We start from the raw sequence: 57,671 nt of genomic DNA on the forward strand, positions 1-57,671 counted from the left end.
GTGTCACTTTCGCTTTGGCAGCAGTGTCTTGCCCGATTGCAGGATGAGTTACCTGCCACAGAATTTAGTATGTGGATACGCCCCCTACAGGCGGAACTGAGTGACAATACTCTGGCGCTTTACGCACCTAATCGTTTTGTACTGGACTGGGTCCGTGATAAGTACTTAAACAATATCAATGGCTTGCTGAATGATTTCTGTGGCACCGAAGTGCCTTTGCTGCGTTTTGAAGTGGGCAGCAAACCGGCGGTAAGAGCACACAGTCATCCAGTGACAGCCAGTGTTAGCGCGCCTGTTGCTCCGGTTACCCGCAGTGCCCCTGTGCGTCCGAGTTGGGACAGTTCGCCCGCGCAGCCTGAACTTTCTTACCGTTCGAATGTGAACCCTAAGCACACATTTGATAACTTCGTTGAAGGTAAATCTAACCAACTGGCGCGTGCTGCTGCACGTCAGGTTGCTGATAATCCGGGTGGTGCGTATAACCCCCTATTCCTTTATGGCGGAACAGGCTTGGGTAAAACCCACCTGTTACACGCAGTAGGGAATGGCATCATGGCGCGTAAAGCCAATGCCAAAGTGGTGTATATGCATTCGGAGCGTTTTGTACAGGATATGGTTAAAGCCTTGCAAAACAACGCAATAGAAGAATTTAAGCGCTATTATCGTTCGGTTGATGCATTATTAATCGATGATATTCAGTTCTTTGCCAATAAAGAGCGTTCTCAGGAAGAATTTTTCCACACCTTTAATGCCTTGCTGGAAGGCAATCAGCAGATCATTTTGACCTCAGATCGCTATCCAAAAGAGATCAACGGGGTAGAAGATCGTCTGAAATCGCGCTTTGGCTGGGGCCTGACGGTGGCAATTGAGCCGCCGGAACTGGAAACCCGTGTCGCGATACTGATGAAGAAAGCGGATGAAAATGATATTCGCTTGCCGGGTGAGGTTGCGTTCTTTATTGCCAAGCGTCTGCGTTCCAATGTTCGTGAACTGGAAGGGGCATTGAATCGGGTGATCGCCAATGCCAATTTTACGGGCCGGGCCATCACGATAGATTTTGTTCGTGAAGCTCTGCGTGACTTGCTGGCATTGCAGGAAAAGCTGGTTACTATCGATAATATTCAAAAGACAGTTGCTGAATATTATAAAATTAAGGTCGCTGACCTGCTCTCCAAACGGCGTTCCCGTTCGGTGGCCCGTCCACGCCAAATGGCGATGGCACTGGCGAAAGAGTTAACCAACCACAGCCTGCCTGAAATCGGCGATGCGTTTGGTGGCCGCGACCATACCACGGTGTTGCATGCTTGCCGCAAGATTGAGCAATTGCGTGAGGAAAGCCACGACATCAAAGAAGATTTCTCTAACTTAATCAGAACATTATCCTCCTAGCGCTATGAAATTTATCATTGAACGTGAGCATCTGCTAAAACCGCTGCAACAGGTCAGTAGCCCGCTGGGTGGACGTCCTACGTTGCCAATTTTGGGTAACTTGTTGTTGCAAGTCACTGAAGACTCTTTGCTGCTGACCGGCACCGATTTAGAAATGGAGATGGTCGCGCGCGTGGCGCTGTCTCAGCCCCATACTCAGGGTGCAACGACAGTGCCTGCACGGAAGTTTTTTGATATCTGGCGCGGGTTGCCGGAAGGGGCTGAAATTACCGTTGCATTAGATGGTGATCGCCTACTGGTGCGTTCTGGCCGTAGTCGTTTCTCGCTGTCTACTTTACCTGCGGCAGATTTCCCGAATCTGGATGACTGGCAGAGTGAAGTTGAATTCACTTTACCGCAAGCAACATTGAAACGTCTGATTGAGTCTACCCAGTTCTCAATGGCCCATCAGGATGTGCGCTATTACTTGAACGGCATGCTGTTTGAGACTGAAGGCGAAGAGCTGCGTACTGTCGCAACTGATGGTCACCGGTTGGCGGTTTGTTCAATGCCAGTGGGCCAGACGTTACCTTCACATTCGGTGATCGTGCCGCGTAAAGGTGTGATGGAGTTGGTGAGATTGCTGGATGGCGGAGATACACCGCTGAAGCTACAAATCGGCAGCAACAATATCCGCGCACATGTGGGTGACTTCATTTTCACCTCGAAGCTGGTTGATGGCCGCTTCCCGGATTACCGTCGTGTCTTGCCGAAAAATCCTGATAAAACGCTACAGGCAAGCTGTGATTTACTGAAACAGGCCTTTTCTCGCGCCGCCATTTTGTCTAACGAGAAGTTTCGTGGCGTGCGGCTGTATGTTAGCCAAAATCAGCTTAAAATCACCGCTAATAACCCTGAGCAGGAAGAAGCGGAAGAGATTCTTGATGTTAGCTACGATGGGGCGGAAATGGAGATCGGTTTCAACGTCAGCTATGTGCTTGATGTGCTGAATGCGCTCAAATGCGAAGATGTGAACCTATTACTGACCGACTCGGTATCGAGTGTGCAGATTGAAGATGGGGCGAGCCAGGCTGCAGCTTATGTTGTCATGCCAATGCGTCTGTGATCTATAGCGGGTTATTTTACTTGCCAGCTTGGGATTGAGCTGAAGTACGCTCCGGTGACAGTGCGCTGTCTGCGCCCAATCTGTCTGCGACAATTACGCCCGAGGTCAGGGATACAAGAATAAGAAGCAGTTTCATGGCGTTGACGCGTTTACTGATAAAAGATTTTCGCAACATTGAATCGGCAGACTTAGCGCTGGCGTCGGGTTTTAATTTTTTAGTCGGCCCCAACGGCAGTGGTAAAACCAGTGTGTTGGAGGCGATTTATACCCTTGGCCATGGTCGCGCTTTTCGAAGTTTACAGGCCGGTCGTGTGATTCGTCATGAATGTGCTGAGTTTGTTTTACATGGTCGGGTTGATGCCAATGAGCGCGAATCGTCCGTGGGATTGAGCAAAAGCCGGCAGGGTGATACCAAAGTGCGCATTGATGGCACTGATGGCCATAAAGTGGCTGAATTGGCACAAATGCTGCCGATGCAACTGATTACCCCTGAGGGTTTTACGTTATTGAATGGTGGGCCAAAGTTTCGGCGCGCTTTTTTGGACTGGGGTTGCTTTCATAATGAACCCGGTTTTTTTACGGCCTGGAGCAATCTTAAAAGATTACTTAAGCAGCGTAACGCCGCGCTGCGCCAGGTTAGTCGCTATGCGCAAATCCGGGCTTGGGATCAAGAAATTATCCCGCTGGCTGAACGTATTAGTGAGTGGCGGGCGGCATACAGTGATGCAATTGCGGCAGATATTTCAGCTACATGCGCCCTGTTCCTGCCAGAGTTCGCCCTGAGTTTCTCTTTCCAGCGCGGCTGGGATAAAGAGAGTGACTATGGTGAGTTGCTGGAACGCCAGTTTGAGCGTGACAGAGCGCTAACCTATACCGCCGTCGGGCCACATAAAGCGGATTTTCGCATTCGGGCCGATGGTACGCCGGTAGAAGATTTGCTATCGCGCGGTCAGCTGAAGTTGCTGATGTGCGCACTGCGGTTAGCGCAGGGTGAGTTTCTCACCCGACAGAGCGGGCGGCGTTGCCTGTATCTGCTTGACGATTTTGCTTCCGAATTAGACACCGGTCGTCGTCGATTATTAGCCGAGCGTTTAAAGGCGACTCAGGCACAGGTTTTTGTCAGCGCAGTGAGCGCTGAACAAGTGACTGACATGGTGGGCGAAAAGGGCAAGATGTTCCGTGTGGAACATGGCAAAATAGAGGTTCAACCACAGGATTAAAAATGAGCGAGAAACGTTGATGTCGAATACTTATGACTCCTCAAGTATCAAGGTATTAAAAGGGCTGGATGCGGTTCGTAAGCGTCCGGGCATGTATATCGGTGATACTGATGACGGTACCGGTCTGCACCACATGGTATTCGAGGTTGTGGATAACGCTATCGACGAAGCCCTCGCGGGTCACTGTAAAGAGATTGTGGTGACCATCCATTCGGATAACTCCGTTTCCGTACAGGATGATGGTCGTGGTATCCCAACCGGCATGCATGACGAGGAAGGGGTATCGGCGGCAGAGGTCATCATGACTGTGTTGCATGCTGGTGGTAAATTTGACGATAACTCGTACAAAGTTTCCGGCGGTCTGCATGGCGTAGGTGTGTCGGTTGTTAACGCCTTGTCTGAAAAACTGGAGCTGGTGATCCGCCGTGAAGGTAAAGTTCACGAGCAGACTTACAGAATGGGTGTGCCGCAGGCACCACTGAAAGTGGTGGGTGAAACCGATCAAACCGGGACAACCGTGCGCTTCTGGCCGAGTTTCCAGACCTTCACCAATAACACTGAATTCCAATATGAAATCCTAGCTAAACGTCTGCGTGAGCTGTCGTTCCTGAACTCTGGGGTTTCCATCAAACTAAGAGACAAACGTAACGATAAAGAAGACCACTTCCACTATGAAGGCGGTATTAAGGCGTTTGTTGAGTATTTGAACAAAAATAAAAACCCGATCCACCCGAAAGTGTTCTATTTCTCCACCGTGAAAGACGATATCGGCGTAGAAGTGGCCTTACAGTGGAACGACGGTTTCCAAGAAAACATTTACTGTTTCACCAACAACATTCCGCAGCGTGATGGGGGAACTCACTTAGTGGGCTTCCGTACGGCAATGACCCGTACTCTGAACAGCTACATGGATAAAGAAGGCTACAGTAAAAAAGCGAAAATCAGTGCAACCGGTGACGATGCCCGTGAAGGCCTGATTGCTGTGGTTTCCGTGAAAGTGCCAGACCCTAAATTCTCCTCACAGACCAAAGATAAATTGGTTTCTTCTGAGGTGAAAACGGCGGTTGAAACGCTGATGAACGAGAAGCTGGTTGAGTATCTGCTGGAAAACCCGACTGACGCCAAAATCGTCGTCGGTAAAATTATCGATGCAGCCCGTGCCCGTGAAGCGGCGCGTAAAGCTCGTGAAATGACCCGTCGTAAAGGGGCGTTGGATTTAGGTGGCTTGCCAGGTAAGTTAGCTGACTGCCAAGAACGTGACCCTGCATTGTCCGAGCTCTACTTAGTGGAAGGGGACTCTGCGGGCGGCTCTGCGAAGCAAGGCCGTAACCGTAAGAATCAGGCGATTTTGCCGCTGAAAGGTAAAATTCTGAACGTTGAGAAAGCGCGTTTTGACAAAATGCTTTCTTCACAAGAAGTTGCCACCCTGATTACTGCGTTGGGCTGCGGTATTGGTCGGGATGAATATAACCCGGACAAACTGCGCTATCACAGCATCATCATCATGACCGATGCCGACGTGGATGGTTCACACATCCGTACTTTGCTGCTGACGTTCTTCTATCGCCAAATGCCGGAAATTATTGAGCGCGGTCATGTCTATATCGCTCAACCGCCATTGTATAAAGTGAAGAAAGGCAAGCAAGAGCAATACATCAAAGATGATGATGCGATGGAACAGTATCAGATGACATTGGCATTGGATGGGGCAGCATTGCACATCAATGAACATGCGCCTGCATTGTCCGGTGAGCCATTAGAGCGACTGGTTGCTGAACATTACAGCGTACAGAAAACCATCGCGCGTATGGAACGCCGTTATCCGCGTGCTTTGCTGAATAACCTGATTTATCAGCCAACGCTGAAAGAAGAAGATTTAACCAATAAAGAGGTTGTGACGCAGTGGATTGATTCGCTGGTGTCCATGCTGAATGAAAAAGAACAGCACGGCAGCAGCTACAGTTCAGTGGTGCGCGAAAACCGTGAGCGTCAATTGTTCGAGCCAATATTACGTATTCGTACCCACGGGGTTGATACGGATTATGAGCTGGACTTTGATTTCATCCACGGTGGTGAGTATCGCAAAATCTGTCTGCTCGGCGACAAACTGCGAGACCTGATTGAAGAAGGTGCTTTTGTTGAGCGTGGTGACCGCCGTGTACCGGTTTCCAGCTTTGAAGGCGCGTTAGAGTGGTTGGTGAAAGAGTCTCGTCGTGGTCTGGCAATCCAACGCTATAAAGGGTTGGGCGAGATGAACCCGGAACAATTGTGGGAAACCACCATGGATCCAGAAGGCCGCCGTATGCTGCGTGTGATGGTTAAAGACGCTATTGCAGCAGACCAATTATTCACCACTCTGATGGGTGATGCGGTTGAACCTCGTCGTGCCTTTATCGAAGAGAATGCGCTGCGTGCAGCGAATATCGATATCTAATTGATCAGATTGATTATTGTCTGATAGAAAGCCCGGAGCAGGAAGCTGTCTCTGGGTTTTTTTTGCGTGGATAGGACGCAATTCGGAATTCCTTTCTCTGTGGTACTGATGCGGCGCACGGACTCATTAGAATCTGATCGCAATATCGCGTTAGCATCGGTTATGAGTTAAATATAAATGAGGGCCTTATGGCTATTGAACTGATCGCTATTGATATGGATGGCACGTTGCTTAATCCACAGCATGAAGTGACCCCACGGGTAAAACAGGCGATTGCCGCTGCTCGTGAGAAAGGTGTTTGTGTGGTACTGGCGACGGGACGCCCTTATATCGGGGTTCAACGTTATCTGCGTGAGCTGAATATGGAAGGTAGCGGTGATTATTGCATCAGCAATAACGGTGCTTTGGTACAAAAAGCAGCGACCGGTGAATGTATTTTGCAGGAAACGATCAGTTTTGAAGACTATCTCTATTTTGAGGCTTTATCACGTAAAATGGGGGTGAGTTTCCAAGCTTTTGATTTTGATACCTTATACACCGCAAACAAAGATATCAGTAAATATACTCTGCACGAAGTGATGTTGACCGGTATTCCATTGAAGTACCGCGCGGTAGAAGAGATGGACCCAACACTGCGCTTCCCAAAAGTGATGATGATTGATGAGCCTGAAAAACTGGATCATGCATTAGAGATGATGCCTGCCGAGGCTTTTGAGCGCTTCACCATCATGAAGAGTGCGCCTTTTTACCTAGAGATTTTGAGTAAGCGGGTTGATAAGGGAACGGGGGTAAAAATGCTGGCAGAGCATTTGGGCATCGCGCAAGAGAATGTCATGGCTCTAGGTGATCAGGGCAATGATATCGCCATGGTCAATTATGCTGGTGTGGGTGTGGCGATGGGAAATGCCATTCCTGAACTGAAAGAAATCGCGCAGTTTGTGACCGGAACCAACAGCGAAGATGGTGTGGCGATGGCTATTGAGAAGTTTGTCATTTAATTTTGTTGAGGCCGATAAATGCTGTTTATCGGCCTCAACAGTGAGGATATCAGCCTAAATCAGGTGGCGAGATTATTCTAAAATGCCTTTCACAATTTGCACATCTTGAATGCCCAAACCGGTTAAATCAGCCAAGGTAATCTGCTGATCGTTATTTCTAAAAGGCCCGTTTTGCGCTAAAGCCACCCCAATTTCAGTCAAGGAATAATGGGCTAACATTCCTCGCTGGAATGCTTGAGAAATTTCACCAAATTCAGTGCATTGCTCCCATGAGTCCACCAATATTTTATCGGCTTTTGCGACTAAATCAGGCGCTAACTCATGCTTGCCTGCGCCATCGGCTCCGACAGCGGTAATGTGAGTGCCGGGCTGAATATCCACGGCATGCAAAATGGCTTCCCGGCTTGGTGTGGTGGTGACGATCAATTGGCAGTGACGGGCTAACTCTGCGGCATTTTGTGTGGTATTAACGTCAAAACCTTCCGCTTGAGCATATTGCCGATATTCCTCTAATGCCGTTTCACTGCGCCCCCAGACCCATAGCTGGCGACATGAAATGACACTTTTCAGGTACATCAGATGCAGGCGTGCCTGCATACCTGTACCAACGATGCCGATAGCACGAATATTTCGTGGCGCACAAAGTTCGGCAGCAATACGCCCGGCGAGCGCGGTACGTAGCGCGGTTAGCCAGCCTTCATCCAATAGCAGGGCTTGTGGCTCGCCCGTTTGTGCAGAAAATGCCATCATCACTCCCTGATTACTGGCAAGACCCTGAGCGGGGTTATGATAAAAACCGCTTGAGACCTTTACCACAAACAGCTTGTCACCCTGTAAATAGCCACTTTTAATACAGCAATCACCATTGGCTTGCTCAAACAGTAAATGTTGTACTGGGGGCATTTGTACCTGCTTTTGGCTGAAAGCAATAAAACCGTCTTTGAGCAGCAAGGTGATGGCATCAGCGTCGAACTTGTCGAGAATTTGCTGTTTACTCAGGATAATCATTCGCTGACGGCCCCCAGATATTTTTCCAGTACGATATTTTTCCCGCATAGCACTACCGCGACTTTTTTACCTTGCCACTGTGGTGCCAGTTTTAGCGCGGCGGCTAAAGCGACACCTGCGGCCCCTTCGATCATCCAGCGGTCAGTGCGGGCAATTAAACGCATGGCTTCTTTAATTTCCTGCTCGCTCACCAGCACTTTTTGGTCAATTAGCTGTTGGCACAGCGCAAAGGTGATAGCACCCGGCTCGACCCCGCCCGCAGTGCCATCGGACAGTGTCTCTTGCTCGGCAACATCCTGAATTTGACCTCTTTCCAGGCAGGTATACATGCTGGTTGCATTGGCTGGCCAGCAACCTATCACCTGCGTTTTATCAGAGAGTTTCTTTAATACCGTCGCAATACCGGAAATTAGGCCACCGCCGCCCACCGCCACAAAAACGGCATCAAGATCAGGTTGTTGCTCAACCATCTCCATACCACAAGTGCCTTGTCCGGCAATGACCTGCTTATCGTTATAAGGGGAAATATAGACTTTATCTTGCTGTTGCGCGGCAGCACCCGCCGCCAGTTCTGCATTTAATGCATCTCCAGGAATCAGTTCAATATGACCCCCTAAGGCGCGGATAGCCTCTAACTTGATAGCTGCGGCTTGCTCGGGCGCATAAATTGTGGATTTCACTCCCGCCAGTTTCCCCGCCAGAGCCATCGCCTGACCATGATTACCGGTAGAAGCAGTGATTACTCCCTGTTGGCGCTGCTCGTCAGTAAGTAAACGCAGTTTGTTACTGGCCCCGCGAAATTTAAAAGAACCGGTGTGTTGCAGATGCTCACATTTGAGATAGATTTCACAACCACTGTGCAGAGTCAGCAGTGGGCTGTACTCCAGTGGTGTCACTCTCACTTGTGGGCGCAATACTTGGTGGGCCTCTTTGATGGCATCGAATAGCGTATTCATAGCGGTTCCTTTAAATTTTCAGTTGTTTTTGATGTTTTTCAACTGGTTGTAAACGGTAGCCCGGCCAATATTAAGGATTTTTGCGACATAGCCTGCGGCATTTTTGCCGTTAAATGCTCCCTGCTGATAAAGCGCCTCAATGAGCTTACGGCGGCTGACACTGTTTAACGTCGCCAGTGTCAGTTGCTGCTGTTGAAGCCAGTGATGAGTGTAAGTGTTGATCCGTTCCTGCCAATCATCTTGGAACAAGACATCAGGCTGGGGCTGTAATTGATGTCCCGATAGGAACATATCCAGCGCCGCTTTGGCACTTTCAAAGACGGTAATATCCAGATTAATACACAGCAGACCGACTGGTTGCCCTGTGTCGTCTCGCAGCACGGTGCTTATTGAGCGCAATTGCCGACCATCCCAGTTACGCTTTTGGTATGGGCCGATGACCTGCGAGTGTTGGTCAAATTGCAGATCACTGAGATTGGAGTCTTCCCCCAATTCCCTTTGTGAATAGTTATTAGCGACATAAACCAGTTTCTGGCTGGTTAAGTCGTGAATAGCAACTTCTGCATAGGGGGAGAACAGTGTGGCTATTGCATCGGCAATGGGCTGGCATCGGTTAAGCATTGAGGGGACTTTTTCTGGAATTTAAAATCCATATTAGACTTTTTTTTCTAAAATGCTATTGATAATTGCCAACTCGCTTTTACATTAATGGGAAGTGGGGGTGATATAATTTAGCGTAATGAATAATCGCTAACACAATCGTCTCCGGAGTCAGTATGGCCTTTCACGAACAACAACTCACCTTTGCTCCCAGGGGCCATCAACTGACCAATATCAATGTCTGGACACCGGATAGCCAGTGGCTGGCGTATGATGTGCGGCCTAACGGCAGTACGTTCAGTGGCTTAACCATTGAGCGAGTTAATTGCTCAACTCGTCATATTGAAGTTATTTATCGAGCCCAGCAGGGGGCGCATGTGGGTGTGGTGACGGTAAGTCCGGACGAGCCTGCACGTTATGTGTTTATCCACGGGCCAGAGCATCCGGATAGCCACTGGCATTATGATTTTCATCATCGCCGAGGGGTGATTGTGACAGAACCGGACAGGGAACTGGCGGTGACACTGGATGCCATGGATATTAGCGCACCTTATACAGCTGGCGCATTACGTGGTGGTAGCCATGTGCATGTTTTTAGCCCTGATGGCAGTCGCCTGAGTTTTACCTATAACGACCACGTATTGCACGAGTTAGATCCCGCGTTGGATTGCCGCAATGTGGGGGTGGCTCTACCGTTACATGGTGTCAACCCACCCAAACAACATCCGCGGGAATATGATGGTAGTCATTTCTGTGTGTTAGTCACTCGCACTACACCTACGCCACAGGCGGGCAGTGACCAGATAAACCGTGCTTATGAAGAGGGGTGGGTCGGTACGCAAGGTTATATGAAGGCCGATGGCCGCCGCCAGCGTTGGGCGCTGGCATTTATTGGCGATACGCTTTCGGCACAAGGTGAAAAAATTCCAGAAATCTATATTGCCGATTTACCTGAGCATGATAGGGATTATGCTAAAGCTGGGGCAGAGCCACTTGAGGGAACGAAAACCACGTTGCCAGCCCCACCTATGGGCGTCAGTCAGCGGCGAATAACGTTTACTGCCGAGCGGCGCTTCCCCGGTCTTGCCACCAGCCCTCGGCACTGGCTGCGCGCATCACCTGACGGCAGTGCCATTGCTTGTCTGATGAAGGATGATAGCGGCATAGTGCAGATGTGGTTGGTTTCACCAAATGGGGGGGAACCACGGCAGCTAACATTGACTGAGCAGGGGATTCAATCGGCTTTTAGTTGGCATCCACAAGGCCATTGTTTGGCATTTGTTAGTGATAACAGTGTGATGCTGTGTGATAGCACAACCGGCCAATTACAGCGGTTAACCGCGCGAAGTGCTGTGGCACCATTGGCGGATGCAGTGGTATTTTCACCGGATGGAACTCAAATTGCATTCATGCGGGAAATAGACGGATTCACTCAAATCTTTACCGTACATGTGCCTGAGTGAGCGGCTAGCGCTTTTACATTGGTAAGAGCGCTGCGAATATAACGGAGAAGGGTATGGGTTATTGTGGTGGAGCCGTTGCCGTCTGATTTTCAGTTTCAGACTGGCGGACACGTTCACGCGGTGAGTTGGCCATTTTATCCTCACTGTCAGAACGTAAATAATCATAGGGTAGTAGCAGGGTATCCATTACCGCAGAGAATGGTAGATCCACTGCCAGCAAGGGGCGCAATGCCCAGCCGGTATTGTCATCTTTGAGCATGGCCACATTGGCTTCTGTACCTGAGTAATAACCTTGACTGCTGCTCGTGTGCGTCATAATGCTGGAGCATCCGCTAGATAAAAGTAGCGAACAGCCGGTAACAAAAGGGATAACTGTATTTCTCATTATTTTATTCAGCTCTCATCATACCGGGCGATTATCAGGCTATAGGGTCAGTATTGATAAATAGGTTATATGAACTCATTTGCTATCAGTATCAGGTTTTGTCACGATTTTCATACCCTCTTACAGACAGTTCCTATGGTCAAAGATTCAATCTTCTGGCGTAACAGCTTTTAAGTGTAAGTTATGGCAACGCATTTATCGAATTATTATATTAATAAACATCTGATTAGGATTTTTTCCTTAAATTTTTTTTGATTTTGCTCTTGAAAAGAAAAAGGTAGGACCCATTTTATTATCAGGTCAGAAAGAATACGCCGACAGGGTATTCGGACCACAAGCCTGTCCTTGGTGGAAGGCTTAATAGAAAATATGATAACACCCTTGCTAATATATTTAGGAGGCAGTCTTTATGCGTAATTCCGAGCTTGCACCACTCTATCGTTCAGCTATCGGCTTTGACCGGTTATTTAATTTATTAGAATCCGGCCAGAACCAAAGCAATGGCGGTTATCCTCCTTATAACGTCGAATTGGTCGACGAAAACAACTACCGCATTGCTATCGCGGTGGCAGGCTTTGCAGAGCAGGAACTGGACGTGTCCACACAAGATAATATGTTGATTGTTCGTGGTGCTCACGCTGGTGAACCTGCACAGAAAACCTATTTATACCAAGGTATCGCTGAACGTAATTTCGAGCGGAAATTCCAGTTGGCAGAGCATATTAAAATCAAAGGTGCCAACTTAGTGAATGGGTTGCTGTATATCGATCTGGAGCGGTTAGTACCAGAAAGCTTAAAACCACGTCGTATTGAAATTAAGTAATTTGCTGAATAATGTGAGCTAGTCGCATTATTAATACGGAGTTTGGCCTGCCGTAATCGGGGGCTAACCGGTGACGAATTGAGAGTGAAAAATAATATAACGCCAGCATTTTGCGTTAGGGTTTTTTATATCGAAAATTCGTGACTGTTTATTATCTTATCTCGCTTCAAAGAAGGAGTTATATTTATGCGTAATTATGATTTGTCACCTTTGCTTCGTCAGTGGATTGGTTTTGATAAATTAGCCAGCTCAATGCAGGGCGGTCAGGATGCTCAGGGGTTCCCCCCATACAATATTGAGAAAACTGACGATAATCACTATCGCATCTCACTGGCATTAGCCGGTTTTAAACAGAGCGAACTGGATATTGAAGTTGAAGGCCCGCGTTTAACTGTTCGCGGTAAGCCAACACCAGCGGAAAAACAGGTTGAATACCTGCATCAAGGTCTGATTCGTAAAGAGTTTTCATTGACCTTCACTCTGGCTGAGCATCTGAATGTTGATAATGCTCAATTTGAGAATGGCCTGCTGCACATTGATTTGCTGCGCCAAGTGCCAGAAGCGTTGCAACCACAGCGCATTAGTATCGGCAGTGCTGCACCTCAAGAGCGCCCGGTATTAGATAATCCGGCGACAAGTGAACAGCAGTAATTATGATGACCGGCACCTCTCTCCGGGGTGCCGGTAAGATTTACCCTCTCCTTGTTGTGTCCTTTTAGCGTCATGCTTTTTATCTGTTAATTTTTTCACCGGAGAGATTCCCCGCTCTCCGGTGCATTTTGTGGTGCATCCCACATTCAACCGCCCCCCCTTCTGACAGAATCCTTACTAATTGTAAGAATTTAAGGCCATGTATGACATGAGCGATATTCCACATGGCCGACCCGTTTTTAAACTTAGGCAAGGAAGTGATTTATGAGTGCTATCGCCCTTACCGTCAGTATGTTGGCGCTGGTCGCCGTATTGGGGTTATGGATCGGTAATTGGAAAATCTATGGTGTGGGGTTAGGTATTGGCGGAGTGCTCTTTGGTGGCATTATTGTGGGCCATTTTGCACAAACATATCAGCTGGTACTCAATGGGGACATGCTGCATTTCATCCAAGAATTTGGTCTGATTCTGTTTGTTTACACTATCGGTATTCAGGTGGGACCGGGTTTCTTCTCTTCACTGCGGGTATCAGGGCTACGACTCAACTGTTTTGCCATTCTGATGGTGATTGTTGGTGGGTTAGTCACGGCAATTATCCATAAATTGTTCGCTGTGCCACTGCCTATTATTTTGGGCGTATTTTCCGGTGCAGTCACTAACACCCCAGCACTCGGGGCGGCACAGCAAATTCTCACTGATTTAGGTTCACCACCTCAATTGGTCAGCCAAATGGGGATGGGCTATGCCATGGCCTATCCATTTGGTATTTGTGGCATTTTGCTTGTGATGTGGCTGATCCGTTTATTCTTTAAAATCAACGTCGATCGTGAAGCGAAAGATTTTGATAGCAGCCACGGGCAAAACCGTGAATTGCTCCAGACCATGAACGTGGCGGTGCGTAACCCTAATTTGAATGGTTTATCCGTGCAGGATGTGCCGCTGCTCAACAGTGATGAAGTGGTCTGCTCTCGGTTAAAACGAGGAGATTTACTGATGGTGCCGTTGCCAGCCACCGTCATTGAGCTGGGGGACTATCTGCATTTAGTGGGGCAGCGTGATGCTTTGGAGAAAGTGCGGCTGGTGGTGGGGGAAGAGGTCGATGTCACATTGTCTACCGCCGGTACCACGCTGCAAACAGCCCGCGTGGTGGTCACCAACGAGGCGGTGTTGGGTAAAAAAATTCGTGACCTTAACTTGAAGCAAAAGTATGACGTGGTTATTACCCGTCTGAATCGTGCGGGCATTGAGCTGGTTGCCAGTAATAGCGCGAGTCTGCAATTCGGTGACATCCTTAATTTGGTTGGTCGCCCGGAAGCGATTGAGGCAGTCTCGGCTGTGGTTGGTAACGCACAACAGAAACTGCAACAAGTGCAAATGCTGCCGGTCTTTATCGGCGTTGGGTTGGGAGTGTTATTAGGATCTATTCCGCTCTTTATACCGGGGTTTCCGGCAGCATTGCGTTTAGGCTTGGCGGGTGGCCCGCTAGTTGTGGCATTAATTCTTGGACGTATTGGTAGCATTGGGAAGTTGTATTGGTTTATGCCACCGAGTGCCAACTTGGCGTTGCGGGAGCTGGGGATTGTGCTGTTCTTGTCCGTGGTTGGGTTGAAATCCGGCGGTGATTTTATCAATACGCTGGTAAATGGCGATGGACTGGCGTGGATTGGTTATGGCGCGATGATAACGGGGATACCATTACTGACGGTGGGTATTCTGGCGCGCATGCTGGTCAAGATGAACTATCTGACATTGTGCGGCATGCTCGCCGGGTCAATGACCGATCCTCCGGCGCTAGCATTTGCTAATGGCTTACACCCAACCAGCGGTGCGGCGGCGCTGTCTTATGCCACCGTTTATCCGTTGGCGATGTTCTTACGAATAATGTCGCCACAGATTTTGGCGGTACTGTTTTGGACTACGATGTAGCTAACTCATCCCCTGCGGGCTCAAGTCCGCAGGGGATGAGTTAATTGCTTTCGAGAAATCACTCCGCTCCCTGAAACGCCAGCTCAATTTCTTCCGCTAAAATGGCTACCCCTTTTTCGATCTGCTCAGGTTCCGGCACATAGTTCATTCGCATACACTGGTGGGTGTGCGGCCAGTCATATCCCAGTCCGGGAAAGAAGTAGTGGCCGGGCACCATCAACACGCCACGTTTTTTCAGGCGCTGATAGAGCAACTCGGTACTGATCGGCAAATCTTTAAACCATAACCACAGGAAGATAGCCCCCTCTGGTTTGTGGATAAGACAGCGCTCAGGTGGGAGATATCGACGCAAAATAGCGATGGTCTGCTGCACCCGATCAAAATAGAAGGGACGAATCACTTCGTTGGATAGACGTAATAAATCACCGCGTTCAATCATTTCCGCGGCGATAGCTGGCCCCATGCTGCCCGGTGATAAACTGATAATGCCATTCATGTTGGTGATAGCAGAAATCACTTTCTCATCAGCAATCACAATCCCACAACGCGATCCCGGTAGGCCAAGTTTTGACAAACTCATGCACAGGATAATGTTCGGGTTCCACAGCGGTGTTGCCTCAGTAAAAATAATGCCGGGGAAGGGGACACCATAGGCATTATCAATCAATAGCGGAATATCACGCTGTTGAGCAATAGCATCAAGGCGGATTAACTCTTCATCAGTAATAACATTACCGGTCGGGTTGGTCGGCCGCGAGACACAGATAAGCCCAATATCATCGGTAATATTGAGGTGCTCGAAATCAACGTGATACTTGAATTGGCCTTCTGGCAGTAACTCAATATTAGGTTTGGCAGAGACAAATAGGTCTTCATCCAGACCCGCGTCAGCGTAACCAAGATACTCAGGTGCGAGTGGGAATAATACTCGGCGACGGCTACCATCAGCGTAGCGGCCAGCGAATAAATTAAATAAGTAGAAAAATGCACTTTGGCTACCATTTGTCAGTGCAATATTCTGTGGCTCAATTTGCCAACCTAGCTCGTCACGTAGCATTTTTGCCAGCGCTTTTAGCAGCAAATCTTTGCCTTGTGGCCCATCATAATTGCACAACGCTTCGGTCAGTTGACCGCGCTCCAGCATCTCCTGACACAGTTGCTGGAAATAAGCATCCATCTCAGGGATATGTGCCGGATTACCCCCGCCAAGCATGATTGAACCGGGGGTTCTTAGGCCGTCGTTGAGGTCGTCCATCAGTCTGGTAATACCCGCATAGCGGGTAAATTTGTCGCCGAAAAGTGAGAACTTCATAAGATGAAAATTTATTGTTATCCGTAAGTGAACAAGTACCATACTCGCAGATAAAAGCGGGTGCAATGCGGAAAGATTTCTTCCTGCCGCGTGAAAATATCGGCATGAAGTGTTTTTGCGGAATAATACGCTAATTCACTCTTTTTTGTCGCCAACCCAAACGACCAGCACTTTATCGCCTTGGTGTTGGCGACTAAAGGCATAATAATCAGCCGTTTGCTGGGATTGCTGCACCCCAGCACCAATGGCGGGGTGACGGGCGCGGAATTGGCTGACTTTCTGCCAATGTGCCAATAGTGCACCTTTGGCGCCGGTCAGCTCATTCCAGTTCATATCAGAACGCGTGCCCTGCAATGGGTCAGACCCCGTTGGGCCAAATTCTCGCCCACTTTCATCACCATAGAAAATTTGCACTGCTCCCGGTGCCAGCAGTAGCAGATCACCCGCCCGTTGCTGTTTCACCAAAGACTGTTGTGCATCGTCTTTAAAAAATAGCCGAGTATCATGAGATGAAATGTAACTCAATACATTGAAACCTTGCAGCTTATCCGCCATTTGTTGATAAGTACCATCAATGGATGAGAAGCACGTTAGTGCCTGTTTGGCTTGATCCTGAAAATCAAAGTTAATCATGGCATCGAAGCCATTTTGGTAGTAATCGCTCTTCATTACCCCATGACCCCAGGCTTCTCCTGTCATCCAGAACGGCAAGTCATCCAGCGCTTGATCAGGATGAGCCGCTTTCCAGGCTGCCAGTGCTGCGGTAGTTTGCTGCTTAAGCTGTTGCCAGGCGGGTTTCTCAACATGTTTGGCGGTATCAACCCGAAAACCGTCGATACCATAATCACGAACCCATTGGCTCAACCATTGTGTGAGGTAATCTCGCGGTGTGGCCCCGGGGATTTCCCGTGCTGCGGTATCCGGTTTGTGGCGGTAAAATACGGGCAGACCACTGGGTTGGGTCGATTCTGTTTTGATGTCCGGCAGGAAAGCTAACGACATGGTTAAATCGTCATAGCCGGGGGAGTCATAATCACCAATATCGGTGCGGATCCACTTCTTGCCCCACCAATTATCCCACGCGGTTTTATCACTAAAATTGATGTAATCATTAAAACTATGCCAAGTTTGTCCTTTACCGGGAGTCCAGTCTGTCCAGTTTTTACCCAAGGTTTTTTCTAACTGATCGTTTTGCAGATAAAGGGCACCAAACTGATAACTTTGCATATCGGCCAAGGTGGCGTATCCGACGTGATTCATTACCACATCAAAGAGAATGCGAATGCCGCGTTTGTGGGCTTGTTCAACCAGATTGTGCAGCTCTTTCTCGGTGCCCATATTGGCATCCAGACGTGTCCAATCCAGCCCATAATAGCCATGGTAGGCATAATGTGGGAAGTCGCCTTTGGTGCCTCCCCCAACCCAGCCGTGGATTTGCTCCAGTGGTGAGCTTATCCATAATGCATTGACGCCAAGTTGTTGCAGATAATCAAGTTTTTCCGTTAATCCAGCCAGATCCCCACCATGAAAAGTCCCGATTTCCTGCATACCATCGCCATGGCGACCATAGCTGTGGTCATTAGCTGGATTGCCATTTTTGAATCGATCCGTCAGCGCAAAATAGACGGTGGCATTCTGCCAACTGAATGGTGCGGCTTGCTGAGTTTGCGCTGATTCCAGCAGCAGTAAACCGCCACTCTCCGGGCTGGGTTGCAGTGTGATTTTTCCAAGAGAAACTTTCGCGATTTGACCGGAGTAGAACTCCCGTACCATTTCACCTTCAGCAAAAGTTTTGCTCACATTAAGGGTTACGGGTTTACCATCCCAGCGCTGACAGCTGTGTGCCACGACACTGATAGCTTCGACTACTGGCTCTTTGATATTTAAGGTGAGTGTTGGGGTGCCGCTGCGCGTATCAATGCGCACCTGATACTGACCATCGCGGAACAGTCGCCACTGAATATCGGTCTGATTCTGGCAAGGTTGCAGTGAAAACGTCTGATTCAGTTTTACAGGACCAGTGGGTTGCCAACACTGCTTATTTTGATAAAACTTGAGCGAATATTCACCTTTGGTTAGCGCACTGCTGCTGACAAAAACCCCGCTATCTTGCTCAGTAAATGCCGGGAAATGCTGTAGTGACCAGTTAGCCATCACTGCTGGTGATATAAGGAGGAGCATAGAGAGGCTGAGATGATGCTTCATGACACATCTTCCTTGGGTCTGAAAAGAGATAAAATTTTATAAAGAGCAGTGTGCCGGTTGGTGAATAAATAGCCTCATCCTTGCGCCGTTTTTACAGGGAGGAGGAGGATGGAGGAGGGAGATTTGGCCTGCAAGCAGGCCATTAGAATTATTTATTCTGTTTAGGATTTCTTTAACTTACTGCTTTTTTAACACTTGCGGGTTTACACAGTTTTCTGTGACGGTGCCGGTTAGTGCGGCAATCAAGTTATCCACGGCGCAGGCGGCCATGTTGTAGCGGGTCTCTGTAGTTGCAGATCCAATATGTGGCACGGCAACCACATTCCGCAATTTGAGTAGGGGTGAATCCACTGGCAGTGGTTCTTGCTCAAAGACATCCAGCCCGGCGGCATGAATTGTGCCATCTTGCAGGGCAGCTATCAGCGCCTGTTCATCAACCACCGGCCCACGGCCAGCATTGATCAAAATGGCGCTGGGCTTCATTTTGGCTAACTGCTCACGGCTAATCATATGATAAGTCTGCTCGGTCATCGGCAGTGTAATACAGAGAAAATCAACCTCAGCCAGTAAGGTGTCCAGTGAACAACGCCGAGCACCAAAGCGCTTTTCCGCTTCTTCATGTGGGCGACGGCTGGTGTACAGCACAGGCATATTAAAACCAAAGTGTGCGCGTTGAGCCAGCGCCATACCAATCCGGCCCATGCCGAGGATACCGATGGTTTTGTGGTGCACATCCACGCCATACCAATCCTCACCAACACTGTCTTGCCACTCGCCGGCTTTCACGCGTTCAGCCAGCTCCACGACACGGCGAGCACTCGCGAGCACCAATGCCATCATGGTGTCAGCCACCGTTTCCGTTAGTACCGTTGGTGTGTGCATCAATGCAACACCACGCTGATTTAGGGCGTCCACATCAAAATTATCATAGCCAACAGAAATGGTGGAGGCGGCACGTAAGTGCGGCGCTAATTGCAAAAAAGCATGATCAATCTTGCCACCGGAACCAATAAGCCCCTCCGCTTTTTGCAGGGCTGATAAGAGTGCGGGCTGATTCTCCGGCGATAAGCCATCAAAACTGTTTACTGTGAAATGTTGCTCTAAACGCTGGTGTAGATCGGCGGGAATACTTTTGTACAGAACAATGGAAGGCTTCATCACAAGTGCAACTCCATGACGGGGTGGGATTAAAGCCAGCATAACAGTGATCACCACGGTGGGATCAAGCGCTAATCACCCTCATAATGTTACAGCGAATGAAAAAACCAACCCGCTTTGGCCGGTTGGTTATATCGTTTTATTGAGCTTCGTTACTGATGGTGTTTTTAACTGAAAGGGTATGTGAGCGGATAGACGCGCAGCGGATCGCCGTCACAATTGCCAGTGCTGGGGCAATGGCATACAGGGCAAAAAGCCAGTGAGCTGTATTTTCTGCACCTGCGACACCTCTGGGGGCATTTAACCCGGAGAGGTTAGCCACCATCCCGGCGATGGCCGCGCCCACCGCGGTGGCAAACATCTGTACCGTGGTAATTGACGCCCCAGCGATATCTTTATCTTCTTCAGCAGCCACTTGCAGAATGCGGGTCAACAGATGTGGCCAGCCAAAACCAATACCGAACCCAACCAACGTCAGTGAGATAGCAATCGGCCCCATATGTTGCCAGCCACCCAGCGAACTCGCCGGCATCAGGATAGACAGTGCTACTATCCCTATCAGAACAATAATGGGGCCGCTGATAATCGCCCAACGAACACCTGCTTTTTTCCAACCCGCGCTGGTAACCTCAGAAATAGTCCAGCCCGCGGCCATTGTGGCCGCAATATAACCGGAAATAAGGGGTGACTGACCGTGCAGCGTTTGGAGGAAATAAGGAACGAAAATCTCGCAGGTAATGCCGATAGCCAGTAGAGAAACCGTGATATAAAGTGCTGCCAACGGGGAGTTAAGGCGCAATGCTCCCTTGGGCAGCAAACGTGAAGTTGCCCGGGATTCGATGCGCAGTAATAGGATTAGCAGCAAGGTGGCTAATACAATCCCGGCTAAATTCGTCAGACCACTGCTGGCAATGCTGCTAGCGGAAATGGTCAGCACGATCGCCGTTAATAGCACTAATTGGGTGATGGGTAACGCTGAGGTGGCTGCCGTATTGGATTTACCCGCGGGCAGGATGCGCCAAGTAAAAACGGCATAAATTAGCGTCACTGGTAGTAAAGTCCAGAAAGCAAAGCGCCAAGCGTCCATCTCTGCAAATATACCGCCAATCGCCGGACCAATAAGGGTCGCAACTCCCCACATCCCCGAAATCAGTGCCATTGCTCTTGGCCATAATGACTGCACAAATACCAGATTAATCATGGCGTAAGAGAGAGCAAACAGGAACCCCCCTCCTAAACCTTGTACCGTTCTGCCAACTAACATAAAAGGCATATTGGGAGCCATAGCACACAGAGCACTGCCCAGCATAAAGGTCAGCGAGGCAAACAAATATGCGCTACGTGCACCGTAACCGCTGAGTAACCGAGCAGAAAGCGCGGAGCCAAGAATAGAGGCGGTGACAAATAGGGTAGTATTCCAGGCGTAGAGGTTAAGGCCATTAATCTCCAGCACCACGGAAGGCAAAATAGTCGTCGCGATGTAGATATTGATGGCATGTAAAACAACACCACCCGACAGAGCTATAGCAAAAGCCGCATTTTTACCGGAGAACAAATCACTCCATCGGCTTGCATCATTCATTATCACGTTTCCATCCTGCCAGAGATCTGGTTATTGAGTTGAGATTGTTGTTGCGGTAAAGTTAAACAAGTAAATTCTTGGAATAAGTTAGGTCAGTTACTAACAATAAGTCAAGCATATGCTTGTTAAATGTTATGCTGGCAATAAATCATTAAAAATAAAAAACGCACTAACGATACTGGGGAAGATATGAATATCGATAGTTCGACTCGCCAGCCGCAGTCTGTCGCCGAACGTTTGCTGTTGTTGCTAAAGACTCGCGGCCCTTTGCAAGCGACGGATGCGGGCAAAATTCTGGGAACGACGGGAGAAGCGGCCCGACAGCAATTCGTCAAATTAGCAAAAGAAGGGCTGGTTGTTGCTGTTGCGCAGGCGAAAGGTGTTGGGCGACCTATCCAACTTTGGCAGTTGACTGATGCTGCGAACACTCGGTTTCCTGATACTCACGGCGAGTTAACAGTGCAATTATTGCGAATGGTGCGTACAAAATTAGGCGAACAAGCGCTTAATTTACTGATTGAGACTCGTGAGGATGAAACCCGTGAGCAGTATTGTTTGGCAATGGAAGGGGCCAAGAGTATTGATGAACGGGTGCAAAGGCTGGTGGCTATTCGAACGCGGGAAGGGTATATGGCAGAGAGCCAAACTCAGCCCGATGGGTCGATTTTGCTGATTGAAAATCATTGCCCTATTTGTGCGGCTGCCGCCACATGTCAGGGTTTCTGCCGAGCTGAATTGGATGTCTTTCGCCAAGCATTACAGGCACCCGTTGAGCGAACTGAACATATTCTTTCCGGCTCTCGCCGCTGCGTGTATTTAGTGTCTGTGGAATAAATAAAGCCATGTCTCGATATTCATTTCGACACATGGCGGAATAGTGGGTCTAGAGCTCATCTTTTTTATGTGAAAAACCCAGTTTGAGTTTTACTTTGGCTGACGGCTGAGTGATGACCTCGGAATACAGTTTTGTTTTGCCTTTTGCTTTCATATGTTGCGCGAAAGCCATAAAAGCCGCGGTGCTGGCTCCTCTTATTGTTCCTTCATTCTCTGGGTTAAGTACATAATTGGGGTGGCTAACTGATGCTGAAATTTCAACCGAACCTGATCCGTACCGGTTATCCTCAATATCCTCGCTGTCGGCCACAAGCAAGCTAATAATCTGGTTGTTATGTCGCACAATAACCCAGTGATTGGGTTCAAGAGGAAGGCATGCAATATCAGTTCGCATAATATCGATCAGTTCTAATCCTACTATGAGGGTTTCATCCCTAGGAGTCAGACATTGTGATGCGATACTGCATCCCGCTTGAAAGGTATTCTCTCGCTGTTCATTTCTCTCTCTGCGATACGTTTTATAAATATCACTCCATTCGCTTAGTACGGTGCGTAACTCATTAAGAGTATCCGACGTAATCGTGCTGATATCATCAATAATTTCTATCTCGAATCCAGTATCGGATGTTGTCCACTCACCATTATGTAATACGCGGGGATACGTTTCTTGATAAACAAAATTAGCTAATAATAATTCATAGGAACCCAAGGGTAATAATTGTGCTTCTGTTGCTGAAACGGTTGGGTGGGAATGACGGTTCTGTAACTGATAATTAGCTAAATTCATCTGTGTGCGATTAAATGCTTGGGTCAGTGGCCGAATAATATGGGCAGTATCTTCCTGAGTAATATTATGTGATTGGATGTTGATAATAAGCCTCTGGACGACATCAGAATGCCGCTCTATGGCGGTGACGGCTATTTGGCGATCATTGCTATTCAACGGGGGAAGCTCAATATTACCGGTATCGAGGATGCCAGTGACTACGTGGCGAAAATAATCTGTTGTCCAGGCACTTAGCTGTGAACCGAATAACAGCACAAAATCGGCCATCACCTCGGAAACCCAACGTCCACAATATGCTGTTGATGAGGGCGTTTGGCGCGGATAACGGGCGGAGAGGATATTTAGGACGGAGGTTTTACAAGCTTTTGCTGCTGCCGGTAAGGTAAGTGATTGATTATAGAGATGTGTATTAAGATGCGTTAATACCAGCATCGATGAGCGCGGATCATCTACAGCAGTGCTGGCGTCATGTTCAATGGTGGGTGGTGGGGCAGTCGCTGCTATGACTAGCGTTTTTCCTGCGCCATCAGGGTGAGAAAATTCGTTTATTCCAACGAGTTTATCAAGCTGATTACAGCGCCCCTGAACCACATAATTATAAATTGCCAGCCAGGGCAAACCGATGCAACCCCCTATTCCCAACGCACCTCTTTTATCGCGATGAGCATGTTTATTAATAGCTATTATCGTTTTATTGAGTATCAAGGGAGGGATATTTTCTGGAGGCAGACCTTGGTCATTATCAGAAACTCCATTTGTAATATATAAATTCACTGAGTTTTTAGGAGAATATTGGGTGCTGATCCAAAAAGGAATATTGAGAGGTTCAGTATCGTTAGCTTCAAGATATTGAAATTGTAAATTTTTATTATTAAATTTAAAAAGAAAAGATAAATGCTCAGTGTTGCTATTTAATCTCATATTGATCGGGTTATGATCTCCTGTGGTATAAAAAAAGAGATTTCTGCCGATGACGATAATTTGTGGGTAATCAATGGTTCCTACGATGAAGTTACTTTTATCATTAATATTAAAATTCATTAGAACGAGTTTGTTTATATCGTCTAATTCTGATGTATATTTACTGAACGTATTATCAATCTCTAGCTTTTGATTATTAACAATAACGCAATTTGAACCACAAAATCCCGGTGTTTCCAAAACTTTAATTTCACTGATTTGCTCTGACATACTAATTTCATCAAGTAAAGCCAAGTTAACGGACTCGGTTAAATTGTAATGATTGTTTTTTAAGTTATCATTTTTATAGACTGTGACTTGTATGCCTTTAGGGATTTTTATTGAAGAAATGGGGAGAGTAAAATATTTATACTCTGGGTCATAGAGATCGATTGCTTTAGGTGCTGTTAAGCAAATAGATTGGCCTTGAAAGTTATCTTCAGTATAAAAGCAAGCAGGTAGAGACCCACGTGACATGTATTCATTAGCTTGGGAACTTATTGAATATATGATGATATACAGTAAAAGTAATTTATTCATATCGACATTCTTCCATGATTTAGATTTTCGATAAAAATTAGAACCAATCTTTGTTATTTAAAGCTCATCATGTTCAAAACCCAGTTTTGTTTTTACTCTGGCAGAGGGAGGGGAGAGAACATCAGAGTGTATAAATTTTATTCCCTTATTTTTAAGGTAACTGGCTAGCCCATGAACTGCCGCAGTACCCGCTCCCCTAATACTGCCTTCAGCCTCGGCATCTATAATAAATTTTGGCTTGGTGAGAAAGTTTGCCAAATAATAGTGCCCTTCTTGCTCCTCATCATTAATCGTGTATTTTCTTGCCTCCAACATATGAATAATACCGCCATTGATTTTAACGATAACAAACAAATATCCCGGCGTACTATTTTCGAGATGTGTCTTCAATGAATCACTAGTAATGCGTGCTGAATAAATGATTCTGTCACTTGCGGTAACCGGAACTCTGATTTTTTTCTGGTTTTTATCGTCCTCAACCAGCATCGTGCCATAGATGAGAGAATAATATTTTTCAAACCACTCATTGATAACGGCAAGGGATTCTGAGCGAAGTTCTCTCTCACTCTGTTGATTTTCCCCTGAGATAATGTCTACCTGAAATGTTAATGAGTCAGATATTTCCCATGCACCATTTCTGCGGATACGTACCGGTTCGGTACTGGCTGTATAGGAATCAAGAGACAAAATATAGTGCCCTAAAGGTAAGTTTTGTGCAGCCGAAGGTGCAGTATTTTCACCATGGGTATGTAAGTAGTATTGGGCGAGTGCACTTTCAGCATACTGGAATGCATTGGTGATCTGCTGGGTGGCCTCTGTTCGGCCCAGTTCTCGCACGCCTCTTCTAATGCCTTGGAGCAAGCGTTGCTCTGTGCCAATATCTACAACGGCATAGCCTGTACTGTCTGAATCAATGGCGTTATCCAAAACTCGGCGTAAGTGTTCAATGGACCAATCACGCAAACTGTTCCCAAACAATAAAGTAAAATCAGCCAGTAAACGTGACAGCCAAGAGCCACAAGCGGGGCCTTCTATCTGACGAGGGAAGCGGCTGCTAACAAGATTCTCCAATGGAACATTACACGCGTTGGCCACCGCCGGTAGCGTTAGGCTTTGTTGATGTAATGACGGTAAATCTACGTGCGTTAATGCTAGTGTTTCTGCCTGTTCCTCTGATTTTTTCGTGGTGGCTTGGATAGGTTTTAAGACGGTAGCAGTGCCAGCGATCAGCTGCATTTTTGCTTTATCATTACCGCTGAAAAAAGATTTAATGCTGCTCCAGGCTGACTCCACCTGATTACAGCGCCCATGCACCACGACATTATAAAGCGCCAAGGGTCCGGACAGTAGACAACCTATGGCCCCGGCTGCACCGCGTTTGATTCTGGGGTGATCTCGCATTACGGTCATCAAATGATGGTTCATCATTAAGGGACCACTGAGAATATTATTATAAATAACTAGATCAGGAAATATCGTGGGATGTCGAGTTTGCTTTGTGTGGAAAATAAGCGTCGGTGAGAGTATGCCTCTTTGATGTTGACTATTTTCCATATAGTTTATTTTTAAACTAGAATTTGACACCTCAAATATGAATGAAATAAAGGTGGTATCAGGATGGAGGTCGTGAATTATTGGTTGATTTTTCACCTCGGAATTAAGAATATGTATCTGATTATCATCAACAGTAATATCAACATGATTAACCAAATTTAAATTAAAGGTGGAGTTACTGTCTATCTCAAAACTGAATAATGCAACCTTTTTGGAATGCTCAACATCAAGTGTTGAAGAATGAAAAATATCACCTAAAGGGATAACCATTTTACTCAATATAACACATTCTTTAACACAGTTAAGAGGATCATTATTTTCGGCAATAATATCCATCTTTTCCTGATAAATACGGTCTGTCTGATAAGCACAAAATTCTTCATCTAAAAAATCATGATAATGATGAGAGCAATGAGACTCACTGTCTATTGGTGGAACAATGTAATCAAAGGCCATCTCTGTTGTGGAAAATGCGACGGAAGGTAGCAATAGAGATAAAGTATAAAGTAACGAAGTAAATTTATGATACATGATAACCTCGTATTAAATTAGAGACTATTTATGGGTGGTTTAAAATAAGAAATTTAACCCTACTATAGAGAATAGAGGCGAAATAAATTCTTCAATTATCTCTTTATTTGTTTTTTATTCTTTTCTATGTTTGAAGTGATATATTTTATTAATGAAGGAATATGAAATGTTTAATCTAGGGTGTTTGATCTGTGGAGAATTAAACAGAACGCTGCCACTGCATTGTTAAAATCGTATTTTTAGTTTCTGCATTATAGGCTCTCTCGACGACGACAAATCCTTGCTTGCGATAAAAGTGGTAGGCTCGGCGGTTTTTTTGATACACCTCCAGTGTCAGCGCGTTATAGTGTTGCTGGATATGGTTCATCAACTTCTTACCAATGCCTTTCCCGTGGAAAGACTGCTCAACAAATAGCGCCCCCACCAATTGCTCTTCGAGAATACTGATAAATCCAACAAGCTTATTATTATCAGCGGTCGCTTCCCTATGTTCCCCCGGTTGCCAATACACCCAAGTACGCGCAGCGGGAAGATAAGTATGTCGGACTAACGGGGCGCTTTCATGCCAATATTGTTCGGCAATAAAAGGGTGAGCGGCGATAGTGCTGGTCAACCATAATTGCATCAGAGGATCGAGATCCTCTGGTTGATAAGTTCTAATCATTTCGCCGCATTATCCGGATGACAGAAACAGCTTGCCAGATGATCGTTCACCAGACCGCTAGCTTGCATAAATGCATAGCAGATAGTTGATCCAATAAACTTAAATCCACGCTTTTTCAGTGCCTTAGACATAGCATCAGAAATAGGTGTTGTGGCTGGGCATTCCGCCAGACACCACCAATGATTAATTTTTGGCTCACCCTCAACGAAACTCCAGATAAAGCGTGAAAAATCTTCTCCATTGGCTTCCATGGCTAGATAGGCTTGGGCGTTGGTAATAATGGCTTGGATTTTACCCCGATGCCGAATAATACCGCTGTCTAGCATCAATGTTTCTATCTCCTGTGGCCCCATTTTTGCCACCTGCACCGGATCAAAATGGTGAAAGCATTGGCGGTAACGCTCGCGTTTTTTCAGCACGGTTATCCATGAAAGTCCTGCTTGTTGCCCTTCCAGACACAACATTTCAAATAGCGCTTGGCTATCCGTGCGTGGGATCCCCCATTCCGTGTCGTGATAAGCGATATAGAGCGGGTCTGTCGTGACCCAGCCGCAGCGTTGTAAATCCATATTCATAACTCCAGTAGGGGACCTATCATGGGATGATCGCTGTTCGTCGGATGATTAGCAACCAACAAACCCACACTTTGGTAGTGACGCTATAGAGGAGATTTATTAGTTGGAAACTAATGAATGGTCTGTTTTATCGACAAATTCACCCTGATTCTTGCATCTTGCCGGATTCTGGCTGTATATCTTACGGTCAACGGGTATACTGACCCATTCCATTTTAATCCACTTGTATCGCGTGCGAATCCAACATGCAAAAGTTTGATACCAAGACCTTTCAGGGCCTGATCCTGACGTTACAGGACTATTGGGCGCGCCAAGGCTGCACCATTGTTCAACCACTGGACATGGAAGTCGGCGCGGGTACTTCCCACCCAATGACCTGCCTGCGCGCACTTGGCCCAGAGCCAATTGCTGCCGCTTATGTACAACCTTCACGTCGTCCGACTGATGGTCGCTATGGCGAGAACCCTAACCGCCTGCAACATTATTATCAGTTTCAGGTGATCATTAAACCTTCACCAGACAACATTCAGGAACTGTATTTAGGTTCCTTGAAAGAGCTGGGTCTGGACCCGACAATTCACGACATTCGCTTTGTCGAAGATAACTGGGAAAACCCAACATTGGGTGCCTGGGGTCTGGGTTGGGAAGTGTGGCTCAATGGTATGGAAGTGACTCAGTTCACTTACTTCCAGCAAGTGGGCGGTTTGGAATGTAAACCGGTCACCGGCGAGATCACCTATGGTCTGGAGCGTTTGGCAATGTACATTCAGGGCGTAGACAGCGTTTATGACCTGATCTGGTGCGACGGCCCACTGGGTAAAACCACCTACGGCGATATTTATCATCAGAATGAAGTGGAGCAATCCACCTATAACTTCGAATATGCCGATGTGGACTTCCTGTTCTCCTGCTTTGAGCAGTATGAGAAAGAAGCTCAGTCACTGTTGGCACTGGAAGTCCCGCTGCCGTTGCCAGCTTATGAACGCATTCTGAAAGCGGGCCATACGTTTAACCTGCTAGACGCACGTAAAGCCATCTCGGTGACCGAGCGTCAGCGCTATATTCTGCGCATTCGTACGCTGACCAAAGCTGTCGCCGAGGCTTATTACGCCTCCCGCGAGGCGTTGGGCTTCCCTATGTGCAAAAAGAATCAGAACTAAGAGGCTGTCATGACTCAACAGACTTTCCTGGTGGAAATCGGCACGGAAGAGTTGCCGCCGAAGGCTCTTCGTTCTCTGGCCGAATCTTTTGCTACCAACTTCACCACTGAATTGGACAATGCCAATCTGCCTCATGGTGAGGTGGTTTGGTATGCCTCACCACGTCGTTTGGCGTTAAAAGTGGTTAATTTAAGTGCGGCTCAGGCCGATCGTGAAGTTGAAAAACGTGGCCCTGCCATCGCACAAGCTTTTGATGCTGAAGGCAAACCAAGTAAAGCAGCTGAAGGTTGGGCGCGGGGCTGTGGTATTACGGTGGATCAGGCCGAGCGTTTGGTTACCGATAAAGGCGAATGGCTGCTGTATCGCGCTCATGTAAAAGGGCAATCCGCGCAGTTGTTGCTGGCGGGGATGGTCAATACGGCACTGAGCAAACTGCCTATTCCCAAATTGATGCGTTGGGGTGATAAAGAAACCCAGTTCGTCCGTCCGGTCCATACCGTAACTATGCTGCTCGGCAGCGAATTGATCCCCGGCACCGTGTTGGGTATCGATTCAGACCGTATTATTCGCGGTCACCGTTTTATGGGCGAAGCCGAATTCACCATTGATAATGCTGATCAATATCCGCAAGTGTTAATGGAGCGCGGCAAAGTCATCGCTGACTATGAATTACGTAAAACTATCATTAAACGTGATGCAGAGCTGGCGGCGCAAAAAATTGGCGGTGTTGCTGATCTGAGTGATAGCTTGCTGGAAGAAGTCGCGTCACTGGTTGAGTGGCCGGTGGTGTTGACGGCTAAGTTTGAAGAGAAATTCCTGGCTGTTCCTGCGGAAGCGCTGGTGTACACCATGAAGGGTGACCAGAAGTATTTCCCAGTGTATGACAAGGCCGGTAACTTGCTGCCAAACTTCATTTTTGTCACCAATATCGAATCTAAAGATCCGCAGCAAATTATCTCTGGTAACGAGAAAGTTGTGCGCCCACGTCTGGCGGATGCTGAGTTCTTCTTTAACACTGACCGTAAAAAACGTCTGGAAGACAATTTACCGCGCTTGGAAACCGTGCTGTTCCAACAGCAACTGGGGACTTTGCGTGATAAAACCGATCGTATTCAAGCGCTGGCCGGTTGGGTTGCTGCACAAATTGGTGCAGATGTTAACCATGCTACCCGTGCCGGTTTGCTGTCCAAGTGCGACCTGATGACCAATATGGTGTTTGAATTCACTGACACCCAAGGTGTCATGGGGATGCATTACGCCCGTCATGATGGTGAAGCTGAAGATGTCGCGGTTGCGCTGAATGAGCAATATCAACCGCGGTTTGCTGGTGATGACTTGCCGTCTAACCCAGTGGCTTGTGCATTGGCGATTGCCGACAAAATGGACACGCTGGCCGGTATTTTCGGCATAGGTCAACATCCGAAAGGCGATAAAGACCCATTTGCGCTGCGTCGTGCGGCATTGGGTGTGCTGCGTATTATCGTCGAGAAGAACTTGCCGCTGGATCTGCAAACCTTGACCGAAGAAGCTGTGCGTTTGTATGGCGCCAAGCTGACCAATGCCAAGGCAGTCGATGAAGTGGTTGAGTTTATGCTGGGCCGCTTCCGCGCTTGGTATCAGGAAGCCGGTTACAGTGTCGACACCATCCAAGCTGTTCTGGCTCGCCGTCCAACCAGACCGGCTGATTTTGATGCCCGGGTGAAAGCGGTAACGTATTTCCGCACGCTGGATGCTGCTGCGGCATTGGCTGCGGCGAATAAGCGTGTGTCGAATATCTTGGCGAAATCTACGGATACCTTAAAAGACCGTGTAAATGCCGCGGTACTGAAAGAACCTGCCGAATTGCAGTTTGCTACTCACCTGATTGTGCTACGTGACCAACTGGCACCGTTGTTTGCTGACGGTCGCTACCAGGAAGCATTGGTTGAGTTAGCGGCGCTGCGTGAAAACGTCGATGCTTTCTTCGATAACGTGATGGTGATGGTCGAAGACGATGCGGTGCGGGTTAATCGCCTGACCTTATTGAGTAAGTTACGCGAGCTGTTCTTGCAGGTTGCTGATATTTCGCTGTTGCAGTAATCCTGTACTCGGCTAATCACAGGGGAGCGTATATCGCTCCCCTTAGCTATTCTTATCTGTGGGTGTGAGCGATAAGAGTAGGATTTTGTGAAAATAAGTACTTATTACAGGAGTAGTTTCACATGACTTTTGCATTGAATACGACCCGATATTCACGTTGGTTTGCGCCATTGCTGGCATTCCTGGTGGTGTTCCAATTGACCGCCTGCGGCGATAAAGAACCAGAGCAACGTAAAGCTTTTATTGATTATCTGCAAAACACCGTCATGCGCAGCGGGATGAAGCTGCCGACGTTGAGTGAAGATCAAAAGCAGAAATTCGGCCCTTATGTCAGTGATTACGCGATTTTGGTGACTTTTTCACAGCAACTCGGTAAATCCGTGGATGCCAGCCTGACGCCTGCTATCGCGCAAATCAATGAGATTCGTGTAGCACAAGACTACCTGAATAAGCGTGACGTGTTGCAGCAATCAGCGGGTGCTCTGAACCTGTTAGTGCAACAGATTCGTACCGCTAAAACACAAGCCGATAACGCAGTGGCGGCGTTGAAGCAGCCAGATGATTTGAAAGTGGTGTTTAATAAAGTGTTTGAAAACGTAGTGACTCAGCCGACCAATGTGTTGATTCCAGCTGTTCCGGTCGTTTCCTCCTTTGTGCAAGATTTGGCACAGGTTGGTGATTTCCTGCAACAGCAGGGCAACCAAGTCACGTTTAATAATGGCGGCGTTCAATTCCAAACCGCACAGCAGGCTGCACAGTACAACGCAATGATGGCTAACTTGGTGGCCAAGTATCCAGCAATGATGGCAGCACAGAAAAGTGTCTTGAATATTATTCAGTAATGTTTTGAGTTTTGATAATGGGGGGCCTCTTGGCCCCTTTTGTCATTCTGCACTGAGGTTCCAATTCAACTTTAAAACCAAAAAGTCTGACGTTCATTTACCACTGTTGTTTTATTACACATTTCCTAAATGGTTTGCCCCACCATCAACATTAGATGGACTAATGTCTCATCTCTCCGCTGTGCGCAAAAATAACTTGTGATTAACATCACATTTTAAAAACAAAGTCTCCACTTAAAAATGTGATTTTAATCACGTTAAATGAGGTTTTTAGCTTAAAAATTATCCTCTGTGGCTTTCTTACACTTCAATATTGTGATCTTGATCACCAAATCCACCCCGATACTGGTATGTATAGTGTGATATTCATCACATAATTGGCGTGAGCTACGCGTGGCTAAAGGAGCATGCTAAAGTTTGTTTTGCATACAGTGTGTTTGTATCCGATAACACCGGCGGGTTTTGCAGAACTGCCTCAACAAAACAATTATATCGCGCTCTTATTGCTAGCGCGTACCAATAGGGGTGTTTTATGTTTTCACCAGACGCAAAGGTCAGAATTCAAAATTTTGGCCGATTCCTCAGTAACATGGTTATGCCCAATATCGGCGCGTTTATCGCCTGGGGTATTATTACCGCACTGTTTATACCAACGGGTTGGCTGCCAAATGAAACGCTAGCCAAACTGGTTGGCCCGATGATCACTTACCTGCTTCCACTACTGATCGGTTTTACCGGTGGTCGTTTAGTCGGTGGCGATCGTGGTGGTGTGGTGGGTGCTATCACCACCATGGGGGTTATCGTTGGTGCGGATATGCCAATGTTCCTCGGTGCGATGATTGCAGGCCCATTAGGTGGCTGGGCAATCAAGCGCTTTGACCGTTGGGTTGACGGTAAAATCAAAAGCGGCTTTGAGATGCTGGTTAACAACTTCTCAGCCGGCATTATCGGTATGCTGTTGGCGATTTTGGCCTTTATGGCGATTGGCCCATTGGTAGAAGTGCTGTCTAAAGTGTTGGCCGCAGGCGTGCATGTCATGGTGCGGAATAACCTGCTGCCATTGACGTCTATCTTTGTTGAACCGGCTAAAATCCTGTTCCTGAATAACGCCATTAACCACGGTATCTTCTCACCTCTGGGCATCCAGCAGGCGACAGAAACCGGTAAGTCTATCTTCTTCCTGATCGAAGCTAACCCAGGCCCAGGTTTGGGTGTGTTGATGGCTTATATGTTCTTCGGTAAAGGTAACGCCAAGCAGTCTGCTGGCGGCGCGGCGATCATCCACTTCTTCGGTGGTATCCACGAAATCTATTTCCCATACGTTCTGATGAACCCACGCTTATTGCTGGCGGTCATTCTGGGCGGTATGACTGGCGTGTTTACTCTGACTCTGCTGAACGGCGGTCTGGTATCTCCAGCTTCTCCTGGTTCTATCCTGGCAGTATTGGCGATGACACCTAAAGGTGCCTATTTCGCTAACATTGCTGCTGTAGCCGCAGCGTTTGCCGTGTCTTTCGTGGTGTCAGCTATCTTGCTGAAAACCTCTAAAGTCAAAGACGAAGATGAAGATAGCCTGGAAGACGCAACTCGTCGTATGCAGGATATGAAAGCGCAATCTAAAGGCGCACAAGCAGCCAATGCAGCCGCTGCTGCAGGCGACTTGAGTACTGTGCGTAAAATCATCGTTGCTTGTGATGCGGGTATGGGATCTAGTGCCATGGGTGCCGGTGTGTTGCGCAAAAAAGTGCAAGATGCAGGCCTGAAGTATATCTCTGTCACTAACTGTGCTATCAACAACTTGCCGGAAGATGTGGACTTGGTTATCACGCACCGTGATTTGACTGAGCGAGCGATGCGCCATGCACCGCAGGCACAGCATATCTCATTGACTAACTTCCTCGACAGTCAGCTGTATAGCAACCTGACGGCACGTCTGGTTGAAGCCAGTGACGCTGCGACGAAGGCTCAGAAAGTCATTGAAACGCTGGATGATAGCTTTGAACCCTCAGAAGCTAATCTGTTCCGACTGGGCGCAGAGAATGTCTTCCTCAATCAGCATGCGACGGAGAAAGAGCAGGCGATTCGCTTTGCTGGCGAGCAGTTGGTGAAAGGGGGCTATGTTGAGCCAGAATACGTTGAAGCGATGTTGGAACGTGAAAAACTGACCTCCACTTATCTGGGCGAATCTATTGCCGTACCACACGGTACGATTGAAGCGAAAGATCGCGTGCTGAAAACCGGTGTTGTGTTCTGTCAATACCCTGACGGCGTGCGCTTTGGCGAAGAAGAAGACGAAGTGGCGCGTTTGGTTATTGGTATTGCAGCTCGTAATAATGAACACATTCAAGTTATTACCAGCCTGACAAATGCGCTGGATGATGATTCTGTTATTGAGCGCCTCAGTAAAACAACCAGCGTACAAGAAGTTCTGGATTTGCTGGGCGGTAAAAAGTAAGCAAGCCATAACTGAATAGCGATAGCGGTTATCCGGTGGTGCCGGGTAACCATCGCAATCTGAATAGGGTCGTTGGGAGTAAACGGCCCTTTTACAGCAAAAGGTAACGAATATGAAAGCATTGCATTTTGGCGCAGGTAATATTGGCCGGGGATTCATTGGTAAACTTCTTGCTGATGCCGGTGCGCAACTGACTTTCGCAGATGTTAACCAACCCCTGTTGGATGAGCTGAACAAACGTAAGAGTTATCCGGTCAATATTGTTGGCGAGCAAGCGCGTGTTGAAGAAGTCAAAAATGTCAGCGCGGTGAATAGTGGTAGCCCAGAAGTGGTGAAGCTGATAGCGCAAGCCGATATCGTCACTACCGCCGTTGGCCCACAAATTCTGGCCCGTATCGCAGGCACAGTGGCGCAAGGTCTGATTGCCCGTCACCAACAAGGCAACACCCACCCATTGAACGTGATTGCTTGCGAGAATATGGTGCGTGGCACTAGCCAACTAAAACAGCATGTTTTTGCCGCCTTGCCAGAAAGTGAGCATGAGTGGGTTGAGCAACATGTTGGTTTTGTTGATTCTGCGGTAGACCGCATTGTGCCGCCATCGGAGGCGGGCAGTACAGATATTCTGGCTGTGACGGTAGAAACATTCAGTGAGTGGATAGTCGATGGTACCCAGTTTAAAGGGCAGCCACCGAAAATTGCTGGCATGGAGCTCACAGATAATCTGATGGCTTTTGTTGAGCGAAAACTGTTCACGCTGAACACTGGCCATGCCATTACCGCTTATCTGGGCCAGCTTGCCGGTCACCAAACCATTCGTGATGCTATTCTGGATCCGGCGATACGTCAGACGGTGAAAGGCGCGATGGAAGAAAGTGGTGCGGTGCTGATTAAACGCTATGCTTTTGAACCACAAAAACATGCCGCTTATATCAATAAAATCCTCTCCCGCTTTGAAAACCCTTACTTGCATGACGATGTTGAGCGCGTGGGCCGTCAGCCGCTGCGTAAGCTGAGTGCGGGTGACCGTTTGATCAAACCGCTGCTGGGGACATTGGAATATCAGTTACCGCACGATAATTTGGTCACAGGTATTGCTGCGGCAATGAGTTATCGTAGTGAGCAAGACCCACAAGCACAGGAACTGGTTGAATTATTGGCGAAATTAGGGCCGAAAGCTGCGTTAGCGCAAATTTCAGGCCTGCCTGCTGATAGTGAGGTTGTCGAACAGGCGGTGAGTGTGTATAACGCCATGCAGGACAAGCTGACGCACTGATTCCGTTAAGAACCAAACCGGCGCGTTAGGTGATAAATACCGTGTCTTATTGCGCGGTATTTATCCTTTCGTAGCCACACATCCAGTGACAAGCGATGATTGAAAAAACACAGGCATTTGAGAATCGAGTACTTGAGCATCTGAACGCGGGGAAAACCGTTCGGAGCTTCTTAATGGCAGCTGTCGAATTATTGGCAGAGGCGCTCAATATTCTCGTGGTGCAGGTTTTTCGTAAAGATGACTATGCGGTCAAATATGCCGTAGAGCCATTGCTGGTTGGGGATGGTCCACTCGGCGAGCTATCCGTCAGATTGAAGTTGGTGTATGCCTTGGGTGTCATCACCCGACATGAATATGAAGATGCCGAGTTACTCATGGCGCTGCGTGAAGAACTCAACCATGATGGCACCGAGTATCGCTTTACGGATGACGAAATTCTCGGGCCATTTGGTGAATTACATTGTGTGGTGGAACTGCCACCGGTGCCGACGTTCTTGCGCCCTGACGAAGCCGATGCTTCGCTGATTGCAATGCAACGCCAGCGTTATCAGCAAATGGTGCGTTCAACCATGGTGCTTTCGATTACTGAGTTGCTCTCCCGCATCAGCCAAAAACAAGTTTCAAAACTTTCACCACTCGGTCACGCCTGATTTAAGCCAGTAAGACACTCAGCCATTCATCGACTAGCAGCCATAGTGCGGTGACGGCCATTAAACCGCCCATCACACCATTGAATAACCGCAATTTCCAATTGATGCGCAGTGCATGACGTAATTGATCGCCCATCACGGCCCAAACGGCCACACAAGGCAGATTCAATAAAGCAAAGCCAGTCATAATCAGTAAGGTATGGCTCAATGTCGCCCCTTCGCGTGGTGTAAATAAGATGGCGACATTCATTGCCATCAACCAGGCCTTAGGATTAACCGCTTGGAATAAAGCCCCTTGAATAAACCCCATAGGCCGCTCGCTATCTCGCGCATTGGGTGTACCGGAATGATAAATTTTCCACGATAGCCACAATAAATAACCGCCCCCTAACGTCACTAAAGGCAGACGAATAACACCCACCCAGCTGAGAATTAGCGCCAATAGTGTCGTGGTCAATGCGCATTGTAAGGCGCAGCCAAACGTAATTCCCAGCATCATTGGCAAGGTTCGGCGCAAACCAAAATTGACGCCAGAGGCGGCCAACAGCAGGTTATTCGGGCCGGGCGTGATCGACATAACGGTAACGTAACTGATAAAAGCACTGTCCAGCATGAGAATTTTCCTGAGTCTATTGTTGTATGTCTTGCCAAGAGATTCAGCATAAACAGCAATCCGTTATGGCGTCAGAAGCAGAAGTTATCTATTGTTATGGGTACAGTTTGCATAACCCAAAACTGTACCCATTGATCCTGCGGAGAACTGTCACCATGTCCCTGGTTATGAATGAAATTCGCTACTTGCAAGTGGCCGACAATTTAGCGCAAGCCATTAAAAACGGCAGTCTGCTGGCGGGGAGTCGGCTGCCATCGGTTCGGGGTTATGCGCAAAGTCATCAGGTGAGTATCAATACTGTGGTGGCGGCTTATCGGACATTGGAAGATCGCGGCTTAATTGAAGCCCGACCGCAGTCCGGTTTTTATGTTTGTAGCCCATCAACCGCCGTGGTGCCAACCGCCACCGTGGGTAAGCCGGTAGATGAAGTGCTAGACTTGATCGATACGGTGTTTGCTGCACAACAAAATCCGCGCTTTACCAACATCTCGCTCGCCTGCCCACAGACCGGAGATTTTTATCCTAGTGCCAAGCTGGGGCGCATTATGGCGTCGCTATTACGCCGTGAACCACAGTTAATTAGCCAATATTCTCTGCCCCCCGGTAGCCAACGACTACGGCAGCAAATTGCCCGTCGAGCCATGACATTGGGGATGCTGGCCAGCCCGGCTGATATCACTATTACCCATGGTTGTATGGAAGCGCTGCAATTGGCTCTGCGGGTGACGACCAAGCCGGGAGATTGTGTTGGGCTGGAGTCACCGACGTATTTTTATCTGATGCCATTGCTGGCCAGTCTGGGGTTAAAGGCTGTGGAAATCCCCACTGACCCGCAGCAAGGTTTATCACTGGATGTACTGGAGTTACTGCTTGAGGAAAAGCGGCTCAATGCCTTAATTGCCATGCCAACAGTGCAGAACCCATTGGGTTACACGATGCCACTGGCGGCGAAAAAACGGCTGGCACAGTTGATGAACGATCATCAGGTGCCACTGATTGAAGATGGTTTATATGCCGAAATTCAATTTGGCTCGACACTATCCCCAGCGGTTAAATCTTTTGATCGGGATGGCTGGGTGCTGTTTTGCTCCAGCTTCACCAAAACGCTGGCACCCGATTTTCGTATTGGCTGGATTGACGGCGGGCGCTTCGCTGAAGCTTTGCATAAGCTAAAAGCGGTATCTTCAATGGCGGAACCGATGCTGCTCTCAGAAACATTGGCACTATTTTTGGAGTCTGGCGGCTATGACCATCATCTGCGCAGTTTGCGTCGGCGTTATGCACAGCAAGTTCAGCTTGCCCAGCAAGTCATTACTCGCAGTTTCCCACGTGGGACCAAAGTGACGCAGCCTGCCGGTGGATTCGTTTTCTGGGTAGAGCTACCTGACAGTGTCGATACTGTCGCGTTGTTCCATCAATTATTGCAAGAGCAGATTTGCTTAACGCCCGGTACGCTTTATTCGCCCAGTGGTCGTTATCGCAATGCTTTCCGCCTGTCATGCTGTTATCCGTTCAACAGCCACTATACCGGGGCATTGGAGAGGTTGGGGGCGGTTGCCTGTGAAATGAGTGGGGAACCCGCTGGAATGCAGTGGCGGCCGCGACAGGAGGCTACTGCCGAAAAGCATGCATCCTGATACACTATCCATCTTGATGCACAATCAGTGCTATTCTATCTCCAACTTTAGCGAAATATCGTGCCCATTAGCGGCATGTACGGGCCAATACTATGAAAGAACATGCAGAAATCAAACGTCTAAGCGATATGCTGGATGCGTTGAACCACAAAGATCCGGTTGTTATCCAGCAGGGAAATGTGGATTTAATCGCGCAGCATATGAAAGAAAAAGAGAAACTGGCGGCTGAAATTCAGCGTTTGAAAGAAGTGCGAGTCAAAAACCTCAGTGCTGAAGCCCAAAAACTGGCTCAGCTGCCCTTCAGCCGCCCAATTACCAAGAAAGAGCAGGCCGATATGGGCTCTTTGAAGAAAGCGGTACGCGGCATTGTGGTGGTACATCCAATGACCGCATTAGGTCGTGAAATGGGCCTGAAAGAAGTGACCGGTTACGCCAAAAAAGCCTTCTGATAACAGCCTTTGATCAATCCGGGTACGTGGCATAGTCACCGCCCGGCTTGTTTTTGTCGGTTCATCATTCCAAGAGTGCTGACGATGTTTAACCATTAATCACGTCTTGCTATCTTGCTATTTCCCAGTAAACGCCGATTAAAATCCTCAATTTTTCCTTCCGCAATTCGCGTCAGCATGGTTTTACTCCAACTGGCAGATAACCCTGAGACGGCCAATAAGCGGCGATACTGTTCTTCATCGAATGGCATATGCCAGGCAATAGCGATGGCTTCAGATACCGAAATCTCACTGGTGCGCGCTAACAGTGTCAATGGATGGCTTTCGCTGACCTTACCGGGTGAAATCACGCGATACAGCCAGCCACAATAGCCAGTTTGTTGCATCAACACCGACATCTCTTCAATGGCAAAATGGAAGTTGAGTTTGTAGCACGGAGAGCGTGGTTGGGTGACCTGAATAATGGCGTCACCCCAGCGATAGATATCCCCCATATACACATTTTTCTCAGTCATACCGAGGGTCGATATATTTTCACCATAGGCCGGTGCAGAGAAAATATCGGCTTGTTCAGGAAATTGCTGCACCCAGTGCTGGTAATGTTCACGAGGATAATGGCATAGCGCGCGATCTGGGCCGCCGTGGAAGCGGGTTTCTGCTTGTTCATCCCCCTCCAATCCCAGTGACGTGAGCATGACACTCCCCTGCACCTGACGTTTGCCAATCGCACTTGGGGAACTGCCGCGGTAAGGTTCGATTTTACCGATATAAACCTGTGGGTACTTCATCTGCTCTCCTTGTCTGTATCTGGAAGGGAGAGCCAGAATACCCTGCCTGATGGCAGGGTTCCAAGGTTTAGCCAGAAATCAGAAGGTTTCCCAGTTATCCTGCTGGTTGCTGCTGCGAATCTCTGGGGTTGGGCGGGGTGGTGTTGCGTCTTTTGGCATCAATGGTGCTGCGCTATGATTTTGAGGTATTTCTGTTTCCGATTCGGATAGCCGGAACACCGCGACCGCTTGTGCCAATAAAATAGCCTGTTCTGCCAGTGAATCAGCGGCGGCGGCAGACTCTTCCACTAAGGCGGCATTCTGTTGTGTGGTGCTGTCCATTTCAGAAATGGCCTGGCTCACTTGCGTGATGCCGCGGCTTTGCTCATCAGAGGCTGAAGCAATTTCTGCCATGATATCACGCACATGGGTGACAGAGCGGACGATATCCTCCATGGTTTGACCCGCATTTTGTACCAATGATGTGCCTGCGTTCACCTGAGATACCGATTCACCAATCAGCCCTTCAATTTCTTTTGCCGCCTGCGCACTGCGTTGTGCCAAATTACGCACTTCACTTGCGACCACGGCAAATCCACGCCCTTGCTCACCCGCGCGAGCGGCTTCAACGGCAGCATTCAGTGCCAAAATATTCGTCTGGAAAGCAATGCTATTAATCACGGAAGTAATTTCGGAAATACGTTTGGAACTGCCAGAAATATCATTCATGGTGCGCACGACATCGTTAACTAGCTTGCCGCCTTGTTGTGCGGTTTGTGATGCTTCGGTCGCCAGTTGATTCGCGTGATGGGCATTATCAGCATTCTGTTTCACCGTGGCATTTAATTGCTCCATGCTGGCAGCCGTTTCTTCTACGGCAGCGGCTTGTTCTTCAGTGCGGGATGATAAATCAGTATTGCCGGCCGCAATCTCGCCAGAGGCATGCGAGACCTGACTGACACCAATACGGATATCATCAATCATGGCGCGCAGATTTTCATTCATCCGTGCAACGGCATTCATCAATAAGCCCAATTCATCCGTACGGTTTGATGTGGTTGCAGCAGTTAAATCACCCGTAGCGATACGTTCAGCCATCGCCAGTGTGGTACGAAGTGGCACAGTAATTTGGCGAGTCATGCGCCATGAAATCAGTAGACCAAACAGCAGAGCCGCAATCGCCGCGATGGTTAACTGCAATTGTGCGTTATTGATTTCGTCATGAGTGCCTTGCAGTTCTTGGGTAAACAGATGGGTGGCGAGCTTATTCAACTCATTGGCATTGTCTTCCATCACTTTACCGACTTCCAGCTCTTGCTGATAAGCCGGTAAATAGGCCAGCACGTTGTCTTTGTAGGCGCTGAGGCTCGAGATAACAGGGGCTAATAATTTTTGCTGTTCAGCGGATAACACGGGCATAAAAGCATTGGCTGCACTGTTGGCAATATTGATGGAGGTAATCAACGAGGATTCGGCATCTTGATTGCGGTCTAGCAGTAAGCCGCGTGCGTTATAGCGCACGGTCATGAGTTTCTGATTCATCTCAGCTAGCAGAATCTGGGTATTGGTGTCCGCCCCTTCATTGAGCAAACTTTGCTGTAACTCATTGATATTATTCTGAGTTTCAGAAATATTCCAACTTTTACGCACATCATCTTTATGGGCGACGGCATTCACAAAGTTGCTCTGTTGTTGCAGATATTCGTCAACGACATCGGCAATGCCGCTGATGATTTTACGGTTCTCTTCCGACCAGCTAAGAGCTTCACTTTGGGTCAGAAGGTTTTTTATGTTATTGATGTGCTGTGAGTTTTCTTTGATGTATTTCAGATCGTAAGTTCGCTCATAGAGCGCACGATTATATTTTGCCTGATTGGCTTCATCGTTGATTTTGTAACTGAGATCGACTTTATACGCATGTTCTTCAATGACGGAGAAATGATAAGCGGTGGTCCCAGCGATGATCCCAACCAACAACAACATCAGAAAAAAGCTTAATCCCAGCTTCTTGCCGACTTTCACGTTTTCAAAGTTACCAAAAACTTTGCTAAATGCTGCCATGTTCTTCTCCGTTATGCGGTGTTCTTGCTGCAAATCAATCAGCGTAGGTGAGTTTTGGGGGATCTAATTATTAGAGGAATGAGGGGGCTGGTTGAACGTGGGGCAGCCTTGGCAAGAGTGCTTTTCCCAAACGTTTTAAAACTGCATTCATAGAGTTACACCATAAATACCAGCAACCTTCTTGTACAATCTATCGGCAGGAATTGGCTAAACTTTAGCAATAAAAAATGCCGGCAAGATAACCTTGCCGGCATGATATTTCACTCTAACGATGGGTCTCAGCCAAATTTAGCTGCCCATATTGAGTCTTATTTAGCTTGAGCGAAACGTGCTGCTGCTTCGTCCCAGTTAACCACGTTCCAGAATGCTTTGATGTAGTCTGGACGGCGGTTTTGGAATTTCAGATAGTAAGCGTGCTCCCACACATCCAGGCCAACAATCGGGAAGCCTGATGCGCCAGAAACCGCTTCACCCATCAGCGGGCTGTCTTGGTTAGCAGTAGAAACAACCGCCAGTTTGCCGTCGTCTTTTAATACCAGCCAAGCCCAACCTGAGCCAAAACGAGTTGCTGCAGCTTGCTCAAATTTTTCTTTGAAGCTGTCTACGCTGCCGAAATCGCGCTCAATAGCGGCTTTCAGATCACCCGTCAGCGTCGTACCCAGTTTCAGACCCTTCCAGAACAGGCTGTGGTTAGCGTGGCCACCGGCGTTATTACGCATGAAAGTACGTTTTTCAGCAGGGACTTTGTCCAGATCCTTGATCAGATCTTCAACACTCAGTTTTGCCAGCTCAGGGAAGCTCTCCAACACCGTGTTTGCGTTGTTAACATAGGTCTGGTGGTGTTTGGTGTGATGGATTTCCATCGTCTGCTTATCGAAGTGGGGTTCCAGGGCGTCATAAGCATAAGGCAGGGATGGCAGTGAGTAACTCATAATCATCGTCTCCGTAGGTGTAGGGCGGTGCAAAAAAAGTAAGCACCGCGTAAGCATTCGGATCATTATAGTTAATTAAATGATATTGAAAATGATTATCAATGCCGTACATTCTGTATGGTCTTTCTATTCACTGATGCGCTGTGGATGGGTATATACCGTCGCTCTGCCGGGTTTGCTGAAGCCGACTAAGGTTAAATTACAGCGGTTTGCCACTTCAACGGCTAAGGTTGTTGCAGCAGAAACAGCAAATAAAATTTCAGCCCCACACATGGCGGTTTTTTGCACCATCTCATAGCTGGCACGGCTGGAGACCAGCACCGCACCATGTTGCCAAGGCTGTTTCGCACGAATTCCCAGTAGTTTATCCAAAGCGACATGGCGACCAACATCTTCGCAGCCCCCCAGTAATTCCCCTTGAGGCGTAATCCAGGCTGCAGCATGGGTACAGCCGGTCAATTGGCCTACAGTTTGTACCTGCTTAAGTTGTGATAGTGCGCTATCTAGTTGATTTAGATTAAACGTTTGAGTGAAAGGCAGTGGCTCGATAGGCCGGAAAATGTCATCCAATTGTTCAATACCGCAGACACCACATCCTGTACGGCCGGCCATGGCGCGGCGACGCTCTTTCAGACCAGCAAAACGGCGGCTGGATAACTCAATGTTAACTTCTATACCGTTGCAGCTAGGGGTGACATCAATAGCATAAATTTCTTGTGGTGCGGTGATAATGCCCTCTGATAGCGAAAATCCCAGAGCAAAAGCCTCTAAATCCTTGGGGGTGGCCATCATCACCACATGAGAAATACCGTTGTACACCAGCGCTACTGGTACTTCTTCCGCTAGCCAATCCTGTTGTGGTTCCGCCATATGATGGCGCTGTAGCACGTTAAGTTGCTTGGCACCGCAAATTTCGGTGGAGAAGTCAATTTCTGAAGGTTTGATCTGGCTCACTATGCGGTCCTGAAAGTTATAACCCATAATCACAATGTGGTAACATTCACATCAAGAATAGTGTGGCTATATTCTGTTATTAAAAATGTATCCCACACGGAAAAGCTGGATATCGCGTCAGCGATTTTAGCGCCTCCCATTTCGTTGAGGGAAGCGTGGACTGAATTTTAAATTCATACCCAAAATAATTCGAGTTGCAGGAAGGTGGCAAGCGAATAAGTCCCGATGAGCTGACTTAAGTCAGTGATTCGGGTGAGAGAGCAGCCAACACACATGTCGCTCGAAATATGAAGGGTAAACACTGTAACAATCGTGAGATGAAGGAGAGACCCATGCAGGTCAGCAGAAGGCAGTTCTTTAAGATCTGCGCTGGCGGTATGGCGGGAACCACGGTCGCGGCACTCGGCTTTACGCCGTCAGTGGCGCTAGCGGAAACGCGCAATTATAAATTGCTGCGCGCCCGTGAAACGCGGAATACCTGCACATATTGTTCTGTCGGTTGCGGGCTTTTGATGTATAGCCTCGGCGACGGCGCAAAAAACGCCAAAGAGAGTATTTTCCACATTGAAGGGGACCCGGATCATCCGGTAAACCGTGGGGCACTTTGTCCAAAAGGTGCTGGTCTGGTGGACTTTATCCACAGCGAAGGCCGCCTGAAATACCCAGAGTACCGGGCTCCGGGTTCTGATAAATGGCAGAGAATCACTTGGGACGATGCTTTTACGCGCATTGCCAAGCTGATGAAAGAAGACCGGGACGCTAATTTCATTAAGACCAACGATGCCGGTGTCACCGTCAACCGTTGGCTGAGTACCGGTATGCTGTGTGCGTCGGCATCCAGCAATGAAACGGGCTATTTGACCCAAAAATTTAGTCGCGCTCTCGGCATGCTTGCCGTAGACAACCAAGCACGTGTCTGACACGGACCAACGGTAGCAAGTCTTGCTCCAACATTTGGTCGCGGTGCGATGACCAACCACTGGGTTGATATCAAGAACGCGAATTTAATTATCGTCATGGGCGGTAATGCGGCAGAAGCGCATCCGGTGGGATTCCGCTGGGCGATGGAAGCCAAGATCCATAACAATGCCAAGCTGATCGTGATAGATCCGCGCTTTACCCGTACTGCATCGGTGGCTGATTTCTACACGCCAATTCGTTCCGGTACTGATATAGCGTTCCTGTCCGGCGTATTGTTGTACCTGATCACCAACAACAAAATTAACCGCGAATACGTCGAAGCCTATACCAACGCCAGCTTGCTGGTGCGGGAAGATTTTACCTTCGAAGAGGGTTTGTTCAGTGGTTATGACGCCGAAAACCGCAAATACGACAAAACCACCTGGAATTACCAGTTGGACGAAAACGGCTTTGCGAAACGCGACGTCACGCTGCAAGACCCACGCTGTGTGTGGAATCTGCTGAAAGAACATATCAGCCGCTACACACCGGATGTGGTGTCCAATATTTGTGGTACGCCGAAAGAAGATTTCCTGACGGTGTGTGAATATATTGCGGAAACCAGTGCTGCGGATAAAACGGCATCATTCCTGTACGCCTTGGGCTGGACGCAACACTCCGTGGGTGCGCAGAACATCCGTACTATGGCGATGATTCAGTTGCTGCTAGGCAATATGGGTATGGCGGGCGGCGGTGTGAATGCTTTACGTGGTCACTCCAATATTCAGGGGCTGACTGACCTCGGCTTGCTGTCGCAAAGCCTGCCGGGTTATATGAACCTGCCGTCAGAAAAACAGCCAGATATTGATACTTACCTCAAGGCCAATACACCGAAAACCTTGTTGCCGGGCCAAGTTAACTACTGGAGCAATTATCCGAAATTCTTCGTCAGTATGATGAAGAGCTTCTATGGCGATAAAGCTCAGAAGGAAAACGGCTGGGGCTACGACTGGTTGCCGAAGTGGGATAAAGGCTACGATGTCTTGCAGTATTTCGAAATGATGTCGCAGGGTAAAGTGAATGGCTATCTGTGCCAAGGCTTTAACCCGGTAGCGTCATTCCCGAACAAAAATAAAGTGGTCGCGGCACTGTCGAAACTGAAGTTCTTGGTCACGATTGACCCGCTCAATACTGAAACAGCGAACTTCTGGCAAAACCACGGTGAATTTAACGATGTCGATCCATCAAAAATTCAGACCGAAGTGTTCCGCTTACCATCAAGCTGCTTTGCTGAGGAAAACGGCTCCATCGTCAACTCGGGCCGCTGGTTGCAATGGCACTGGAAAGGCGCGGATGCCCCAGGAGAAGCACTGAACGACGGTGAAATTCTGGCGGGTATCTTCATGCGTATGCGTGAAATGTATCGCCGGGAAGGCGGTGCAGTGCCAGAACAAGTGCTTAATATGACTTGGGATTACCTGACTCCCGAAAATCCTGCGCCAGAAGAAGTGGCTATGGAGAGCAACGGTAAAGCGCTGGCCGATATCACTGATGCCGATGGCAAGATACTGGTCAAAAAAGGCGAGCAGCTCAGTACCTTTGCTCACTTGCGTGATGATGGTACCACCGCCAGTGGTTGCTGGATATTTGCCGGTAGCTGGACGCCAGCAGGTAACCAGATGGCACGGCGTGATAACGCAGATCCATCAGGGCTTGGCAATACGCTGGGTTGGGCATGGGCATGGCCGCTTAACCGCCGCATTTTGTATAATCGTGCTTCTGCCGATCCGCAGGGCAAACCTTGGGATCCGAAACGCCAATTGCTGGAGTGGGACGGGTCCAAATGGACCGGAGTTGATATTCCTGACTACAGCGCGGCCGCGCCAGGCAGTGATGTCGGACCGTTCATTATGCAGCCTGAAGGAATGGGGCGTCTGTTTGCCATCGATAAAATGGCAGAAGGGCCGTTCCCAGAACACTATGAGCCATTCGAAACGCCGCTGGGCACTAACCCGCTGCACCCGAATGTGATATCCAACCCAGCCGCTCGTGTATTTAAAGACGATTTGGCTGCGATGGGATCTCATGAGCAATTCCCGTATGTCGGCACCACCTATCGCCTGACCGAGCATTTCCACTACTGGACGAAGCATGCGTTACTCAACGCAATTGCGCAGCCAGAGCAGTTTGTGGAAATTGGCGAGAAACTGGCCGCGAAGAAGGGCATCAAGCAGGGAGATACCGTGAAAGTCAGCTCCAACCGTGGCTATATCAAGGCCAAGGCGGTGGTGACCAAACGGATTCGCACACTGAATGTCCACGGACAGGAAGTGGACACCATTGGTATTCCGATTCACTGGGGATACGAAGGGGTGGCAAGAAAAGGCTTCCTGGCCAATACCCTGACACCGTTTGTCGGTGATGCTAATACGCAAACGCCAGAGTTTAAGGCGTTCTTGGTCAACGTGGAAAAGGTGTAACGGAGAGAACCTATGTCACTGCAAACTCAAGACATTATCCGGCGCTCCGGCACCAACTCCCTTACGCCGCCGCCACAGGATCGTAACCATCAGGAAGAGGTGGCGAAACTTATCGACGTCACTACCTGTATTGGCTGCAAAGCCTGTCAGGTGGCGTGTTCAGAGTGGAACGATATCCGTGATGAAGTGGGCTATAACGTCGGGGTGTACGATAACCCCGCCGATTTGACAGCCAAATCATGGACAGTGATGCGCTTTTCCGAAGTTGAAGACGAAGAGAGCGGCAAGCTGGAATGGCTGATCCGTAAGGATGGCTGTATGCATTGTGCTGACCCGGGCTGCCTGAAAGCCTGTCCGTCGGAAGGGGCAATCATTCAGTACGCTAATGGCATCGTCGATTTCCAGTCAGAGCACTGCATCGGTTGTGGTTATTGCATCGCGGGTTGCCCGTTTGATGTGCCGCGCATGAACAAAGACGACAACCGAGTGTACAAATGTACCCTGTGTGTTGACCGCGTTGGTGTCGGCCAAGAACCTGCTTGTGTGAAAACCTGCCCGACCGGGGCGATTCACTTTGGTACTAAAGAGTCGATGAAAGAAGTGGCGGCAGGCCGAGTGGCGGAACTGAAAACCCGTGGCTTTGATAACGCTGGGTTATACGACCCTGCGGGTGTTGGTGGCACTCACGTGATGTATGTTCTGCATCATGCGGATAAGCCCCAGCTCTATCACGGCTTGCCGGAGAACCCGACTATCAGCCCAACAGTGACCTTCTGGAAAGGGATCTGGAAACCGCTGGCAGCTATTGGTTTCGCTGCTACCTTTGCGGCCAGTATCTTCCACTATGTTGGTGTTGGCCCGAACCGGGTTGAGGAAGAAGAGGACGAAGAGCATAAACCGGACTCCACGCCTTCTGACACTACCGCCAAGGAAGCAGAGCAGACAACCGCTGAACACTCAGACGACGGGGAGACGCGGAAATGAAAAAAGAAAAGCGGATCCAGCGCTATAGTGCGCCGGAGCGAATCAACCACTGGATAGTTGCCTTCTGCTTTATGTTGGCCGCTATCAGTGGATTAGGGTTCTTCTTCCCATCATTTAACTGGTTGATGAATATTTTTGGTACTCCTCAGTTGGCGCGTATCCTTCACCCCTTTGCCGGGGTGATTATGTTCGCTGCCTTCCTGATCATGTTTTTCCGTTACTGGAAACACAACCTGATCAACAAGGAAGACTTGGAGTGGGCGAAAAATATCCACAAAATTGCCTTGAATGAGGAAGTGGGCGACACTGGACGCTATAATTTTGGTCAGAAGTGCGTATTCTGGGCTGCTATTATCAGTCTGGTATTGTTACTGGCCAGTGGCGTAGTCATTTGGCGGCCTTACTTTGCGCCTTCTTTCCCAATCCCGCTGATTCGTCTGGCTCTGCTGGTGCATTCTCTGGCGGCAGTTGGACTGATTATCGTGATTATGGTGCATATCTATGCCGCCCTGTGGGTGAAAGGCACGATTACCGCGATGGTGGAAGGCTGGGTCCCTGATGCATGGGCTAAAAAGCACCACCCGCGTTGGTATCGTGAGGTTAGCGCCAAAAGGCAGCTTCAGAAAAAACAGGAAGAGAAACCCTGATGAGTATTCGCATTGTCCCTAAAGATCAACTTGGGCAGCAGCGCGAAAAAGGTACAACGGCGGGGAATATCCCGCCGTTACTTTTCGCGAATTTAAAAAGCCTGTATACCCGGCGTACCGAGCGTTTGCAGCAGTTAGCGTTGGATAATCCACTCGCTGACTATTTGGATTTTGCGGCTAAGATTACGCAAGCACAGCAAAAAGCGCTGCATGACCATCCGCTGGTGTTGGATATGCAAGCGGAGTTGGCACAATCTGCGGCCAGCGGTAAGCCACCATTGGATTTAAGCGTTTTCCCTCGTACCGAACATTGGCGCAAGTTACTGTCAGCGCTAATTGCTGAGCTGCGCCCAGATGCGCCCGACCATATTCTGGCGGTGCTGGATAATCTGGATAAGTCTTCAGTGCACGAGCTAGAACTGTACGCCGATGCCCTGCTAAATCGCGAATTTGGGCAAATCGGCAGCGAAAAAGCGCCATTTATCTGGGCCGCGTTATCGCTGTATTGGGCGCAGATGGCCAGCCAAATCCCCGGAAAAGCACGGGCTGAGTATGGTGAACACCGTCAATTCTGCCCTGTATGCGGCAGCATTCCGGTATCCAGTGTGGTACATATTGGCACTAACAATGGTTTGCGCTATTTGCACTGTAACTTGTGCGAAAGCGAGTGGCATGTAGTACGGATTAAATGCAGTAACTGCGAACAAACGCGTGATTTGAACTACTGGTCACTGGACAGTGAGCTGGCTGCGGTGAAAGCCGAAAGCTGTGGCGATTGTGGCACTTACCTGAAGATTTTGTATCAGGAAAAAGATCCGCAGGTAGAAGCTGTCGCCGATGATCTGGCCTCGCTGATTCTCGATGCCAAGATGGAAGGCGAAGGTTTTGCTCGCAGCAGCATCAATCCGTTTTTGTTCCCTGGCGAGTAATCGCTATCCATTAGTATTGATTGTGCTGAATATTTTGTTTTCAGCACAATCAAATAGCCACTTGTTAATTATCGCCAAATAGGTCGCGAGTATAAACTTTGTCTTTCACGTCATTTAATGCATCACGCATCCGGTTACTGATGATGAGATCGGACTCTTTCTTGAATTTATCTAAGTCAGTCAATACTCGAGAGTTGAAAAACTCTGTTTCATTGAGTGTCGGTTCATAGATGATAACTTCAATTCCCTTGGCCTTAATGCGCTTCATGATCCCTTGAATACTTGATGCCCGGAAGTTATCAGATCCACTTTTCATGATAAGACGATAGATGCCAACAACTTTGGGGTTGCGCCGTAAAATATCAGCTGCAATAAAATCTTTTCGCGTAGTGTTCGACTGTACGATCGCATTAATAAGATTTTGTGGGACATGGCAGTAATTTGCCAAGAGTTGCTTCGTATCCTTAGGTAAGCAATAGCCGCCGTAGCCGAAAGATGGATTATTATAATGCGTCCCAATTCGAGGATCGAGGCAGACACCATCAATAATTTGACGAGTATCTAATCCATGTGACGCGGCGTAAGTATCCAGCTCATTAAAATAGGAAACCCGCATAGCCAAATAGGTATTTGCAAAGAGCTTAATCGCCTCAGCTTCAGTAGAATCAGTAAATAGAGTTGGTATGTTTTCCTTAACTGCACCCTCTTTTAATAAATTAGCAAAAACTTCGGCTCGCTTCGAACGCTCCCCAACAACAATACGAGAAGGGTGTAAATTGTCATACAGGGCAAGCCCTTCACGCAGGAATTCAGGCGAGAAGATCAAGTTATCGCAACCAAGGCTTTCTTTTACTTTTGCTGTATAACCTACTGGTACAGTTGATTTGATAATCATTACCGCATCAGGATTAATCGCCATAACGTCCTGAATGACAGCCTCAATAGACTTGGTATTAAAATAATTTGTCTCAGGGTTATAATCAGTTGGGGTTGCAATAATGACATAACTTGCCCCCTCATAGGCTTCATGCTTATCCAAGGTCGCTCTGAAGTTAAGCTGTTTATTTTTTAAAAAATCTTGCAGCTCCGTATCAACAATTACTGACTCTCTACGGTTAAGCATCGCAACTTTTTCTGGAATGATATCCAAAGCCACGACTTCATGGTGTTGTGACAGTAAAATACCATTTGATAGACCGACATAACCGATTCCTGCTATAGCAATTTTCACAATCAATATTCCAAGTTACACGAGCAACGAATAATTAATATAAAAACCTATAATTCTATGTTTTTACCACTTCAATCATTTGAAGTAATCACGATACCAATCAACAAAATATCCAATTCCCTCATCAATTTCTATCTTCGGAGTGTAATGAAAATTTTCGACGAAATCGTCAATATTGGCATAAGTATCAGTAACATCCCCTGGCTGTAATGGTAGTAACTCTTTCTTGGCTTTTTTATCCAGAGCTTTTTCTAATGCTGCAATATAGTCCATTAATTCTTCAGACTTGTTATTACCAATGTTATAGATGCGCCAAGGTGCTTTGCTGGTCGCGGGATTAGGAATGTCGCTATTCCACTGTTTATCTTTTTGGGCTGGGTTATCTAATACGCGGATTACACCTTCAACAATGTCATCAATATAGGTAAAGTCACGACGATGTTTTCCGTGATTAAATATCTGTATAGGTTCACCAGCTAATATGGCTTTAGTAAATTTAAATAAGGCCATGTCAGGGCGTCCCCATGGGCCATATACTGTAAAGAAGCGCAGGCCAGTGGTTGGCAATCCATATAGGTGACTATAGGTATGTGCCATTAATTCGTTCGACTTTTTGGTCGCTGCATAAAGGCTAAGAGGGTGATTTACATTCTGATGAACAGAAAAGGGGACTGACGTATTTGCCCCATAAACACTTGAGCTACTAGCATAAACAAGATGTTCTACAGCATTGTGACGACATCCTTCCAAAACATGCGCAAAGCCAAGGATATTGCTATTAATATAGGCAAGTGGGTTATCAATGGAGTAGCGGACGCCTGCTTGCGCTGCCAAATTTACCACTCGTTGTGGTTTATGTGTCGCGAAGCAATCTTGAATAGCTAAATGATCAGCAAGGTCAACACGTAAATGAGTGTAGTTTGGATGTTTTATATGCCTTGCAAGGCGCGCTTCTTTGATTGCAGGATCATAATAATCATTGTGATTATCAATTCCTATAACAGTATCACCCCGCTTTAATAGTCTAATCACCAAAGCAGAACCAATGAAGCCAGCAGAGCCAGTTACAAGTACTTTCATTTATTCATTCCTAACGCGTAAATCCCAAAAATCTATACTGAGATGCCAAGAACATTGAATTTATCCATGGTGAGAATGACGCATTACTCCACTGCATTTTATTCGCATGTGGAGTAATGTGTTTTCCAAACTCATCGGTTTATCCAAGATAAGTTCAGTTATTTCATGCTATTAATTGTATTATTGAGCCTTCTCAATCGATTTTTGATCTTATGTGCAATACTTGGTTTTTGGGTAACAATAACAGGTGTTTCTGCAATGACCGTTGATAACAACAATGGCATTGTAGACGTTTCTTTTTGCTGGAGCAGAGTCATATGTCGCACATGTAGCCCCAGTGAACGCCAATCGGATGCGCCAAATTGTGTAGGGGATTTAGGATTATCTATCTTAAGTTCGACTTTAAGGTTATGTGACGATTGCAGAATGGATAAAGGTATTGGTGCCAATAAATCTGATGCCACACCATCAACAACCCATTTTGCGACAGTGACATCATTAACCAGTACGGTAACATTGATAGCTTCACCTGCTGGAACATAACCAAACGCATTGAAACTTAAAGCTAAATTATTCTTACTAGCTTGATCAAATTGAAAGCCTAGTATCGCTTGCTTTCCGACAGTCCAAGTACCATCAGTCTCGTTGTTAGACCAACCTTTGAGAGTAAATTTATCACTTTTCAACGAGTTAGATTTAGGGTTACGGCTAAAGCTAATTTTATCGCCAATACTGAGCGAAGACATACGTTCTGTTGTATGTATATCATCAATTGATTCAATGACTTGTTTTGCAGTGGAGTGCCAGTATGTTGGCTTATAACTTTGTGCTAATTTAGTTTTCTCAGCCAGTAATTCAGGATTAAAGCAATACTTTTGTAATGCTTTATACCAAGCAATACAATCCAGAGGGTCTATATATTCAGCATGACCTGGTGCAACTTCAGGTAATGAACCCGCATTTGAAGAAATACAAAACTTACCATACCTACAACTTTCAGCAACTGGCAATCCCCAACCCTCATAACGGGAAGGGAAGACGGTGAAGAGACAATTTGTATAAAGCCAATCTAAAGTTGAATCTTCTATACCATGCAACATCAGGACTTTATCTTTGAGAGTTGGGTTATCATTAAGGATACTTATCGCTTCTTCGCCACGCCAACCCACACCACCAACCAAAACGAGCTTAGGAACTGCATCACCATATTCGCTGATCAAACCTTTCCATAACATCAGCAAGAGAGCATGATTTTTTCGCACATCAATCGTGCTAACAAACATAACAAATTTGTCATCACTTGCTAAATCTGTAAGTCCTTCTCTCTGAAGTTCAATATTCGGAGTTGGATTAGAATAAACAGCCTCATCACCTAATCTGAAAACAGAAATTGGACACAATGGTGTCTGAGTTTCAAGACAGAAATCTACAATATCTTTACGGCTTTGGTCAGAGCAGGTTAGTACCATGTCGGAAATCGAGAGTATTTGACGGCAATTTACCGCAAACTGATCTCCAACTCCTTCAGGGAATAAGAATTTCAGCTTATGTTGAATGACATCGTAAACTGTTGTGACAAGTGTTACGCCAAACATCAATTTAAATGCTCGTAGATCTTTTAAATAGTGAGTATTTCTTATCCATGCTCCACCAAAGACGAGCAATACGTCATCTTTTTGAAAACTACAGGCAGAACGCGGAATGCTATTGTTAGTGCTAGGATTTTTTTTGCCAGCAAAGTTTCTAATATTACCATTTTCAAACTCAGAGAAACTGACTTCAATAAACTTACGATAGAATGAGTTCCAAACAATATAATGTATTTCAGCACCATAATATTTATGCAGTTCATTTGCCAAACGGCTTTCAACGCGAGCAATACCTGTCGGCGTAGCATTATGGTGGGCCATTGTGGTTAGATCGACAAAAATACGTTTATTTCGTTGTCCAACAGTGGGTAATGATAATGGTTTATTTGCTTCTACTTTTAATGCTGACTCATAAGCATCTTTAGTCTGTATTGCATAATTTTCCCAACTGTGTTGAGTACGCATTTTTTCTTTAAGTTGCTCTGAACGAGCAGATTTAAGTGCTGTAGAGTCATTCCACGCATCTAAAATTTTTGCACGTATATCATCCGGATCTGCAGGTTCAATATAGCGAGCTAAATCACCAAAATACTCTGATTCAGACGAGCGGTTGCTCAGAACCATATTACATCCAGCAGCAGCAGCTTCAAGAGCAACTAATGGTGCGCCTTCACTCCAGGAAGGTAAGCAGAATACTTTTGCGCCAGCAAATGCTGAAGCTAGCATTGGGCTATTTGCCTCGATCCGGCCAGCAAAGATAACATTTTCTCCGCCCCATTTTCTTATTAAATCGGCGTATTTGGAATCTGCTTCATGACCGATGAGGACAAGTGGGACATTGGTGTTTCGCAATGCTAGCGCAAGTAATGCCTGATTCTTTCTTGATTCAATTCTACCGACACAAAGTACATAATCCTCTACTCCGATTAGTTCTCTGAATAATTGTGGGTCACCGTTGTTAAATACCGAAGCATCTACAGGATTTTTGACTATACTTACTGAAGGGTGTGAAACACCAATTTTTTCAAGTAAGTTCTTCTCAAGCTCACTTAGTAGAATTAAATGGTTAGCATAAGAAGCCAAGCGGCGAACAGATGCAAAATAATTTGGAAGAGGTTCACGTTCCATCATCGGCTTATTCCGATGAGCAGTGATCTCATGGCGTAAAGCGGAAAGCTCTTTATTCACACTGCTGAGATCTTCATTATTTGACAGGATTTGTCTAACTTTGATGTTGTAAAAATTCAGCTCAGAGAGGTCGAGGAATATAGGGGACAGTACTGAGGGACGATTGTTTTTCTCTATTTGTCTGAGTAATACTTCACATTCTGTTGGATGCCAAACGTTCAAAACATGCACGATATCAACATTATCTACAGAGAAATTGCGATTCGAAATAAAGTCAGCTGTTAAGCCAATACTACGTAACGCAGCGACTGTTTTCGGTGCCCGTATAGAAGGGCCACCTAATGAGGCCGTCATTTCTTGACCATGGACTGCAACTAGTGCGCTGAGTTTATTGGTCGTATTAGCAGTTTTCATTTTAGTATTTAGTATCTGTGGTTGATTTTTATTTTTTTCTAAACTGGGATCTCGTCCTAGCAATTGACTAAAAAGGTTGTGATGGTTATTAGCCCATGACTCCCAAGTATAGCCTTCAACACTTCTTCTTAATGCCAGCTTCTCATCAAGAACTTGCAGCAGAACCCGGCGTAAATCATCAGCATCACCCAGTTTAAATTCAATATGTGGAAATTGTGGAACCCAGCCTACGGGCGAAGCAATAACTTTGCAGCCGCTTGCAAGTGCTTCAAGCACACACATAGGGCCACCCTCAATTAATGCTGGTACGAGTATATAATCAAGTGAGCGATAGAATTCTGGGAGTTTATTATCATCGATAAAATGGGCTGGGCCAGGCCAACCAGAGCCGGTGAAATACCATTCAATACCTGGAATATCCATTACCTGTGCAACTAGGTTTTCACCCTTGCGGCCAGTATGATATGTTCGGCCAACGATCCCTATACGAACAATTGGAGTGAAATGGTTTAAATCGACCCCAGGTGAAATAGTTTGCACATTTGTCAGGCCAGTTTTGCGGATTATCTCTTCTGTTGCTAGAGATTGCGCTATGCAGAAATCAACTTCTGATGCCACAGAATCAAATTTTTCTGCCGCCGCCTGTACGTGTTCTTTATGTGTAAATAACGCGACTTCAATAGGGGAAACTCTGTCTTGCCGACATCCATATGTCATGTAATATTGAATTTCAGCGGAGCTATCAGTATCGAGACCAAAGCTAACGTAGGGTAATCGATTGGTTATTTCACTCGCGAGTTTTTCAAGGATCCAACCGGAGTCAGAAATCTTGATATGTACTATTTTTTTCATAATATCCTGATTTAATAATCAAAAAATAAATGCAATAAAAATTATTAATAACGTAACGTAATTATTTATCTATTTAGTACAGCTATTCGGATATTCCCAAAGGTGTTCGGTGATCGTTGTTAGTCTGAAAGACGTCGAAGCAGCTTTTCAAAATCAGGATTATTGGATGTTAATTGATTAGCCCTACGCGCAGCAGTAATCGCTTCATTCAAAAGACCGGATTTTTCGTACATTAATGCAAGGCGATAGTGAAAAATAGAAACGTTTTCCTGTAAGAGAATCGCTTGTTGTAAATATTTTTCAGCCTCTTTCAGATCACCTAAAGCTAAATATATCTCCCCAAGAAAGGAAATAAAATGTGTATTTGTATCACATATGTTGATGGCTTGTAATGATGATGTTAATGAACCCTCAATATTGCCTGCTCTATATTGTAATACTGATAACTGGTGGAATAGTTTAGCTGATTTTGGGAAAACTAAGGTAGCAGAATGTAACATTTCTAAATGGGCGGGCGAGTTTGGGTTACGAGAAACAATACGTATGAGTTCCTCAATAAAATTTTGATGATCATTATCTTTCGAAAAATTTGTTGTGTTCAAGTTCATTTGGTCAAATGCCCGTTGAAACTTTTTCTCCCAGCTAGAACCAAACTCACGTCCTATAGAAGAAGATATCTTTACAAGAATTGAAGGGTCAATTCTTGTCTCCCATGGTGTATAGGTTGTATTCAGTAGGAGTAAAAGAAATTCATCATCAACTTGTTGTGGCATTTTAACGGCACCAATCATAGGCAAATTTTGCGAGGAATGAAGTTTCTCGAATGGCCAACATTCATACAAATACTTCGGGCCTCTATTGGTCTGATTATGTCGTTCGTATGTAGAAAGATTTAAATCGTGTATTAGTACATATGCAGATGGACTTAATATTGGCATTAACGACAAAAGATCTAATATCGCCCAAGGGTGCATATGGTCCCCGTCGATAAATGCTAAATCAACACCTTTACCAATCTCTTTTTGTAAATCTACAGCGAAAGATCCAAGCAAAAGCCTAACGTTAATTGAGGTATTAGGGAATAACTCTGAAATTGCTGCTCCAGTGGCCCTAGATTGATCAAGATAATAATTTGGGGAAAGGTCAATACCAATATATTCGGCTGATTGATTATTTGCTTCTAGGGCTTCTATAAAACTGCATCCGCTCCAGCCACTGGCAATACCGATTTCTACCACTTTTTTGGGGCGTGTTAGTTTGGTGAGACCTATCACTAATAGCTGGTCAAGTTCTGAGATATTTCCACTAACCCATGAAGGTTTTTTTTCAAGCAATGCCTGTGAAGTCGCGGTCGCGACAAACTCACATAATTCGGATGTAATTGCCATAAGTGTACATTCCCCATAATATTTTGTTAACCAAAATAGCGAGAACAAACTTCTTCGACATCTCCATCCATGAAAATTTTCCCATGTTCTAACCATATCGCCCGGTTACAGGTTTTCATTACCAGACTCTTAGAATGAGATGCAATAACTAAAATATTAGTCGCTTGCACCATTTCCCCTAATCGAGTCTCTGCCTTTTGCTTAAATCCTTCATCTCCAACAGAAAGCCATTCGTCCATTAACAAGATTTCTGGCCGAACAATTGTTGAAACAGCAAAAGCCAAACGTAAATGCATACCAGTAGAGTATGTCCGTACCGGCATATCAACGAAATCACCTAATTCCGAAAATTCTATAATTTCATCTAGTCGAGCAGTGATTTCAGCGCGAGAACGACCTAATAAACCACCTCGGAGGTAAATGTTTTCTCTACCCGTTGCCTCAGCATCAATCCCGAGAGAAATATCAATCAATGAACCAATCTCGCCTGAAGTTTTTGCTGTGCCCGATGACG

General features: G+C 47.1%; 44 protein-coding genes (1 of these 44 running past the window's edge). 22 read left to right on the plus strand and 22 right to left on the minus strand.

Annotated elements, in window-relative coordinates; all coding sequences use genetic code 11:
• The 5 genes from dnaA (at position 1) to yidA (ending at position 7,146) form a co-directional block, all read left to right on the plus strand.
• Complete coding sequence (gene dnaA / locus ACIOG0_RS00005; RefSeq protein WP_050099354.1) at positions 1 to 1,389, plus strand: chromosomal replication initiator protein DnaA; 1,389 nt, start codon at positions 1 to 3, stop codon at positions 1,387 to 1,389.
• 4 nt (positions 1,390 to 1,393) lie between these two features.
• On the plus strand, positions 1,394 to 2,494 hold the full coding sequence (dnaN, locus tag ACIOG0_RS00010) for a DNA polymerase III subunit beta (protein ID WP_050140086.1): 1,101 nt from the start codon (positions 1,394 to 1,396) through the stop codon (positions 2,492 to 2,494).
• A 134-nt stretch (positions 2,495 to 2,628) separates the two neighbouring features.
• Positions 2,629 to 3,714: a DNA replication/repair protein RecF gene (gene recF, locus ACIOG0_RS00015; protein WP_050099358.1), complete on the plus strand. Its 1,086-nt coding sequence runs from the start codon at positions 2,629 to 2,631 to the stop codon at positions 3,712 to 3,714.
• A 19-nt stretch (positions 3,715 to 3,733) separates the two neighbouring features.
• Positions 3,734 to 6,148 carry a DNA topoisomerase (ATP-hydrolyzing) subunit B gene (gene gyrB / locus ACIOG0_RS00020; protein ID WP_050099361.1) on the plus strand — a complete coding sequence of 805 codons (2,415 nt, stop codon included), beginning with the start codon at positions 3,734 to 3,736 and terminating at the stop codon, positions 6,146 to 6,148.
• Positions 6,149 to 6,336: 188 nt separating this feature from the next.
• Positions 6,337 to 7,146 (plus strand): sugar-phosphatase, encoded by an 810-nt coding sequence (gene yidA, locus ACIOG0_RS00025; RefSeq protein WP_050099363.1) that lies wholly within the window; start codon positions 6,337 to 6,339, stop codon positions 7,144 to 7,146.
• Between the two features lie 72 nt (positions 7,147 to 7,218).
• On the opposite strand, the gene ACIOG0_RS00030 is transcribed toward yidA, so the two are convergent.
• From ACIOG0_RS00030 to ACIOG0_RS00040, 3 genes are read right to left on the minus strand one after another with little or no spacing between them, the layout of a single operon-like run.
• Complete coding sequence (locus ACIOG0_RS00030; RefSeq protein WP_128451713.1) at positions 7,219 to 8,154, minus strand: ornithine cyclodeaminase family protein; 936 nt, start codon at positions 8,152 to 8,154, stop codon at positions 7,219 to 7,221.
• A complete protein-coding gene (locus ACIOG0_RS00035) occupies positions 8,151 to 9,110 on the minus strand; it encodes a threonine/serine dehydratase (RefSeq protein WP_050140085.1) in 960 nt (319 codons plus the stop codon). The genes ACIOG0_RS00030 and ACIOG0_RS00035 overlap by 4 nt, the downstream gene beginning before the upstream one ends.
• 18 nt (positions 9,111 to 9,128) lie before the next feature.
• On the minus strand, positions 9,129 to 9,731 hold the full coding sequence (locus ACIOG0_RS00040; RefSeq protein ID WP_050099368.1) for a transcriptional regulator: 603 nt from the start codon (positions 9,729 to 9,731) through the stop codon (positions 9,129 to 9,131).
• 155 nt (positions 9,732 to 9,886) lie between these two features.
• On the opposite strand from ACIOG0_RS00040, the gene ACIOG0_RS00045 reads away from it, so the two are divergent.
• A complete protein-coding gene (locus tag ACIOG0_RS00045) occupies positions 9,887 to 11,173 on the plus strand; it encodes a DUF3748 domain-containing protein (RefSeq protein WP_050295617.1) in 1,287 nt (428 codons plus the stop codon).
• 58 nt (positions 11,174 to 11,231) lie between these two features.
• Here ACIOG0_RS00045 and ACIOG0_RS00050 read toward each other — a convergent pair whose 3' ends face one another.
• Complete coding sequence (locus ACIOG0_RS00050; protein WP_050099372.1) at positions 11,232 to 11,558, minus strand: YceK/YidQ family lipoprotein; 327 nt, start codon at positions 11,556 to 11,558, stop codon at positions 11,232 to 11,234.
• Positions 11,559 to 11,967: 409 nt separating this feature from the next.
• Between ACIOG0_RS00050 and ibpA the strand changes: the two genes are divergently transcribed.
• From ibpA to ACIOG0_RS00065, 3 genes are all read left to right on the plus strand, one after another.
• The gene (gene ibpA, locus ACIOG0_RS00055; protein ID WP_050099374.1) at positions 11,968 to 12,381 is read left to right on the plus strand and encodes a small heat shock chaperone IbpA; all 414 of its coding nucleotides are present in this window, start codon (positions 11,968 to 11,970) and stop codon (positions 12,379 to 12,381) included.
• Between the two features lie 186 nt (positions 12,382 to 12,567).
• The gene (gene ibpB, locus ACIOG0_RS00060; protein WP_050099375.1) at positions 12,568 to 13,032 is read left to right on the plus strand and encodes a small heat shock chaperone IbpB; all 465 of its coding nucleotides are present in this window, start codon (positions 12,568 to 12,570) and stop codon (positions 13,030 to 13,032) included.
• Between the two features lie 264 nt (positions 13,033 to 13,296).
• Entirely contained in the window at positions 13,297 to 14,958 is a 1,662-nt protein-coding gene (locus ACIOG0_RS00065) for a putative transporter (RefSeq protein WP_050099376.1), read from the plus strand.
• Positions 14,959 to 15,016: 58 nt separating this feature from the next.
• Here the strand turns inward: ACIOG0_RS00065 and ACIOG0_RS00070 are convergent, their stop codons facing one another.
• The 4 genes from ACIOG0_RS00070 to ACIOG0_RS00085 all read right to left on the minus strand — a co-directional run bounded on the left by ACIOG0_RS00070 (position 15,017) and on the right by ACIOG0_RS00085 (position 21,215).
• Complete coding sequence (locus ACIOG0_RS00070; RefSeq protein ID WP_050295620.1) at positions 15,017 to 16,270, minus strand: valine--pyruvate transaminase; 1,254 nt, start codon at positions 16,268 to 16,270, stop codon at positions 15,017 to 15,019.
• Between the two features lie 135 nt (positions 16,271 to 16,405).
• On the minus strand, positions 16,406 to 18,475 hold the full coding sequence (locus ACIOG0_RS00075; RefSeq protein WP_128451714.1) for an alpha-amylase: 2,070 nt from the start codon (positions 18,473 to 18,475) through the stop codon (positions 16,406 to 16,408).
• Between the two features lie 177 nt (positions 18,476 to 18,652).
• The gene (gene ghrB / locus ACIOG0_RS00080) at positions 18,653 to 19,633 is read right to left on the minus strand and encodes a glyoxylate/hydroxypyruvate reductase GhrB (protein WP_050099614.1); all 981 of its coding nucleotides are present in this window, start codon (positions 19,631 to 19,633) and stop codon (positions 18,653 to 18,655) included.
• Positions 19,634 to 19,772: 139 nt separating this feature from the next.
• Complete coding sequence (locus tag ACIOG0_RS00085) at positions 19,773 to 21,215, minus strand: MFS transporter (RefSeq protein ID WP_404704910.1); 1,443 nt, start codon at positions 21,213 to 21,215, stop codon at positions 19,773 to 19,775.
• Positions 21,216 to 21,404: 189 nt separating this feature from the next.
• Between ACIOG0_RS00085 and ACIOG0_RS00090 the strand changes: the two genes are divergently transcribed.
• Positions 21,405 to 22,049, plus strand: a complete 645-nt coding sequence (locus tag ACIOG0_RS00090; RefSeq protein ID WP_050099384.1) for a metalloregulator ArsR/SmtB family transcription factor — start codon at positions 21,405 to 21,407, stop codon at positions 22,047 to 22,049.
• Positions 22,050 to 22,098: 49 nt separating this feature from the next.
• Here ACIOG0_RS00090 and ACIOG0_RS00095 read toward each other — a convergent pair whose 3' ends face one another.
• The 4 genes from ACIOG0_RS00095 to ACIOG0_RS00110 form a co-directional block, all read right to left on the minus strand.
• Positions 22,099 to 24,336: a hypothetical protein gene (locus ACIOG0_RS00095; protein ID WP_050099387.1), complete on the minus strand. Its 2,238-nt coding sequence runs from the start codon at positions 24,334 to 24,336 to the stop codon at positions 22,099 to 22,101.
• 57 nt (positions 24,337 to 24,393) lie between these two features.
• Positions 24,394 to 26,421 carry a hypothetical protein gene (locus ACIOG0_RS00100; RefSeq protein ID WP_128451715.1) on the minus strand — a complete coding sequence of 676 codons (2,028 nt, stop codon included), beginning with the start codon at positions 26,419 to 26,421 and terminating at the stop codon, positions 24,394 to 24,396.
• Between the two features lie 199 nt (positions 26,422 to 26,620).
• Positions 26,621 to 27,085: an N-acetyltransferase gene (locus ACIOG0_RS00105; RefSeq protein WP_050099392.1), complete on the minus strand. Its 465-nt coding sequence runs from the start codon at positions 27,083 to 27,085 to the stop codon at positions 26,621 to 26,623.
• Positions 27,082 to 27,654, minus strand: a complete 573-nt coding sequence (locus tag ACIOG0_RS00110) for a DNA-3-methyladenine glycosylase I (protein ID WP_050099394.1) — start codon at positions 27,652 to 27,654, stop codon at positions 27,082 to 27,084. Before ACIOG0_RS00110 ends, ACIOG0_RS00105 begins: the two co-directional genes overlap by 4 nt.
• A gap of 251 nt (positions 27,655 to 27,905) precedes the next feature.
• Here ACIOG0_RS00110 and glyQ point away from each other — a divergent pair, with 251 nt between their 5' ends.
• From glyQ to ACIOG0_RS00140, 6 genes are all read left to right on the plus strand, one after another.
• The gene (gene glyQ, locus ACIOG0_RS00115) at positions 27,906 to 28,820 is read left to right on the plus strand and encodes a glycine--tRNA ligase subunit alpha (RefSeq protein WP_050099397.1); all 915 of its coding nucleotides are present in this window, start codon (positions 27,906 to 27,908) and stop codon (positions 28,818 to 28,820) included.
• 9 nt (positions 28,821 to 28,829) lie between these two features.
• Positions 28,830 to 30,899: a glycine--tRNA ligase subunit beta gene (glyS, locus tag ACIOG0_RS00120; RefSeq protein ID WP_128451716.1), complete on the plus strand. Its 2,070-nt coding sequence runs from the start codon at positions 28,830 to 28,832 to the stop codon at positions 30,897 to 30,899.
• Between the two features lie 122 nt (positions 30,900 to 31,021).
• Positions 31,022 to 31,741, plus strand: a complete 720-nt coding sequence (locus ACIOG0_RS00125; RefSeq protein WP_128451717.1) for a DUF3053 domain-containing protein — start codon at positions 31,022 to 31,024, stop codon at positions 31,739 to 31,741.
• Between the two features lie 532 nt (positions 31,742 to 32,273).
• Positions 32,274 to 34,196 carry a PTS mannitol transporter subunit IICBA gene (locus ACIOG0_RS00130; RefSeq protein WP_050099403.1) on the plus strand — a complete coding sequence of 641 codons (1,923 nt, stop codon included), beginning with the start codon at positions 32,274 to 32,276 and terminating at the stop codon, positions 34,194 to 34,196.
• Positions 34,197 to 34,308: 112 nt separating this feature from the next.
• Positions 34,309 to 35,472: a mannitol-1-phosphate 5-dehydrogenase gene (locus ACIOG0_RS00135; protein ID WP_050099405.1), complete on the plus strand. Its 1,164-nt coding sequence runs from the start codon at positions 34,309 to 34,311 to the stop codon at positions 35,470 to 35,472.
• Positions 35,473 to 35,567: 95 nt separating this feature from the next.
• Positions 35,568 to 36,122, plus strand: coding sequence for an MltR family transcriptional regulator (locus ACIOG0_RS00140; RefSeq protein WP_050099407.1), 555 nt, complete (start codon positions 35,568 to 35,570; stop codon positions 36,120 to 36,122).
• A 1-nt stretch (position 36,123) separates the two neighbouring features.
• Here the strand turns inward: ACIOG0_RS00140 and ACIOG0_RS00145 are convergent, their stop codons facing one another.
• Positions 36,124 to 36,735 (minus strand): LysE family translocator, encoded by a 612-nt coding sequence (locus tag ACIOG0_RS00145; protein ID WP_050140078.1) that lies wholly within the window; start codon positions 36,733 to 36,735, stop codon positions 36,124 to 36,126.
• Positions 36,736 to 36,890: 155 nt separating this feature from the next.
• On the opposite strand from ACIOG0_RS00145, the gene ACIOG0_RS00150 reads away from it, so the two are divergent.
• Together ACIOG0_RS00150 and ACIOG0_RS00155 are read left to right on the plus strand one after the other, a co-directional pair.
• Positions 36,891 to 38,372: a PLP-dependent aminotransferase family protein gene (locus tag ACIOG0_RS00150; protein ID WP_050099615.1), complete on the plus strand. Its 1,482-nt coding sequence runs from the start codon at positions 36,891 to 36,893 to the stop codon at positions 38,370 to 38,372.
• Positions 38,373 to 38,464: 92 nt separating this feature from the next.
• Positions 38,465 to 38,821 carry a YibL family ribosome-associated protein gene (locus ACIOG0_RS00155; protein ID WP_050099411.1) on the plus strand — a complete coding sequence of 119 codons (357 nt, stop codon included), beginning with the start codon at positions 38,465 to 38,467 and terminating at the stop codon, positions 38,819 to 38,821.
• A gap of 95 nt (positions 38,822 to 38,916) precedes the next feature.
• Here ACIOG0_RS00155 and yiiM read toward each other — a convergent pair whose 3' ends face one another.
• From yiiM to fdhD, 4 genes are all read right to left on the minus strand, one after another.
• Positions 38,917 to 39,609, minus strand: coding sequence for a 6-hydroxyaminopurine reductase (gene yiiM, locus ACIOG0_RS00160; RefSeq protein WP_128451718.1), 693 nt, complete (start codon positions 39,607 to 39,609; stop codon positions 38,917 to 38,919).
• Between the two features lie 78 nt (positions 39,610 to 39,687).
• Complete coding sequence (locus tag ACIOG0_RS00165; protein WP_404704911.1) at positions 39,688 to 41,649, minus strand: methyl-accepting chemotaxis protein; 1,962 nt, start codon at positions 41,647 to 41,649, stop codon at positions 39,688 to 39,690.
• Between the two features lie 308 nt (positions 41,650 to 41,957).
• Entirely contained in the window at positions 41,958 to 42,581 is a 624-nt protein-coding gene (gene sodA, locus ACIOG0_RS00170; RefSeq protein ID WP_050099416.1) for a superoxide dismutase [Mn], read from the minus strand.
• A gap of 126 nt (positions 42,582 to 42,707) precedes the next feature.
• Entirely contained in the window at positions 42,708 to 43,562 is an 855-nt protein-coding gene (fdhD, locus tag ACIOG0_RS00175; RefSeq protein ID WP_164908397.1) for a formate dehydrogenase accessory sulfurtransferase FdhD, read from the minus strand.
• A gap of 305 nt (positions 43,563 to 43,867) precedes the next feature.
• Between fdhD and fdnG the strand changes: the two genes are divergently transcribed.
• The 4 genes from fdnG to fdhE are packed head-to-tail and all read left to right on the plus strand — an operon-like array spanning position 43,868 to position 49,475.
• Positions 43,868 to 46,915 (plus strand): formate dehydrogenase-N subunit alpha, encoded by a 3,048-nt coding sequence (fdnG, locus tag ACIOG0_RS00180; RefSeq protein WP_087770197.1) that lies wholly within the window; start codon positions 43,868 to 43,870, stop codon positions 46,913 to 46,915.
• A 12-nt stretch (positions 46,916 to 46,927) separates the two neighbouring features.
• The gene (gene fdxH, locus ACIOG0_RS00185) at positions 46,928 to 47,899 is read left to right on the plus strand and encodes a formate dehydrogenase subunit beta (RefSeq protein ID WP_050099423.1); all 972 of its coding nucleotides are present in this window, start codon (positions 46,928 to 46,930) and stop codon (positions 47,897 to 47,899) included.
• Entirely contained in the window at positions 47,896 to 48,546 is a 651-nt protein-coding gene (gene fdoI / locus ACIOG0_RS00190; RefSeq protein WP_050099424.1) for a formate dehydrogenase cytochrome b556 subunit, read from the plus strand. Before fdxH ends, fdoI begins: the two co-directional genes overlap by 4 nt.
• Positions 48,546 to 49,475, plus strand: coding sequence for a formate dehydrogenase accessory protein FdhE (gene fdhE, locus ACIOG0_RS00195; protein ID WP_050295635.1), 930 nt, complete (start codon positions 48,546 to 48,548; stop codon positions 49,473 to 49,475). Before fdoI ends, fdhE begins: the two co-directional genes overlap by 1 nt.
• A gap of 64 nt (positions 49,476 to 49,539) precedes the next feature.
• Here fdhE and ACIOG0_RS00200 read toward each other — a convergent pair whose 3' ends face one another.
• The 5 genes from ACIOG0_RS00200 to ACIOG0_RS00220 all read right to left on the minus strand — a co-directional run.
• Positions 49,540 to 50,706, minus strand: coding sequence for a nucleotide sugar dehydrogenase (locus ACIOG0_RS00200; RefSeq protein ID WP_050099426.1), 1,167 nt, complete (start codon positions 50,704 to 50,706; stop codon positions 49,540 to 49,542).
• Between the two features lie 75 nt (positions 50,707 to 50,781).
• Positions 50,782 to 51,786 (minus strand): NAD-dependent epimerase, encoded by a 1,005-nt coding sequence (locus ACIOG0_RS00205; RefSeq protein WP_128451720.1) that lies wholly within the window; start codon positions 51,784 to 51,786, stop codon positions 50,782 to 50,784.
• A 158-nt stretch (positions 51,787 to 51,944) separates the two neighbouring features.
• Positions 51,945 to 55,769 (minus strand): glycosyltransferase, encoded by a 3,825-nt coding sequence (locus ACIOG0_RS00210; protein WP_050295638.1) that lies wholly within the window; start codon positions 55,767 to 55,769, stop codon positions 51,945 to 51,947.
• Between the two features lie 119 nt (positions 55,770 to 55,888).
• Positions 55,889 to 57,157: a class I SAM-dependent methyltransferase gene (locus tag ACIOG0_RS00215; protein WP_050140071.1), complete on the minus strand. Its 1,269-nt coding sequence runs from the start codon at positions 57,155 to 57,157 to the stop codon at positions 55,889 to 55,891.
• A 26-nt stretch (positions 57,158 to 57,183) separates the two neighbouring features.
• A protein-coding gene (locus tag ACIOG0_RS00220) for an ABC transporter ATP-binding protein (protein ID WP_050099432.1) crosses the window boundary here: on the minus strand, positions 57,184 to 57,671 show its 3' portion. It continues 253 nt past the right edge of the window; the window shows 488 of its 741 coding nt (coding positions 254-741); the start codon falls outside the window, past its right edge; the stop codon is at positions 57,184 to 57,186.

It is taken from the genome of Yersinia vastinensis, from assembly GCF_044905075.1.
In the GTDB taxonomy this organism is placed as follows: domain Bacteria; phylum Pseudomonadota; class Gammaproteobacteria; order Enterobacterales; family Enterobacteriaceae; genus Yersinia; species Yersinia vastinensis.

What these genes read in the sequence shown, in the direction of transcription:
- ACIOG0_RS00100 (WP_128451715.1), bottom strand. Translation starts at nt 26,421, where the DNA reads ATGTATCATAAATTTACTTCGTTACTTTATACTTTATCTCTATTGCTA.
- ACIOG0_RS00140 (WP_050099407.1), top strand. Translation starts at nt 35,568, where the DNA reads ATGATTGAAAAAACACAGGCATTTGAGAATCGAGTACTTGAGCATCTG.
- ACIOG0_RS00155 (WP_050099411.1), top strand. Translation starts at nt 38,465, where the DNA reads ATGAAAGAACATGCAGAAATCAAACGTCTAAGCGATATGCTGGATGCG.
- ACIOG0_RS00150 (WP_050099615.1), top strand. Translation starts at nt 36,891, where the DNA reads ATGTCCCTGGTTATGAATGAAATTCGCTACTTGCAAGTGGCCGACAAT.
- yidA (WP_050099363.1), top strand. Translation starts at nt 6,337, where the DNA reads ATGGCTATTGAACTGATCGCTATTGATATGGATGGCACGTTGCTTAAT.
- fdhD (WP_164908397.1), bottom strand. Translation starts at nt 43,562, where the DNA reads ATGGGTTATAACTTTCAGGACCGCATAGTGAGCCAGATCAAACCTTCA.
- ACIOG0_RS00105 (WP_050099392.1), bottom strand. Translation starts at nt 27,085, where the DNA reads ATGATTAGAACTTATCAACCAGAGGATCTCGATCCTCTGATGCAATTA.
- glyQ (WP_050099397.1), top strand. Translation starts at nt 27,906, where the DNA reads ATGCAAAAGTTTGATACCAAGACCTTTCAGGGCCTGATCCTGACGTTA.
- ACIOG0_RS00145 (WP_050140078.1), bottom strand. Translation starts at nt 36,735, where the DNA reads ATGCTGGACAGTGCTTTTATCAGTTACGTTACCGTTATGTCGATCACG.
- recF (WP_050099358.1), top strand. Translation starts at nt 2,629, where the DNA reads ATGGCGTTGACGCGTTTACTGATAAAAGATTTTCGCAACATTGAATCG.
- ACIOG0_RS00125 (WP_128451717.1), top strand. Translation starts at nt 31,022, where the DNA reads ATGACTTTTGCATTGAATACGACCCGATATTCACGTTGGTTTGCGCCA.
- ACIOG0_RS00090 (WP_050099384.1), top strand. Translation starts at nt 21,405, where the DNA reads ATGAATATCGATAGTTCGACTCGCCAGCCGCAGTCTGTCGCCGAACGT.
- ACIOG0_RS00110 (WP_050099394.1), bottom strand. Translation starts at nt 27,654, where the DNA reads ATGGATTTACAACGCTGCGGCTGGGTCACGACAGACCCGCTCTATATC.
- ibpA (WP_050099374.1), top strand. Translation starts at nt 11,968, where the DNA reads ATGCGTAATTCCGAGCTTGCACCACTCTATCGTTCAGCTATCGGCTTT.
- fdoI (WP_050099424.1), top strand. Translation starts at nt 47,896, where the DNA reads ATGAAAAAAGAAAAGCGGATCCAGCGCTATAGTGCGCCGGAGCGAATC.
- ACIOG0_RS00045 (WP_050295617.1), top strand. Translation starts at nt 9,887, where the DNA reads ATGGCCTTTCACGAACAACAACTCACCTTTGCTCCCAGGGGCCATCAA.
- dnaN (WP_050140086.1), top strand. Translation starts at nt 1,394, where the DNA reads ATGAAATTTATCATTGAACGTGAGCATCTGCTAAAACCGCTGCAACAG.
- sodA (WP_050099416.1), bottom strand. Translation starts at nt 42,581, where the DNA reads ATGAGTTACTCACTGCCATCCCTGCCTTATGCTTATGACGCCCTGGAA.
- ACIOG0_RS00215 (WP_050140071.1), bottom strand. Translation starts at nt 57,157, where the DNA reads ATGGCAATTACATCCGAATTATGTGAGTTTGTCGCGACCGCGACTTCA.
- fdxH (WP_050099423.1), top strand. Translation starts at nt 46,928, where the DNA reads ATGTCACTGCAAACTCAAGACATTATCCGGCGCTCCGGCACCAACTCC.
- ACIOG0_RS00040 (WP_050099368.1), bottom strand. Translation starts at nt 9,731, where the DNA reads ATGCTTAACCGATGCCAGCCCATTGCCGATGCAATAGCCACACTGTTC.
- ghrB (WP_050099614.1), bottom strand. Translation starts at nt 19,633, where the DNA reads ATGAAGCCTTCCATTGTTCTGTACAAAAGTATTCCCGCCGATCTACAC.
- yiiM (WP_128451718.1), bottom strand. Translation starts at nt 39,609, where the DNA reads ATGAAGTACCCACAGGTTTATATCGGTAAAATCGAACCTTACCGCGGC.
- ACIOG0_RS00135 (WP_050099405.1), top strand. Translation starts at nt 34,309, where the DNA reads ATGAAAGCATTGCATTTTGGCGCAGGTAATATTGGCCGGGGATTCATT.
- ibpB (WP_050099375.1), top strand. Translation starts at nt 12,568, where the DNA reads ATGCGTAATTATGATTTGTCACCTTTGCTTCGTCAGTGGATTGGTTTT.
- ACIOG0_RS00210 (WP_050295638.1), bottom strand. Translation starts at nt 55,769, where the DNA reads ATGAAAAAAATAGTACATATCAAGATTTCTGACTCCGGTTGGATCCTT.
- ACIOG0_RS00205 (WP_128451720.1), bottom strand. Translation starts at nt 51,786, where the DNA reads ATGAAAGTACTTGTAACTGGCTCTGCTGGCTTCATTGGTTCTGCTTTG.
- ACIOG0_RS00065 (WP_050099376.1), top strand. Translation starts at nt 13,297, where the DNA reads ATGAGTGCTATCGCCCTTACCGTCAGTATGTTGGCGCTGGTCGCCGTA.
- glyS (WP_128451716.1), top strand. Translation starts at nt 28,830, where the DNA reads ATGACTCAACAGACTTTCCTGGTGGAAATCGGCACGGAAGAGTTGCCG.
- ACIOG0_RS00030 (WP_128451713.1), bottom strand. Translation starts at nt 8,154, where the DNA reads ATGATTATCCTGAGTAAACAGCAAATTCTCGACAAGTTCGACGCTGAT.
- ACIOG0_RS00095 (WP_050099387.1), bottom strand. Translation starts at nt 24,336, where the DNA reads ATGAATAAATTACTTTTACTGTATATCATCATATATTCAATAAGTTCC.
- ACIOG0_RS00075 (WP_128451714.1), bottom strand. Translation starts at nt 18,475, where the DNA reads ATGAAGCATCATCTCAGCCTCTCTATGCTCCTCCTTATATCACCAGCA.
- ACIOG0_RS00130 (WP_050099403.1), top strand. Translation starts at nt 32,274, where the DNA reads ATGTTTTCACCAGACGCAAAGGTCAGAATTCAAAATTTTGGCCGATTC.
- ACIOG0_RS00165 (WP_404704911.1), bottom strand. Translation starts at nt 41,649, where the DNA reads ATGGCAGCATTTAGCAAAGTTTTTGGTAACTTTGAAAACGTGAAAGTC.
- ACIOG0_RS00070 (WP_050295620.1), bottom strand. Translation starts at nt 16,270, where the DNA reads ATGAAGTTCTCACTTTTCGGCGACAAATTTACCCGCTATGCGGGTATT.
- ACIOG0_RS00050 (WP_050099372.1), bottom strand. Translation starts at nt 11,558, where the DNA reads ATGAGAAATACAGTTATCCCTTTTGTTACCGGCTGTTCGCTACTTTTA.
- fdhE (WP_050295635.1), top strand. Translation starts at nt 48,546, where the DNA reads ATGAGTATTCGCATTGTCCCTAAAGATCAACTTGGGCAGCAGCGCGAA.
- gyrB (WP_050099361.1), top strand. Translation starts at nt 3,734, where the DNA reads ATGTCGAATACTTATGACTCCTCAAGTATCAAGGTATTAAAAGGGCTG.
- ACIOG0_RS00085 (WP_404704910.1), bottom strand. Translation starts at nt 21,215, where the DNA reads ATGAATGATGCAAGCCGATGGAGTGATTTGTTCTCCGGTAAAAATGCG.
- ACIOG0_RS00035 (WP_050140085.1), bottom strand. Translation starts at nt 9,110, where the DNA reads ATGAATACGCTATTCGATGCCATCAAAGAGGCCCACCAAGTATTGCGC.